The organism is Photobacterium kagoshimensis (assembly GCF_050337045.1).
Lineage (GTDB): Bacteria > Pseudomonadota > Gammaproteobacteria > Enterobacterales > Vibrionaceae > Photobacterium > Photobacterium kagoshimensis.
In genome coordinates this window covers 1-57,671 of sequence record NZ_JAKJSO010000020.1, presented here as the reverse complement: position 1 = coordinate 57,671, position 57,671 = coordinate 1, and the positions used below count along the sequence as shown (strand labels likewise).

Genomic DNA, 57,671 nt, shown 5'->3' with positions numbered 1-57,671 from the left:
AATGTCTTGCGTAACCTGAGATTGTTGCTCAGCAGCAGTAGCCACTTGAGTATTCATGTCGCTGATTTGAACAACAGATTCAGTAATACCGACCAGTGCATCATTCGCTTGGTTAGAAAGCGCTTGGTTACGCTGAAGCATCTCAAGACTTTGCTGCATGCTTTCATTCGCATTACCAGACTGAGACTGAAGTTCTTCAATAATCGTTTGGATTTCTTGAGTAGAAGACTGGGTACGTGCTGCAAGCATACGTACTTCATCGGCAACAACCGCAAAACCACGACCAGACTCACCCGCACGTGCCGCTTCAATCGCCGCGTTCAGCGCAAGTAGGTTCGTTTGCTCAGAGATGCTACGGATTACTTCGATAACTTTGCTGATTTGCTCTGATTGATCTTTCAGGCGAGTCACCACACCAGCGGCTTCTTCTAACGTGTTAGACATCTGCTGGCTAGCTGCATTGCTTTGCTCAAAGATATTCAAACCTTCTTTCGCTAGATCATCTGTTTGCTTCGCAGTCGCATCCGCATTCGTTGCGTTATCACTGACGTTATCTGCTGTGCTTGAAAGCTCATTAACAGCAGAGGCAACTTGGTCAATCTCGTTAAGTTCTTGCTGAGCATTCGCTTCAGACTGAGTCATTACCGCAGCAAGCTCAGTTGATGCAGAAGCAACATCTTCACTGATACGGATAAGTGCATCAACTGTCGTATGTAGTTGAGTCACGGTGCTGTTTACGTCAGCGCTTAAGCGTGCAACTTCGTTTTCACCGTCTTGATCTGCTTTAACGCGTAAGTTACCACCCGCGACTTCGCGCATTACCGCTTGAAGCTTCACGATTGGATTAACAATTAAGCCAGATAACCACCAAGCGCCAAAAATAGCGATAGCAAACACAGCTAAGATAGCCATAGAAGCATTAAGCATTACAGCGGCATTATCTTCAGCACTTTCCTTCATGCTAGCCGTGCCGTAATCATTCACATCTTGAGAAAGCTTATTGATGGTTGCCACCATAGTGTTACCAACGGTGCGGTACTCACTAATGAAACGGTTAAATTCATCTTGCGATACAACGCCTGTATCGTAACGATTAAGAAACGCAACAGCACGAGTAGAGTATTGGATGTATGCATCAATCGCATTTTTTACATTTTTTGCATCATCACGAAATTGAGGAACTTGATCGATTTGTTGAAGATCCACCGCAATTTTACGTGCACCGTTGTTCAATTCCGTTAGGAATGAATCACGACGGCTTGCATCATAAATCGCATAAACCGCACTGATACGTAGTGGGTAAACCTGATCATCAATATTAGCTATCGTATCTTTGTACTCAATCAATGCATTAGTATTTTGTGTAACGTGTACTTGTTCTTTTTCTAATTCTGCTTTAGTAAATAGCAAAGACAATAAAAGAACACCGGCCATCAATAGCACAGGTAGTAAAACCTGGGTGCGAATCGATAGATTCTTTAAAGAAAAATTCATCAAAAACCTCAAATAAATAGCTGTAACGTATTATATTCGGCCTGAATTTATAATTTTATAAAGCCGATAATGGGCTGCATTATCCCCTATAAATGAGGATAAAGGTAGATCCAGATCACAATTTCAATTCATTTTATCGCAAGAAAACACATAAACTTGCGACAAATAATTCGCTAGTTGAATAAGTGTTAACAGCAAAAAAATGACACCATCATCAATTTCGACCCCATCCCCACCGTTAAGCACTCAAAAGTTAGCCTAATGACACAAATATGAAGCAATTATGTCTACCGTCATACAGTGTTCAAACTACTGAAACATGATTGTCATAAAACTCTCCTAATCTTGGCCTTGTTCATACAAACCCAATTGGCAATTACGCCATCATGTAAAGGACCAGGAAAATGAAAACAAAGGTTATCGGTGCACTAGCTCTTGCAGGTTCAATGGCTTTTAACGCAGCTGCAGTTGCAAACGAAACAATCTCTGTTGTTGGCTCTAGCTCAGTAACACCACTCATGGAAGTTTTTGGTGAAACATACAGCAAAGCAAACCCATCTGTGTTTGTAGAAGTTCAAGGCCCAGGTTCATCTGCGGGTATCCGTGCAGCAAATGACGGCTCTGCTGACCTAGGTATGAGTTCTCGTAACTTAAAAGATTCTGAAAAATCGAGCGAACTAAAAGAAGTGGTTGTTGCTCGTGATGGTATCGCCGTTGTTGTTCACAACAGCAATCCTGTAAAAGACTTAAAGAAAGAAGACATCACTAAAATCTATAAAGGTGAAATCACTAACTGGAAACAAGTTGGCGGTGAAGACAAGCCAATCGTAGTGGTAACCCGTGACACAGCATCAGGTACTCGTGGTGCATTCGAAGACATCATGAGCCTTAAAAAGAAAATCAACGACATTAAAGTGTCGGCAATTTCTCAACGCGCACAAGTTGCCTCTGGTAACGGCCAGCTAAAAACAACAGTTGCCAACAACCCATTTGCGATTGGTTACATCTCGCTAGGTACTGTTGATAACTCACTAAAAGCACTATCTGTAGACGGCCACGCTCCATCAGTAGCAGCAATTAACTCTGGTGAGTACAAAGTACAACGTCCATTCCTTGTTCTTTACAAGACAACAAAAATTAACCCAGCATCTAAGACTTTCCTAGACTGGACACAAACTGAAGAAGCACAAAAGCTAGTAGTAGGTAAAGGCTACATCGCAGTTAACTAAGTCACCTTTTAAAAACGCTCAGTATTTTGCTGAGCGTTATTTTTGCCTCAATGTCAGCGACAGATTTGGCTGGCAGTTGGAGTTGTTATTATGACCATCGCAAATATTGAAAATACAACGAAGATATCGTCACTACGATCGAAGAAAACGATCGACTGGCGTGAACTCTTCTTCAAAAACCTTTTTATGCTTAGTGCTGCACTAGGTATTTTATCTCTGATTACAATTGCTTATTTCATTTTCCGTGAAGGTATTGATGCGTTTAAATATGCTGGTGTTTCTGGCATCGTTCTAGGCACCGACTGGCTACCGCCTGCACTTTACGGTATTGCGCCTATGATTGTTGCCTCGCTGGTCTCTACAGCAGGTGCGGTGATTTTAGGTGTGCCAATCGGTGTGCTTACGGCCATTTTCATCGCAGAGGTTGCTCCTAAGCGCTTAGCCAACATCATTCGACCAATGATTGAATTATTGGCCGGTATTCCATCGGTAGTGTATGGCTTCTTCGGCCTCGTGATTATCGTCCCGCTGATTCAAAATGTGTTTTCAGTGCCTGCAGGTAACACAGTGCTAGCCGGTATTATTGTCCTTGCTGTGATGATCTTGCCTACTGTTATTACCGTTTCAGAAACATCGATTCGCGCTGTACCTCGTACATACAAAGAAGGTTCTTTGGCGTTAGGTGCTTCGCAGATGTTCACCATCTTCAAGCTATTAGTTCCAGCCGCACGCTCTGGCATCATGACTGGCGTTATTTTAGGCATCGCACGTGCACTGGGTGAAACCATGGCAATCATTATGGTAATGGGTAACTCACCAGCAATGCCTGAAGGCTTACTGGATTCAGCACGAACGCTGACAGCAAACATTGCCATTGAAATGTCCTACGCGACAGGCGTTCACGCAAGTGCGCTGTACGCAACGGGTATTGTTCTTTTAGTCTTCATCATGACGTTAAACGCTGCGCTTCTTTACCTAAACCGTGAGCGCGCGAGGTAACTATTATGGCTTTACAAGCAACGAACACAGCACATCAGCTGCTGAAAGATAAAATTTCGTTAGGTGTTATTTGGGCATCAGCGGCAGTAACCGTTGGTTTCCTACTTTGGGTTGTATGGTACATCCTAAGTAACGGCCTATCGTATGTAGATTGGTCCTTCGTGACATCTAACTACACCACCATAGGTCAAGAGTCTGGCATTTGGCCTATGATCGTCTCGACCCTATACATGGTTGCCGCTTCTATTTCTGTTGCTGCACCTCTGGGTATCATGACGGCCATTTACTTAACTGAATACGCCAAAGTCGGCAGTAAGTTAGTTAAGGTTATTCGTTTTTGTACTGAATCACTGGCAGGTATTCCGTCGATTATCTACGGCCTGTTTGGTATGACGTTCTTCGTTGTTGTACTGGGCTTTGGCTACTCGATTCTGTCTGGTGCATTAACACTGAGCATTCTAATTCTGCCTGTAATTATCCGTACAACGGAAGAAGCATTAATGGCAGTACCTCAGACTTACCGTGAAGGTTCTTACGGTCTGGGCGCTTCAAAAATCTACACTATCTGGAGACTTATTTTACCGAGCGCTATGCCTGGTATCGTAACCTCTATCATCCTCAGCGTTGGTCGTGTAATTGGTGAATCAGCACCGGTATTCATGACAGCAGGCATGGTTGCCCGCGTACCAGAGAGCGTTTTCGACTCTGGCCGTACGTTAACCGTTCACCTGTATAAGTTGACTCAAGAGCTCTACACCATTCACGAATGGCAACAAGCCTACGCAACGGCAACCATTCTGATTGTCATTGTTCTGATGATTAACTTATTAACCAAACTGATTGCTAGCCGTTTCAATACCGCGACTTACTAATTTTGAGGAAGAAAACCATGAACAAATTTGATATCCAAGACCTAGACCTATACTACGGTTCGAACCAAGCACTTAAAAAGATTAACCTGCCAATTCCAAACCGTCAGGTAACAGCATTAATTGGTCCATCTGGCTGTGGTAAATCCACCCTACTTCGTTGTTTGAACCGCATGAACGACCTGATTGAAGGCGTGAAAATCGACGGTAACCTAACCATGGATGGCGAGAACGTTTACGGCAACATCGACGTTTCTCAACTGCGCATTAAAGTGGGTATGGTATTCCAAAAACCGAATCCATTCCCAATGAGCATCTACGAAAACGTGGCTTATGGCCTACGTGCTCAAGGTATTAAAGACAAGAAAGAATTAGACAAAGTGGTTGAACAATCACTGCGTGGCGCAGCATTGTGGGATGAAGTAAAAGATCGTCTTAAATCACACGCCTTTGGTCTTTCAGGTGGTCAGCAACAACGTCTGTGTATTGCTCGTACCATTGCCATGCAGCCTGAAGTTATCCTTATGGATGAACCAACATCGGCACTGGATCCTATCGCAACCAAAAAGATTGAAGATTTGATGGAGTCACTCAAAAAAGAGTTCACCATCGTTATCGTGACCCACTCCATGCAGCAAGCACGTCGTATTTCAGACCGCACAGCCTTCTTCCTAATGGGCGAACTGGTTGAACACGATGACACACAAGCTCTATTCAACACCCCAGGCGATGACCGTACCCGCGGTTACGTCAATGGTGATTTCGGCTAATCATCCACTGATTTGAAGGCCATGGACGCTCAAACTGGCCTTCTTTATTCCTCAGTTGCCGTATTGAAACGAATAATAAAAGCGATGGTACTATTGCCCCCTTCTAGTAAGGGGGCTTTTTTTGTTCATTTAAAAACGGCCTTCCGAAGAAAGCCGTTCTAGCGATTAACTCATACACGTAACGCATCAATGATGACGCACACCGGTATATCGATTAGCAGCCACCTGAATCCCATTCAAACTGCGATGTGAACGCATTCCATTTTTGTTTGGCTTGGAAATGCACTTTACGACCATCGGAGTAAGTACGGTAACAGTTACCATTGGTACATTTGGTATTACATGTGACAAAACCCGATTTCGCCCGTGGTTTTACTGGGTATGGGTCGTAGCTTGCTTGAGCCGTTTTCTTTGGCTTCACAGGCACATTTTTCACTAGCTGATCAGATTTGACATAACCCAAGGTGTAGTTGTTGATATCAAGCACTTCAGTCCAAGTATCGTTACTAGCCAGGGTATAGACATATGTCCCTTTTGACAGCTTCTTCACCACATTGCTGTTAGTGTTAGTTGCAGACAAAATATTCACGGTTGGCGCATTGGTTTTAAGTTTGTTCAACTTAGCCAGGGCATCGTTAATATTGTTCTTCGCGTACTGATTACCTTGCTGCGCAGATTTAGCGAACCAATATGCAGCCCACGCGTAATTTTTCTTAACACCTCGGCCTTTTTGGTAAAGCAGCCCTAGATTATTTTGTGCAGAGGCATGATCACTCTTTGCCGCTTTGCTATACCAGTTAAACGCAGCGTCATAATCTTTGGTTGTTCCCTCGCCATTATCATACATAACACCTAAGTTATATTGTGATGTAGTATGCCCTTGTTCTGCTGCTTTTTTGTACCAAGTGAATGCCGTGCGGTTGTTCTTAGTATTGCCATCTCCAAATGCATAGCTATTGGCGTATTTAAATTGTGCATCTACATGACCTTGTTTAGCCGCCTTGCCATACCACTTAGCTGCAGATGAAAAGCTCTTATTAACCCCCTCACCATTGTAGTAACGGTTACCCAGTGCATATTGAGCATTGTCATTTCCTTGCTCAGCAGCTTTAGCTAACCATTTAACAGCCTGCTGATAATTTTGTTCTACTCCTTCGCCATTGCTGTACAAAATCCCGAGATTAGCTTGCGCATTGGCATAATCTTGTACCGCGGCTTTGTTATACCAGTATGCCGCGTTTTTTTTATCTACCGTACCTGCATAACCAAAGTAATAGGATTGCCCTACGTTATATTGTGCTGCGGCTAAATTTTGCTTAGCTGCCTTGGTATGCCATTCAAGTGCTTTTGTGGCGTCTTTCTTTACACCTTTCCCATTAAGATAGAGATTACCCAGCTGGTTTTGCGCGCTTGCTAACCCATGCTCGGCGGCTTTCATATAAAGCCCCGCCGCTTTCAGGTAATCTCGCTTTACACCACGGCCTTTCTCATAAAGATCACCCAGATTAAATTGGGCAGAAGCTAACCCTTGATCGGCTGCTTTTTGATACCACTTTGTAGCCTCTGTAGCATTCTTGGTAACCCCGTTTCCCTCTTCATACATAATACCGAGATTATTTTGAGCAGACGCATAACCTTGCTTGGCTGATTTTAAATACCAACTCGCCGCTTCTGCCTTATCTTTATCGATACCCTCGCTACCGTTTGAGTAATACACGCCTAAATTATACTCGGCAACGCGATCACCCTTTTCAGCCAATAAGAAAGTATCAATAGTCGGTTTATAGCGTTTTACAAACTCAATAGCATCAGGGTAACCCTGCGCTGCTGCTTGTTGGACGTACTGATGGCCTAGTGCAAACTGCTTATTATTAAAGATAATCAGGCCATATTGATATTGTGCTTTCGCCATGCCTGTATCGGCTGCTTTTTTCAACCATTCTATATCAGAGTCAGAAACTCGATTATAACGACGACTTGCCAAATCATAGATGCCATACATGGCATCGACATTGCCTTCCTGCGCCAGCTCTACCCAAATTTCTTGTGCTTTTGCTGGCTCTCCCTCTTGAAGCGCAGTTAAGCCATCTTCATACGTCGATGCACAACCTGAAACTAAACTCAGCGAGCATAAGGCTGCGAGTAAAAGTCGTTTAGACATTATTTCCATATACCTATACCAATTAACGTTTTCCTATTACGGGGTAATAAGATGATATTTTTATAATTAAGCGGATAAGTATAAATGACAGCAATAGCAAAATTATCCTTCATCACGATAATTCGTGTGCTAACGCACTATTTTTAAAGATATTTTGATCATAATCACTCTTTATGTTTGTAAGTTTTGCTCACTTAACGATCAAAACCTACACCATAGAGCTTGAATCAATATCACAGATTACAGCGTGATCTGCTTAAATTAATAGAATCTAATCAGTCATCGTGGATACTCGATGGAGCAAAACATTCACACAAAACACCCAATTTGTCGTATAAAGCATTAGTTATGCTAGCAGTATGATTATTAAAGATTGGCTATTAAAGATTGGTTATTAAATTTAAGCTTAGGAGTACCGCTTCATGCGTTTGCTTTGCATTCTATTAGTCACGTTTTCGTCATGGGTTTGGGCTAATGTGGAAGAGGCGTCATCAAATCCCCCCCAACAACCTGCTGCCATCGCGCAGATAAAAAGCCTCAATGTTGAACTGAAAGAGCTGCTTAATGAATCTAAAAGCTCTAAAGGGGCTGCGCAAAATGTTGTCAGCCTTCAACTTATAAATAAAAATGAAGAACTACGTGAAGTCATCGCCAATCTTGTCGCGCGTTCAAAGCAAAACGATGATGCGGTTAAGCCCTATCATGCGTTTGTCCTCGACCAAGTAAACACTCAAGTTAAGTTTATTCAAGAAGCTATTACCTTTTTAACGAAGAAAGTAACATCTGATGAACAAGCATTAGATTCTCTTGGTGATGAACAAAAGCTACTGACCCAGAAAAAAGTCCAAGAGATCCGCAGTTACATCCAACGGCTGTTGAGTCAGCAATGGGTAAATTATCATTGGCTTGCAGATCTGGGTGTCGATACCAGCAAGCAAAAGAGTACGCTCGTCAAAAACATTGAGCATAAGTTAGAGTTCCTTTCAGCCTCTCTTACCTTTAATAGTCAGCAAGAACAAACACTGAATAAGCAATTAAAAGCAGCAACCGACAGTGAAAAAGGCTCGTTGCAACTGTTACATATATTGTCAGAACGCCAGCTCACCAGTGATTTAGCTAACATGCAGGCATTCATCAAACTAGCCGATCAAATGTCGGTTGATACTGCCGACTATAAAAAACAGATTTTTGAGCAAACGGGTAACGTGACCAATGATTTGCTTAATGTTGCAGTGCTGCTATCTATTGTGCGTAACAACCTTGAAGATCTGAGCCATTGGGTTGTTGATAATGCCCCACAAATGTTGTTCAAACTATTCGTGTTTATCATCATTATTGCGGTGTTTCGGGTGCTAAAAAACATCACCAGTAAAATGGTGAAAAAAGCAGTATCGTCGCCTAACCTCCGCATGTCTCAATTAATGCAAGAGTTCTTTGTTTCCATGTCAGGCAAGGGGGTATTTTGTATCGGTCTGCTGATTGCACTATCGCAAATAGGACTCGATTTAACCCCAATATTAACCGGTTTCGGGGTCGCAGGTGTGATCATAGGTTTTGCATTACAAGATACCCTCTCTAACTTTGCATCTGGCATGATGCTACTTATCTACCGTCCTTTTGATGTTGGCGATTTCGTTGAAGCAGGCGGCGTATCGGGCAAGGTTAGCCACATGAGCTTAGTAAGTACCACTATCAAAACCTTTGATAACCAAATCTTGATTGTGCCGAACAGTAAAATTTGGGGCGATACCATTAAGAACGTGACGCATGAACGGGTTCGTAGGGTCGATATGGTGTTTGGTATTGGTTATAGCGACGATTTAGAGCTCGCTGAAAAAGTGTTTAATGACATTATTGATGACCACCCTATGGTGCTTCGCCAACCTGAAAAAACCATCAAATTACACACACTAAATACCTCATCAGTGGATTACATTGTACGCCCTTGGGTAAAAACAGAAGATTACTGGGATGTTTACTGGGATGTCACCCGTGAAGTAAAGCGTCGATTTGATGAAGTTGGGCTTTCAATTCCCTTCCCTCAACAAGATGTTCATTTACACATGGCTGACGCAGAAGCGGCTAATATCGCGAAAAAAAGACAAGGTTAAAAGCACGTCTACAAGAACGATGAACAGTGTAAAATTGACGCAGTGCTAACAAACCATTTCAACCACCATGCGATAGTAGCCTCATAATTTTGGCATCATAAACAAACAGTTCAAGAAAAGAGTGCTGATTGTAACGTTAAAAATTATTAGTGATTAATTGCTATCTCATCAAGCAACTATTCAATATTTAACGCTATAATGATGCCCATTCTCATTGTGAGATAACTTTATTATCTAATGGCTAGCCATTACTTATTGGGGAAACCTATTATGAAAAAGCGTTTTTTAGCAGCCCTTGCTCTTCCTGTATTGCTAGCGGCATGTGCAAACAACAACACAGCTCAAGTTGCATCAGAACAAGCACTAACCAATAGCAATTGGGTACTTACGCAAGTTGATAGCAAAGCGCTTGAACTACCTGAACCGATGAAAGCGCCTAACCTAGAACTAGGTGCGGATCTAAACGCAAACGGCCTTGCTGGCTGTAACCGTTTCTTTGGCCAAGCAGAATATAAAGAAGGCAAAGTGCGTTTAGATAAAATGGGTATGACGATGATGGCTTGCCCAGCGCCAGCAATGGCACTAGAAAATACGTTTGCACAAACGCTAAGTGATTGGAGCGAAGCAACTATCAGCGGTAACCAACTTACCCTGAAAGGTGCTGAGCACACGCTAACATTTGAACGTGACGCTAAGTAATACCACTCAGACTAAAATAAAAAGCGAAGCCTCATGTGCTTCGCTTTTTTACTTTTTAGACCAATCTCAGCTATCGCCGCCAAGAGAGGAAGTCCTTAACATAAAGTTACTAACTCAGGCGCAACATCAGGTAAGACTTTAATGCATCGTACTGTATTTCGACCCGCTGACTTTGCTTGATACAAAGCAGAGTCTGCGAGATTAAACAAAGATTCAGGTGTTTGATTTTCTAGTTTACTCACAGACACAACCCCAACAGAAACAGTCACAACTTTCGCATGCTTCGCTGAAGTATGTTCAATCGCAATACGCTCTATTGCCGTTTTACATTGTTTTGCGACAACAATGCCACTTGTGGTGTTGGGTAATAAGACAGCAAACTCTTCACCACCGATCCGCGCGATTCGATCTGCTGGGCGCTTTAATACACGCTCTAATTCAGTTGCCACTAGCCGCAAACAACGATCACCAGCTTGATGCCCATAGGTATCATTAAACTGCTTAAAGCAATCAATGTCTAAAATAAGCAAAGCTAAAGGCTTAGACTCTCGCTTAGACCGTAAAAATTCTTTTCCAAAATATTCATCAAAATAGCGCCGATTTGCGATACCGGTTAATGCATCCGTTTTCGTTAAACGCTCCAGTTTTTCATTCGCATTATTTAACTGGGCATTTTTTTCATCCAACGCATTTTGCATTGCTTCATTTTTTTTTGCTGCAATAAATGCCATCCAGGTTGATAATCCAAAACAAACATTGCCAACAATAAATATCCACCAAGGCGTGTGTGTTCTTCGCGATGAAAAGTAATGTCGACTTGGTATAGCCTCAAGTACCCACCGTCGCCCCGCATAGTTCATCACTGATCGCGTGTAGCGATACTGTATTAGTAATTCACCCGGCGAACGATGACTCAAATCTCGCGAATATAACGCCGACTTATTGGCGGGAGTGCTGGCATCCCACAGGGTAATTGCAATTTCTTTCTCTTCACCGCCACGGTATATCGCAGAAAATATCGACTTAATATCAAAAACCCCGGCAATAAATCCACGCAGTGATTCTTCTCTATTATTCAGAATTGGGGTATCAAACACAGGTATTAATGCTAACACACCTATCCGATTATCTTTTGATTGCACAAGGGCGACCCCTTCGGACAGTTGAACATCTCCAGAGTCAATTGCCCGAGACATAACTTCACGGCGTTGAGCGTTTGAGTTGAGATCGTATCCCATTGCAGCTCGGTTCAACTCTAGCGGCTCTAGATAGAAAACAGGGTAGTAATAATCTCGCTCAGTTGCTAACCCCATCTCACCAGAGCTTAACCGCTCGGTAAATTGATACCCTTTGTAATGTGTTTTCCCTTCCGCTTCAAAATGTTCTCTTGCTGAATGCGGAACGCGAGGAATCCATTCTAGCGCTTGCACTTTATTATGACGGCTTAAAATATATGCCGCCTCTTGCGCAAATGAAGTTAAGGAAATAGTTTCGTTATGATCGAAGTGTGCTTTTAGCGCATAGATGGATTCAAGATTAAATTTAAGCCCCTTATAATACGAAAGCGCTTTATCATTTATTTCATCTTGAAATTCACGTTCAATGTTTTTTGTTTCTACTTGATAGAATAAACCAAAGAACACGCTGGATATAATAACCCCCATGATAGCTGAAATTAAGGTTATTCTGTAAAGTCGCTTTCCCATTAGAGCCCTTGCTATCCAGTTATCCTTTCATTGTTAGAACAAAAGTAACCTATTACCAGCCCCGAGTTTCTGTTTTTTGCTCTGACCTGCACTTTTATGCTTATTCTTCTATAAAAAATAAAAAGACGCACAGTTCGTGCGCCGTTTTACCCTAGCCTAATCGCCTCTAATACTCTTTATTAAACTAACTATACCGCTTTGGCTTGCCATTGCTCTCGTAAGGTTTTTGCCGCTGTGACGAGATTTTTTAATGCTGCCTCTGTTTCTTGCCAGTTTCGTGTTTTCAAACCACAGTCTGGATTAATCCATAATCGCTCAGCAGGAATCAATCCTTCTGCTTTTTCAACTAAATGAATAATCTGCTCTACTGATGGAATGTTTGGCGAGTGAATATCGTACACACCAGGCCCGATTTCATTAGGGTAAGCAAATTCTTCAAACGCTTTGAGCAGTTCCATATCTGAGCGCGATGTTTCAATGGTTATCACATCAGCATCCAGCGCTGCGACAGACTGAATAATGTGATTGAATTCGCTGTAACACATGTGGGTATGAATTTGTGTTTCAGGCTCAGCACTAGCGGCTGAAATTTTAAAAGCGTTTACTGCCCAATCAAGGTAGCTCTGCCACTGGCTCGCTTTCAGTGGTAAACCTTCACGAATCGCTGGCTCATCAATTTGAATAATATTAATTCCAGCTTGTTGAAGGTCGGACACCTCATCACGCAACGCTAAGGCAATCTGATTGGCAATTTGCTCACGGGTGAGATCTTCACGTGGGAAAGTCCAACCTAAGATTGTCACTGGGCCTGTCAGCATGCCTTTTACTGGCTTGTCGGTTAGCGATTGTGCATAAGTCGCCCAGTCAACTGTCATTGGTTGTGCACGGTAAATATCTGACACAATCACCGCTGGTTTCACACAACGAGAACCGTAACTTTGTACCCAACCAAAGCGGGTTACCGCAAAGCCTTCGAGCAATTCTGCAAAGTATTCCACCATGTCGTTACGTTCAGCTTCACCATGAACGAAGACATCAAGTTCCAACGCTTCTTGACGCGCTATTGCATCAGCAATATGCCCTTTCAATGCGGTATTATAATCCGCCTCTGTCAGTCGCCCTGCTTTAAAGTCACGGCGCTGCGTACGGATTTCATTGGTCTGTGGGAACGAACCAATCGTCGTAGTTGGCAACAAGGGTAACCCCAGCGCGTTACGTTGCTGGCGAGCACGTTCGCTATACGGGGCTTTACGCTCAGCCAACGCAGCGGTAATTGCATTTGTGCGTTGACGAACATCTGTATTGTTTACACGCTCGCTGGTTACACGGGCTTTAATCGGGGCGCTGTATTTATCGCATTCGGCTTGTGCAATGGCATCACCATCAAGTGCATGTGCAAGCAAGGTGACTTCACGGCATTTTTGTTTCGCGAATGACAGCCACTGACGAACCTCTGGTTCAATCTCGGTTTCTAAATCCAAATCAATTGGGCTATGCAGTAATGAACAAGAACTTGCCACCCATAAGCGCTCACCTAACGCTGCTTTAACAGGTGCTAAGCGCTCAAGTTGTGCTGATAAATCGGCGCGCCATACATTACGACCATTGACGACACCGGCTGATAGCACCCAAGAGGATGGAAGTTTAGCGACCACTTCGTCCAGTTGCTCTGGCGAGGCTGATAAATCAAGATGCAGGCCATCAATATTCAGCTCAACAATTTTATCCAGATGGTGCGTAATATTGTCAAAGTAGGTTGTTAACAGTAATTTGGTATCACCTTTTAAGACTTGGTAAGCCAATTTAAATGAATCGGCCCATGCTTTAGGTAATTCAAGTGCCAACACAGGTTCATCAATTTGTACCCACTCGACGCCAAGCCCTGATAGCTTATTAAGGATTTGTTGGTACGCTGTGAGCAAACGCGGCAATAAAGATAAACGATCAAAACCTTCTTCTTTTTCTTTACCTAGCCATAAGTAAGAGACAGGGCCTAGCAGAACAGGCTTTACATCGTGACCCGCTTTTTTCGCTTCTGTTACTTCTTCAAAAAGCTGCTGCCAGCTGACGTTGAATTCATCATTTTTAGTAAACTCCGGCACAATATAGTGGTAATTGGTATTAAACCACTTAGTCATGTCTGATGCGGCACACGCACAACCCGTTGGCGCTTTACCACGCCCCACACGGAACAGGGTATCTAAATCGGGGAAGCCATTATTGTGGCGCTGTGGGATGTGACCTAACAGCATACTGGTGCCTAACACATGGTCATACCAAGCAAAGTCACCCACGGTTACATAATCTAAACCTGCACCCACTTGGTCACTCCAATGGCGATGGCGTAGTAAGCTACCAACTTCTTTTAATTCATTTTGATCAATCTCACCACGCCAATACTTTTCAAGTGCAAATTTCAATTCACGCTGAGAGCCAATACGAGGGTAACCAAGAATGTGCGTTACTGTTTTTGCTGCATCTTTTGCTGCTGGCGTTACTGTTGAGTTCGTTGTCATTATTCTAATTCCTTCAGAAGTCTGGATGTCTAAACAATGCCGCACCCGCTCCCTTTGAACAATCTCGAATAACTCACATTCAATTTGAATAAAATTCATAATCAATAATAATCATATTGCAATTCCTTCATATTACTCACGGCTATATCTAGCCATCTAGATGTTTACACTGCCATTGAATACAGTTACATTGAATTTGATTAATTTATTCAAACGGATATTGAAGAAAGCTAATGATCGAGATAAAGCATCTCCGCACCCTATCGGTATTACGCGATACAGGCTCGTTAACCGCCACCGCAAATACCCTTTGCTTAACGCAGTCAGCCCTGTCACATCAGTTGAAAGACTTAGAGCAGCGCTTAGGTGGGCAACTTTTCTTGCGTAAAACGCGCCCTGTACGCTTCACCCCTGAAGGGGATATCCTACTGAAACTGGCTGATGAAATATTTCCTCGAATCACCAAAGCCGAGCACGCTCTTGCCAATTTAAAAGAAGATGCCCATGGTCGATTACACATGGCAATTGACTGTCATTCTTGCTTTCAATGGCTCATGCCCGCTTTAAAGGAATACCAAATCCATTGGCCTTCGGTTTCGCTCGATTTCTCTTCGGGTTTTGGTTTTGAGCCTATACCTGCGCTCACCGCTGGAGAATTAGATTTAGTGATCACATCAGATATTCAACCTCGTAATGAAGTGCACTACGAGCCACTATTCGACTTTGAAATGCGCTTGGTCGTTTCGCCACAATCGCCATTAGCCGATAAAGATTTTATCGAACCAGAAGACATTCTTGAGCAAACCATGCTGAGCTACCCCGTTCAAAAGAGCCGTCTAGATATAGTGAAGCACTTCCTACAACCCGCTAATATCGAACCGAAAAAATGGAAACAAGCAGATAATACTTTGATGTTGGTGCAGATGGTGTCAGCCGATCTCGGGGTAGCCGCTTTACCTAATTGGGCAATTCATGACTTTGCTCGGCAGGGATTAATCGTCAGTAAACCGTTAGGCAAGGGATTGTGGCGGCGCTTGTATGCGGCTATTCGCGCATCAGAAAACCAACGCCATTATTTGCAGGCTTTTTTTGCGACAGCCCGTCAGCAGTGCCAGACGCACTTAGAAGGGATTAAACCGGCGTAATCGGTTACTAATACAATCCCCCTCAATCCTTTTTAAAGTCAACCAAAGCGAAGTTTGCACGATACCTCTGCTTGGCTCTAATGAGGGGCATTGATAAGTAATTGATCCTAATACACTACGAATTTAATTATGCATTACTCTATGTCGTAAGTATTTATCTTAGTAATGGCGCGTTTAATTCGATTCAATAGTGTTTTCATACTCATATGTTGATTCCACTCAACGATCGCTGATTTCATTAACAGCTCGGTATGCAAGTCTCTTTCTATCCACAAATCACAGCTATTGTGTATGTTAGCCTCTATTCTTTCAGCCACAATCGCGGCGCCCTCTCCATTTGTCTCAGGCAATATCAAGGCAAATTCATCCACGCTAATTCGTGCGATAAAATCTCGTGGCCGATAAGCACCGTGCTCTAAGGCTTTCGATACTATCCGCAGTAACTCATCGCTTGCCTCATGGCCACAGGTAAAAGTATATAAACGGATAGGTTGTATATTAATAACTAACACTGAAAGCGGAAGTTTACTGCGTCGAGCTGACATAACTTCCCGGTCTAATTCAATATTGAAATGCCTATTATTATGAAGCTGCGTAACTGGGTCGATCAAACTCACTGCTTTTAATTGATGTTTTAAATTACGGCTATCGTAATTTAGTAAAACAAGATCACGAAAACAGTGGTTAAGATATTCACTGACACACAAAGCTAATAACAGTTTTGATGCATAAGCAAAAAACAAGGTTGGTGTTAAGTTAGGACTCGCAATTAAAAATGCGCACACAATAGGAGTAGCAGCGAGTAACAATGCAGGCCGGTAACCAAAAAAAGCAACCACGGAAACCAAGATATAGATTTCACCATACAAAAAGACGGTTTGTAAGTGTGATGGATGATTAAGAACGATGGATAAAACCGCCCAAAAAAGGCTAAACAAGCCAGCTAGCAAAATAGATAATGGCTTCCATTTCGCGTCGTTATATGTTCGTCCAGCAAGCCACCAAAATATAAAACTCGATAAGAATGTAACGACTACCAATATGAAAAAATGAAGCTTCGTTGAATATGGGCTGTAATCTGATGTCATCAAATCGACTGCCATCAAAAAGATCAAAAGCGAAGATGCACCAACTAATAAACGAATCCCTTTCTCAAGTTGTTGTTGCTGCTGTTCATCAAAATAGACCTTCCCCTTCCCAGTAAAAGCAATATCTTGCATCATATGAAGCTCAATTATGAATAATAACAGTTACCAGCGACCAGCATGATAAATAGCTTAATCGCCCTAAAGGGGATCCCTTTATCTTTTTAATAAACTGAGACATTGATTGCGATGTTGAACGATCAACTATGGGTTATTACAGCTTTTAAAATACAACAAGGTGAATTGGTTGCATAAAATAAACGCCTCTGATCGCGGATAGAGGCGTTCAACAACTATTTAAACTGATTGTTAATCGGGTCGTATTGAAAGCCCAAGTCTCCCATTTTTTCCATTAGCTCATCATTATCGAGTTCATAACGGCTAAGTAACTCATCGACTGATTTACATTCTAAGCGTAATTTTTCATTCACAATGCCAAGCACTATGTGCCCATCAAGCTTGAGCAGATTGTTGATCTCCATACTTCTTCCACCCCGTCATATCACTATCAAACTCACTATTAAGCATAGTTAGTTATCAATAAGTATCGATAATTAATCCGTAAGCTACCGCACAAAAGGAAGAAGAAATATAAGTCGCAAAAAAAAGCCAACCTTAGTTAGGCTGGCTCCTTTATGGTGATATTGACCGTTAGAACAAACTCAGCTGCAGTCCGCTAGAAACCACCAACAAACCCAATGCGCCTAGCAACTGCCAACGGTTCGCTTTTTTATTCAGCATCAGGTGACCTGTCCACACCAGCAGAGCTACAACCATAGCAACGAGAGCAGCAATAACAATCGAAGTAATTGGTGCTAACGCAGCCTCATCGAACTGAGACAAATACCACACTAAAAATGGTAACGACACTATTGCACCAGCAAAACCACCAAATGGCAGTAAGCGATGGAAAGCTTGCAGACGAGTGCGCGCTTGGGTCAGTAAGGTATGCGCCAACAATGCACCTATTGTTGCACCTAATGTCAGGCTTAATCCCGCCATAGGTAAATTCACACGGAACAACACAGACAACAAGGCTAACCCCGCCAAACCGTTAGCAAAGGAAAGCATATTTAACGGACCTGCATCACGGGTTTTCCCTGTTTTCACTTTAATCGTAAAATAGGCCAGCGCCAGTAAAGGTAAAATGGCTAAAGGGAGTTGAATGATCACAAGTACCCAACCCAGTAGCAAAACAGGCAGTGTTTTATGAACGCGCCCACGTTGACCAGGACAGATCTCACCTTTGGTCAAAACAAGAGTAAAAATAAGCTGAGCAGTTAGCAAAGCTGGGATAAGAAAAATAATATAAGGCATCGGCTGCATCGGCATCAGTATTAACAAAGTGCAGGATTATAGCTGCTTCTCAGATAACAAACTAGCGACGCAAAGTGCGACTAAATCACTCTTTCGCTATTTAATGAGTCATCAATAAGCCATTTTTTGGATCAATATCACGGCCAATCTATTCAATCTAGTGAATAATCTCTGACTTATAATTTATACCAATTTGTTAAATCTCATTCATCGCTAGAAAAGGATATCTCTCGCCGAATGGTTATGCATGAAAACATCAATCAAATATTGCGAACAATAAAGCACTACCTGCCTGATTTGTGGAGCACAGCTACACACAGCACCAGTTTTAGAAATACCCGCAGTGGTTATTTACGCAGTCGCATCACCTTACTTGGGGTTGTGTGGGGCATATTGATCGTTTTATGGATACCATTTGACTTATTTTTGTTGCCAGAAAGCCAAGGAACACCCATTGCGATTGCAAGGCTTATGCTGGGCGGGGGCTTATTTTTAGTTGCGTGGCACTCACAGCACCATATGAGGCTTAATCAAGCTCAGTGGAGCATGGTAACCCTAGTGCTAATGATAAATGCTTTCTATATCTACAGCATTTCAGTGCTTGATTTCCCACATGTTTACAGCGGTGCAGAATACGGTTATACCCTATTACCGATCCTTCATGTCGCCGTGCTGACCATTTTACCTATCACTCTCAAAGAGAGTTTAGGGTTACTCGCTATTACCACTTTATGCCAAATCGGTGTTGATATAAAAGCCCAGCGATTATTTACCGCTGAGGTCATGGCTGATTATTGGCTACAAAACGTTTTAGCCTTGATGGTTATTTGGTCGCAGCAATCCAAACTGTATATGTTAATGCGGCTTTATCGCCAAGCTACCCTTGACCCACTAACGGGGATCTACAACCGCCGTATGTTGTTACAACTTGCGCAAAAATCCCTTGAAGCATGCGAACAAAACAAACAGCCATTTACTGTTCTTTTATTCGATATCGACAAATTTAAGCGCGTTAACGACACTTGGGGTCATGGCGCAGGTGATGATGTACTTAAAGCCTTTACTCACTTTATCCAATCCAGAATACGTAAAACGGATTTATTTGGCCGTTATGGTGGTGAAGAGTTCATTCTGTTTTTACCTAACTGCAATCAACCCACAGGGCAAGACATTGCTGAGCGCATGCTGGACTCTATCCGCACATTGGACTTAGATATTGATATCATTGACACCAAGCTTCGCATCACTTCCTCGGTCGGTATTAGTAGCTTAAGCCAAGGCGATAGCCTGTCTTCTCTCATCGAACGAGCAGACCGAGCACTATATGAATGTAAAGACGCTGGGCGTGATTGCGCTCGTTTTCATCCATTAGGGTACATATATAGCCAAAACGAGCGTCGAAAAGCGGTTGCTTAACGTATTCGGCATCCGAAAACCATGAATCACCAACCAGCAACGGTGAAACTTTAAGCAACTCTCTATGCAAATCACCATCTCACTCATCTTCCCCTCCCCTCACCCGTATAAATATCACCCTAATCGCTCAAATACTCACACCACCGATACGCTCACCATCACATAAAGCGCGAACGAATGTTCGTTCGCTCATTTATGTGTAACAGATCAAATAATACCCGCATAAAAAGTGGCATATTTACCCCCATAGAAAAGGAATTTATCCCCTACCTTTGTGATTGAGTTCTTTTTCTCCGTGATTTAGGTATGGCAATAACAAGAATAAGCGAAAACGAGCATGAACAATTGGTATGAAACAGACGTTGTTATCATCGGCGGTGGCGCAACAGGCACAGGCATCATGCGCGATTGTGCGCTCCGTGGTATTCCCTGTATTTTGATAGAGCGCGACGATCTCGCATCAGGTACGACAGGTCGTAACCATGGCCTATTACACTCAGGTGCCCGCTACGCGGTAACCGATGAAGAATCAGCCCGTGAGTGTATTCAAGAAAACCGCATCCTAAAAAAGATTGCCCGTCACTGCGTCGAAGATACTCAAGGCCTTTTCATTTCGTTGCCAGAAGATGATCTAGACTTCCAAGCTAACTTCATCAACGCCTGTACACGTGCCGATATTGATGTAGAGCAGCTGTCACCTAAAGACGCACTGCGCCTTGAACCTAACTGTAACCCAAGCATGATCGGCGCTGTTAAAGTGCCCGATGGCACAATCGATCCTTTCCGTTTATCGTCTTCCAACGTGTTAGATGCGGTTGAACGTGGCGCTCGCTTATTTAACCACACCCTTGTGACTGGCCTTATCCGCGATGGTGATACCGTCAAAGGCGTGAAATGCTTGAATACAGCCACTGGCCAAGACTTTGAAATTTATGCTAAACAAGTGGTAAATGCCGCAGGGATCTGGGGCCAACAAATCTGTGAATATGGTGATTTGAACATCAAGATGTTCCCAGCCAAAGGTTCACTGCTTATTCTTGATTACCGTATTAACAACCTAGTGATCAACCGCTGTCGTAAGCCATCAGACGCTGACATTCTTGTACCAGGTGACACCATTTCACTTATCGGTACCACCTCTGAGCGTATTGACTACGACAAAATTGATGACTTGCACGTCTCAAGCAAAGAAATTGATGTCCTATTAGAAGAAGGCACCAAGTTAGCACCAATTATGGCTAACACTCGCGTGCTTCGTGCTTATGCGGGGGTACGTCCACTTGTTGCCGTTGATGGTGATACCAGTGGCCGTAATATTAGCCGCGGCATCGTATTACTGGATCACGCTGAACGTGATGGTATGGAAGGCTTTATCACCATTACCGGCGGTAAACTTATGACCTACCGCATGATGGCCGAATGGACCACAGATTTAGTGGCTAAGAAGCTCGGTAATACGACAGCATGTAGCACCCATGAAGTACCGCTTCCCGGTTCTGAGCAAGCGTCTAAATCTGTCAAGAAAACCGCGAGCCTCGCCAAGCCAGTTTACCAATCAGCTTATTACCGTCATGGTGAGCGAGCAGATAAATTCCTTAAAAATGACAAGAAAAGCCAAGCCGTCATTTGTGAATGTGAAATGGTCACCAGTGGTGAGGTTGAGTACGCCATTAAAGAATTAAACGTCCATAACTTAGTGGATTTACGTCGTCGTACACGTGTCGGCATGGGACCATGTCAAGGCGAATTGTGTTCATACCGCGCGGCAGGACTATTTTCAGAGTATGGAAAAACCACAGGCAACCAATCTAGCCAGCTATTAAATGAATTTCTCGAAGAGCGCTGGAAAGGCATTAAACCTGTTTTCTGGGGTGATGCACTACGCGAAGGTGAATTTACCTACTGGATTTATGAAGGCCTATTTGGCGGTAGCGATATCCCAACAAATGACACTCCAAGTAATGACATCCCGAACGGCGATATTCCAACGATAACAATGAATAGCGAAGCACAAAGTGAGGTTGCACAATGAAATTTGATAGCTTAATTATCGGCGGTGGTGTTGCTGGCCTAAGCTGTGCCATTCGTTGTGCTGAAGCAGGTTTAAAAACAGCAGTGATTGCTGCAGGACAAAGTGCTCTACACTTCTCTTCAGGTTCTATCGATCTATTAGGTCGCTTACCTAATGGTGAACTAGTCACGCATCCGTTCGACGCTTTTTCTGCCTTAGAGCAGCAACAGCCTGACCACCCTTATTGTAAGATTGGTCAGTCAAACGTGAAAAATGCGCTTGATTGGTACCAAACCATGATGGCTGAATGTGGCGTTCAACTGACAACACAAGGTGATGAAACCAATCACTTGCGCCTTACTCCAATGGGAACATTTCGTGCGACTTGGTTATCACAACAAACCGTGCACCCTTTTCCTATGTTTGAACCACAACAAGGGTTAACACGTATTGCGTTAGTAACCGTTGATGGTTTCCGTGACTTCCAACCAGAATTAACCGCAGATAACGTTTCTAAGCTGCCACAATTTGCTGATGTAACGGTCACGACCGCAGCTGTAGAATTGCCTGATTTTGAAATCATGCAACGTAATCCTTGCGAATTCCGCTCTATTGATATTTCACGAGTATTGCGCGATGAATCTAAACTACATGCTTTTGCTAAATCATTAATTCAACAAGTCGGCCAAGCTGATCTGGTTGTTCTACCTTCGGTATTCGGCAACGGCGATGGCGCAGCAACCATCAAGCTACTTGAAGGCTTAACTGGCTTTACCATTTGTGAATTACCAACTATGCCGCCATCACTACTTGGCATACGTTTAGAAGAAGCAATGAAATCACGCTACAAAGCCCTTGGTGGACTTATTCTTGCTGGTGACGAAGTAAAGCGTGGTGAGTTTGAAAATGGCAAATTAGCCAGAATCTACACCCGAAATCACCGTGAAATGCCACTTGTTGCTGACCACTTTCTGATTGCCACTGGCAGCTTTTTTAGCCACGGCATGCAAGCACAACGTCAAGCGGTGATTGAACCTATTTTTAATCTGGATTTATCCACGATTCCACATCGCGATAACTGGTATCAACACGATTTCTTTAGCACACAAGCCCATCCATTCATGAAAATGGGCGTCAAAGCGAATGCCTCCCTACAGCCATCTCGCCAAGGACAAGCTATCGAAAACCTTTACTGTGCAGGCGCATTATTGTCTCACTACGATCCTGTCACAGAAGGCTGCGGCAGCGGTGTAGCAATCAGTACTGGCCACTTTGTTGCCGAGCAAATGATTGCTAACCACACCCGTGAAATTGAAAACGTACCAGAACAACAAGAAAGGACTATCGCATGAGCCTTCCAAAAAAAGACACTAGCTTCGATCAATGTATTAAATGCACCGTTTGTACTGTGTACTGCCCAGTAGCAAAAGCGAACCCAGAATACCCAGGCCCTAAACAATGTGGTCCCGATGGCGAACGCTTACGCATGAAAAGCCCTGAGTTTTACGATGAAACACTCAAGCTTTGTACTAACTGTAAACGCTGCGAAACCGCCTGCCCATCTGGCGTAAAAATTGGTGATTTAATTGCAGTGGCGCGTGATGAACACGCAAAAATGCCGCTAAACATTAAAACAATTCGTGATTACGTGCTGAGTCATACCGATCTAATGGGCTCGGTGGCAACCCCCTTTGCCCCTATCGTGAATGCTGTTACGAGTTTAAAACCGGTGAAAAAAGCCATGCACCATACCATTGGCGTGCATGACCATAAATCACTGCCGAAATACTCACACGGCACATTCCGCCGTTGGTACAAACAGAACTGTACCAGCCAAGCCTTGTACCCAAAACAGGTGCACTATTTCCACGGCTGTTTTGTGAATTACAACCACCCGCAACTGGGTAAAGACTTTGTCAAAGTCATGAATGCCATGAGCATTGGTGTCCAATTGCTGGATAAAGAGAAATGTTGTGGTGTACCACTGATCGCCAATGGCTTCTTTGATAAAGCGAAGAAAAACGCCAAGCTCAATGTGAAGAAATTTGCAGAAGCAATTGAAAAGTACGATGCGCCTATCGTATCAACCTCTTCAACCTGTTCATTTACGCTACGCGAGGAATACCCTCACGTACTTAAAGTCGATAACAGCAAAGTGGCTGATAACATCGAGTATGTGACGCGCTTTTTGCTTAAAGCCTTCATGAATGGTGATATGCCAAAAATGAAGCCAATCAATAAGAAGATTGTCTACCATACACCTTGTCATTTAGAGCGTACGGGCGGTAGCTTATACACGATTGAGCTACTTAAAATGATCCCAGGCCTTGAAGTTGTCGTGCTCGATAGCCAATGTTGTGGCCTAGCAGGGACCTACGGCTTTAAAACTGAAAACTACGATACATCGATGGCAATTGGTGAAAAACTGTTTAAGCAAATTCGCCAATCCAATGCCGATTTTGCCATTACCGATTGTGAAACCTGTAAATGGCAAATTGAAGAAAACACCGACTTAGAAACGATCCACCCTGTTTCTTTGCTTGCGATGGCTATCGATTAATATCAACCAAGGCACAACTTGTTATACCAAAGAAAGCCAGTATCACACTGGCTTTTCTTATATCTGTAAGCCATTAATTTGAGACGAAGTAGTCTAAGGCTTATTTACTCCGCGAAGCTGGGTCGATGTACAGCACAACGCATCTTCCAACCAACAGATATCCAATGACTTTCTGCTCACTGTCTCAAAGTGATAAATAACCCAATAAACAAATCCATCAAGATGAAAAATATGCCTATAGTTGTATGTATAATATGACAATAAGGTTGGCTTATGAGGACATTTTCATTTCATACAATCCGAGGGAAATTACTTGGACTCGCGTTGTTCCTAGTAACTGGGATTGTTGCTTTCGGCTTTATCGAAAAACTGGCTTTTGATAATTTAGGAACATTACAATTTACAGCCCAAGAAACCGCCCGCAGTCAAAATGACTTACTGACCCTACGTCGTTATGAAAAAGACTTCCTCAGCCGTCTCGATCCTAAATACATCACTCAGTTCAACCAGACTTATCAAACCTTAGTCACACGATTACAGCAAATCGAGTCCAATTTGCATTATTACGAACTCGCAAACCAAGCTGATTTTTTAGAAATATTCACACTGCTCAATCAATATGCCACCCAATTTAACCTCATCACCGATCAGAGGATCCTTATCGGATTAACTCCAGATCAAGGACTACAAGGCCAAATTCACCAAGCGGCTGATGCAGCAGAAGAAGCAATGCTGTTAACCGCAAATGATCGTCTTCGTCGCATGTTACTAACCCTAAGGCGTAATGAAAAAGACTTCCTGCTCACCCGTAATATCGATCATGTCACCGCATTTAATAATAACGCCGACACCCTGCTGACGGCTATTTCAGCAAGCTACCTAACCAGCAGTGACAAACACCCCCTCAAGCAAAGTATTTTGCTCTACCAAACCATGTTCGATGAACTCAGTGCTGGTTATCAAACAATAGGGTTAACACCTACGGAAGGCTTATATGGCCAACTTAGAACAGCCGTTCACAATGTCGAGTTAGACTTAAAAGATCTTGAAAAAACAACGCTGAAAAGCATTAGTGCACGCGTACAAACAGAGGAGATAATACTCGCTGTCATTGGCCTTGGTTTTACACTGCTCATCAGTGGTGCTTTGTTGATCATTAGCCGCCAAATTAGCCAGCGGTTAGCCAAAGTGAATGCCATCATGGCCAGTATTGCAGCTGGCGAAGGTGATTTGACCGTTCGTATGGATGATAAAGGTAAAGATGAGCTGTCCCAATTAAGTCAATCTTTCGACCAATTCACAGCACGATTACAAGCTATTATCCGTGACGTAGCCCTTATTGCCCAACAGCTGTCAAGCACGACTAAAGACTCACACCAAGCTTCAACGCACAGTATGACCAACGCCGAACAGCAACAAGCTGAGTCTGCTTCAGTTGCGACTGCTGTTAATGAACTACTCGCAACCAGCAATGATATAGCAGCCAATATTGGTGATGCGGCGCATGCGGTAGAAGATGTCCAAAATGAAGCTCTCGCCAGCCAAAAGATCAGCCAACAGGCAGGTGACAGCTTGCAATGTCTAGCCACAGATATTACAGCATCGCAAACACTCATCACTCAGCTAGAGCTGCAAAGCCAAAGCATCAACAAAGTTATTTCAGTCATTCGTGATATTACGGATCAAACAAACTTATTGGCATTGAATGCCGCCATCGAAGCTGCTCGTGCTGGCGATCAAGGACGAGGGTTTGCCGTTGTTGCTGACGAGGTACGTCAATTAGCACAGAATACTCATCACTCCACCAAGGAAATAGAGCAAACCGTTGAAGACCTACATAATGGCGTTGAAGAAATTGTGGCTATCATGCATAAGAGCCAAGAACAAACTACAGTCACGGTTGAACAGACACAATCAGCCGTACTCGCTATGAATCGTATCGGTGACGCAATCGGTGGTATTTTAGATAAGAACTTACAAATTGCATCAGCGTCAGAACAACAAGCCATGGTATCGGCTGAGATTGATAAAAATATCACCCATATTTCTGAATTGGCGCAGCACACTGTTTCTATGATCCAACAATCAGCAGAAAGTAGCCGCGAGGTCTCAGCCATGGCCGAACAATTAGATAAAGTGGTTAATCAATTCAAATACTAAACACAAGATCACTCGATATTAGGTTGCGGATGACAAATTATCTGTCTTCGCAACCTGTATTTCATAGCGTCGTAACCAGCAACACAAGGTAAATAGTGCTACGTATAACACCATGCCACCAGCCACTACCCCATGCCATGCACCGTACTGCCAGCAAGCAATAAGGTAGAACCCGCCTAAACTGCCACCAACATAATAATGCACAAGGTATAGCGCGGTTGCTGTGGCTTTTGCCGTTTTTGCTTTTCGGCTAACCCAAGCATAAGCCAACGAGTGAGTAAAAAAAGCACCCGAGCTGATCAGTAATAAACCCAGCAACATTGCAGGGATAGATTCAACTGCTGCTATCCACATTCCCGCGAGACTCACACAAGAGCCCAGTAACATACCTGATGTCACGCTAAACGACTGACTCCACCAACCACTCAGTTTCGCGGTAATTGTGCCACTCAAATAGCACAAGAAAATCATAGCCGTGATGCTCAACGGCAGTGAATATGGCGGCGCGACTAAGCGAAAGCCCATCACCGAATATAAGTTAACAAATAGTGCAAAGTTAATACCACCAATCAACATCGCCAACCACAGAGAACGCTGCTTCAAATGCTGAATAATAAAACGGTGCTGAGCACGTAGCTGGTTTAACCCAAACCCTTTTTCTGGTGGCATAAAATGCTGCTGTTGAGGCAATAAACGCCAAACCGCACAGGCACCAATAAAGCTAAAAATAGCCATACCAATAACGGCTGTCTGCCATCCCCAATACTCAGTGACAATACCACCAAATAAACGACCGAAAATGCCCCCTAATGAATTGGCACTAATATAAGTCCCCACCGCTAACATCAGTGCTTTGCTTGAAAACTCCTCAGCCATATAGGCAACGGCCACGGCCGCAAACCCCGCTAAAGCAATTCCCATAACCGCCCGTGCCACTGACAGCAAAAACAAGGTATCAGCCCACAGCATCAACAAACCAACAAGGGGCAATAAAAATAAACTAACCAGCATAATGCGATAACGCCCAACACATTCAGATGCTACCGCCCAAGGCACTAAGGTTAAAGCAAGGCTAAATGTACCAGCCGCTAATAGCCAGTTTACCTTGGTTGCGCTCACCGAGAACTGCGCAGCCATTACAGGTAATACAGGCTGGAATAGGTATAAATTACAAAACACCAAAAACGACCCCAGCGCGAGGGAAAATGTCGCTTTTTTATAGGATGTGGTTCCAACCTGAATCATCTTGCTTGTCACCTCTTAAATTGATGACAAAACAGTAGCAAGCTGCCAGTAATAATGAAAATATATTGAAACTATAAAGATGATAAATAAAAGATATAGCCATGGATGTTCGTCAGCTTAAATACTTTGTGACTCTCGCTGAAATCGGTAATTTCACCGCAGCCGCCAAGCAACTTAATATTGCTCAACCCGCGTTAAGCATCGCGATAAAAAAACTTGAGACATCACTGGGGCTTGACCTTTTTCATCGCAATGAACGAAAGATCAGCTTAACCCATGAAGGCGATGTATTAATGCCTCATGCACGTTTAGTGATACAGCAATTAAAAGATGCCGAAATTGCGATGGCTGAATTACAGGGATTAGAAAAAGGAGAAGTGCGATTAGGTGTACCCAGCATGCTAGGATCTTACTTTTTCCCTGAAATATTAATGGGCTTTAAGAGCCAATACCCTAATCTCAAGTTGACCATGGTCGAAGGCGGAGCACAATCAATACGAAAGATGCTCATAGAAGGCGAACTGGATTTAGGCGTTATCATTAACCATAACGTTCCCGAAGCGCTTGAGACAGAGCACTTACTCACGTCGCAAATGGTCGCTGTGGTGGGCGAAGATCATCCCTTTGCATCACAAGCAAGTATCGACTTCAAAACATTCTTTGCCCAAGAATTGGTCATGTTTAAACAAGGCTATTTTCACCGCGAATTCATCGACCGTGTATGCGATAGCCAAAAGCTCCAGCCCTTAATTTCATTTGAAACGAATCTGCTGCCAATGATTTTAAACATAGTCAGACGTGACTTTGCGATTAGTGCATTACTCGAAATGGTGACAGAGCACGAACACGGCGTGTTGCCTGTTCCTTTTGAAGAAGCGGTTTTTTTAGATATTGCTATTGCATGGCGTAAGCATGGATATTTATCGCTCGCTGACCGTGCATTCAAAGAGTATGTAAAAGAATGTTGCATATAAATGTGAATTTATAAATACGATTTCAACGTCACATCAATTTCACACATCAATGCCACTTCATGCTTATAACATTAACATGCACACCTATTATCCTTAAACAAAAAGCCTTTCTTAATCTTGTATTTACCAATACAACCATTAAAGTTATCAGTTAAGCAGCACAAATTTAACATGGTACAGAAAATTATGTTTTAGATCATAAGTTAGTTTGTTAACTATCGTACCTCTTCTCCTTTTTAGGTACATTGCTCACAAACAATGTGTAAGCAAATTATTCAACTATTCACAGATTTTATTTTTTTATTTGTAGTTTTAAGAGGACATTTCCATGTTGGAGTTAGTAATAGGTCTTCTGGTTGCAGCAGGTGTAGGTCGATACATCTTTAAAGGATACACAGCAACTGGAGTGCTTTTAACAGGCGGTATTATTCTATTAGCGATAACCGCTGCGTTAGGTAAAGATGTTTTACCATCTGGCGTTACCTCTACAGGTAACCCATTAACAGACGTTTTTGAGTACATCAAATACCTATTAATGTACCGCGCGGGCGGTCTAGGCATGATGATCATGATGCTTTGTGGTTTCGCTGCATACATGACGAAGATCGGTGCCAACGATATGGTTGTAATGATGGCATCTCGCCCACTTCGCTTTATCAAATCACCTTATGTGCTAATGGTTGCGACCTACTTTGTGGCATGTCTAATGTCGCTAGCCGTTTCTTCAGCAACTGGCCTGGGTGTATTACTGATGGCGACCTTATTCCCTCTAATGGTGAATATGGGTATTAGCCGTGGTGCAGCAGCTGCTATCTGTGCATCGCCTGCCGCTATCATTCTTTCGCCAACATCGGGTGATGTCGTTGTTGCTGCTGAATCAGCAGGCATGGAACTGATTGATTTTGCATTCAAAACAACCCTACCTATCTCTATTGTTGCAATCATCGGTATGGCAGCTGCACACTTCTTCTGGCAGCGTTACCTTGATGACAAAGAAGGTGTTGTTCATGAGCGTTTAGATGTCTCTGAACTTGAAGTTAACGCACCTAAGTTCTTCTGTATTTTACCGTTTACGCCTATCATCGGTGTACTACTGTTCAGCGGTAAATTATTCCCACAGCTACACATCGTTACTATCCTTGTTATTTGTATGTTCCTAGCCGCTATTATCGAACTTGTTCGTCACCGTGAATCAAGCAAGGTATTTGAAGGCCTAGATGCAGCGTACAAAGGCATGGCCGATGCGTTCTCTGGCGTGGTAATGCTACTTATCTCGGCGGGTGTGTTTGCACAAGGTCTAAAGTCTGTCGGCTTTATCGACAACCTACTGCACTTAGCTGAAGTAGCTGGCGCTGGCGGTATCTTCTTAATGATTCTTCTGGTGGCTATTACTGCAATTGCAGCTATCACTACAGGTTCTGGTAACGCGCCGTTTTACGCATTCGTAGAACTTATCCCGAGTCTTGCCGCTAAAATGGGCATTAACCCAGCGTACCTTGTTATTCCTATGCTACAAGCATCGAACTTAGGCCGTACAATTTCCCCTGTATCTGGCGTGGTTGTTGCGTGTTCTGGCATGGCAAAACTATCACCGTTTGAAGTTGTTAAACGTACTTCCGTACCAGTCCTTGTCGGTATTGTTATCGTGATTGTTGCAACGCAAATTATGGTTCCAACTGCCGTTTAATAACTATCTTAAACAAGTACTGATTAAGCCCGCCCTGTGCGGGCTTTTTATATGCCACTATTTTGTACGGGACATTCACATTCGCCCTCCATGTTGTGCAGTGTTCAAGAATATTAGTCTACAATTACATGCTCCCGCGGCTTGAGACTAGCCAGTGATCTAGCTTGCCGCTATAATTCCCGCCTCAGAAAATAGAGGTCGATGTATGCAAACCAAAGTAACACCTATCAATAGCTACCCAAAGTACTGGGCAGAGTGCTATGGCATAGCGCCATTTTTACCGACAACTCGAAAAGAAATGGATGCACTTGGCTGGGATAGCTGCGACATAATTATTGTTACTGGTGATGCTTATGTTGATCACCCTAGCTTTGGTATGGCTATCATTGGCCGTTTGCTTGAAGCGCAAGGCTTTCGTGTTGGTATCATTTCCCAGCCTAAGTGGGATAACAAAGATGCTTTCATGGAACTTGGCCAACCTAACCTGTTCTTTGGTATTACTGCGGGTAACATGGATTCCATGATCAACCGCTATACTGCCGACCGTAAACTGCGCCACGACGATGCCTACACACCAAACAACGAAGGGGGTAAACGCCCTGATCGTGCCGTATTGGTTTACTCGCAACGTTGTCGTGAAGCCTACAAAGAAACCCCTATCGTGTTGGGTGGTATTGAAGCAAGCCTACGCCGCCTTGCCCACTACGATTACTGGTCTGATAAAGTTCGTCGTTCTGTTTTAGTGGATGCAAAAGCTGACATCCTCTTATTTGGTAACGCCGAACGTGCACTGGTTGAAGTCGCACACAGCCTTGCTGACGGTAAAACGCTAGAAGAAATGCAGTTCATTGCCGGTACGGCTGTAATGATGCGCGAACTACCTGCTGGATATAAAGAAATCGATTCAAGTCGCATTGAAAAGCCGGGCCGCGCCATGCAAATGCCGAACCCATATGCGACTGAAGAGGTGTGTGAAACCAATAAAAAAGAGCAAGCAGACGCACAGCCTGTTAAGCAAGTGGTTCACATTCAGCCATCTCGCCATGACTCAAATAGCACAGCAGTACGTTTACCCTCGTATGAAAAACTGCGTAATGACCGTATTCTGTACGCACACGCAAGCCGTGTCATGCACTTAGAAACGAACCCGCATTCAGCGCGTGCACTTATCCAAAAACACGCTGATCGTGAGCTATGGATCAATAAACCGCCTATTCCGCTAACAACGGAAGAAATGGACTACGTATTTGGCCTGTACTTTGCGCGTGTACCGCACCCTTCGTACGGCAAAGCAAAGATCCCAGCCTATGACATGATCAAGACTTCGGTAAATATCATGCGAGGTTGTTTTGGTGGTTGTTCATTCTGTTCTATCACAGAACACGAAGGACGTATTATCCAAAACCGCTCACAAGAGTCGATCATTAACGAGTTAGAAGAAATTCGCGACAAAGTCCCTGGCTTTACTGGCACAATTTCGGATCTTGGTGGCCCAACAGCCAACATGTATCGCCTAGGCTGTGCAGATCCTAAAGCGGAAGCTAACTGTCGTCGCCCTGCATGTATCTATCCTGATATTTGTAAGAAGCTCAATACAGATCATAAACACACAATCGATCTATACCGAAAAGCACGTGAAGTGAAAGGTATTAAAAAGATCATGATTGCATCTGGTGTGCGGTACGACTTAGCTATCGAATCACCTGAGTATATTCGTGAGCTCGTGACGCACCACGTAGGTGGTTACTTAAAAATTGCCCCAGAGCATACAGAGAAAGGCACGCTTGATCTGATGATGAAGCCGGGTATGGGCAAATACGATCGCTTTAAAGAGCTGTTTGAGAAATACAACCGTGAGGCAGGTAAGAAGCAATATCTTATTCCTTACTTTATTTCTGCGCACCCAGGTTCGACAGATGAAGACATGCTCAACCTTGCGCTTTGGTTGAAGCAGAACGAGTACCAGTGTGATCAGGTACAAAACTTCTACCCATCGCCAATGTGTAATGCAACAGCGATGTATCACTCTGAAACCAACCCGTTGAAGCGTGTTAAATACAAGAAGCGTGAAGACTTATTTGTTGCGAAAGGTGAGCGGCAGCGTCGCTTACACAAAGCATTACTGCGTTACCACGATCCAGCAAACTGGCCTTTGATCCGTGAAGCCCTAGTCAACATGGGTAAGAAATACCTGATTGGTGATCGTCCTAATTGCTTGGTTCCGGAAGAAGGCAGTGATGCAGAGCTAACACCAGCACAGCGTCGTGGTTCTGGTCGCCATGGTGCAAAACGCTTTGCGACCAAACACCCTAATCAGCCAGACATCCGTAAAGATGGCAAACGCAATGGTAAACCGGGTAGCAATGGTGGAAACCGAGCGCAAAACGGCAACGGCAACGGCAACGGCAATAAACCCAATAACGGTAAACGTGGTAAGCCAACTGGCCAATCATCGGGCAACCGTAACAATACAGGCAATGGCCCAAGTGCACGTGGTGGCAACAGCAAACCTGCAAGCCGTAATGGTGGGAATGGCGGCGGTAACAAGCCTAACCGTAGTCGCTCAAGAGCATAATACAGACAGCTTGAAGTCTGTTACAACGCTATAAAGACAAAACAGCCCACGACTGCGTGGGCTGTTTACTTTCTGGCAATAAAAAAATTAAAGCATGCTAGCGGAAAAGTTCAGAACTAAGGAATAAGAGCGTTACCCCACCCAGTACCACCAACAATAATTTTATGATTGTCTTTTGCTGGGTTTCATTAAGGTACTTAACCGCAATGAATGCGAGCAAAAGCAATGCAATAATAACGGCAATTTTAAGCATTGGTGTGAACTCCTAAAGATGAGGGCAATTATGTCCATGAGATCACAAGGGCATAATGCTAGAGCAGGCATGCAGCTCAAGACGATAAATGATATCGGTACATAGATTTAACGTAACACGCGCAGCGCTCCTGCAATCAAATCTATATCAACTTATCGCCCTAAAGGTACACGTTGATCATGATCTGGTATTAGATTTCAAAGACTTGATAATCTTTAAGTTCAGGGATGACCTTTTGCACTTCTTGCTCTTCTTGCGCAAGTCCTTTCATCGAATCACACAAATCATTGGCTTTCACCGCCATTTCGCTCGAACGCGATCGAATGCGAGCTTCTAACCGTGCTTTAAGATCAGAAAACTTGGTTTGCAACTCCGAAAAGCTGAGATCGCCATCTTTCATCTCAGCAGAAAGTGCCGCAAACATGGCTGATGCTGATTCCATGCTGACATGTTTTAGCGCTTGTTCAAACTCACCTTTCCAGCTGGTGTCCATTTCATCGAACAAATTTTTCGGCATCACAAATTCACCCTCAGGGTAGAATTTATCATTAGCTTTCGCTGCGTATTCATCAATTAAACTTTGCACCTTGGCAAAAGATTCTTTGGAGTCAAAATCCGCAGAGACCTCATCCAGTACATCGTTTGCCACACCGACACCATCTTTCGCCAAATCAGCCATCTTAGGTAAATTCTCTTTTACCGACTCAGAATAGGCATCTAACGCGCGTTGCTGCATGGCATTCAAATCTAACTGCTTGCCATTCACGAATACATTGTTGTTTTCATCAATAAGCAGTTTAGGTTGACCCGCTTCGTACACAGAAACTTGTTCACCAGCAATACGAACCTCGTGCTGTACTTCAACTGGACAACTTTTCGCTTGTACCGTAGCAGCAGTCAATGAGGCAGCTAACACAGTAAATACAAAGACTGACTTTTTCATCTATTTGAATAACCTTTACGATTAATTATGACTTCACTATACCGCTAAGCGCCTACAACAGCTAGTTTCGGCACTTTGCTTTGTTTTTCAGTAACAAAAGGGTAAGCTTGAAAGGTCACTTCTCTAAATGGATTCATTGTGGAAAAAGTCGCTATTTTTGTCGATGTGCAAAACATCTATTACACGGTCAAAGAAAAATATCACTGTAACTTCGATTACAACGCATTTTGGGCAGAAGCAACCCAAGGGCGAGAAGTCGTGGCAGCTTATGCTTATGCAATTCACCGTGGCGATGAAAAACAGCGTCAGTTTCAGAATATTTTGCGTGGCATAGGTTTTGAAGTGAAATTAAAACCTTTTATTCAACGCAGTGATGGCTCCGCCAAAGGCGATTGGGATGTGGGTATCACACTCGATGTTGTCGAACATGCCCCTGATGTTGACCGTGTGATCCTGCTTTCTGGCGATGGTGATTTCGACTTATTAGTCGACAAGGTGCAAACCAAATTCAATGCCGATGTTGAAATTTATGGTGTACCTGGGTTAACAGCAACCTCACTTCAAAACACCGCCCATTATTTCAGAGAGATCGAGCAAACTCTACTGCTTGGTCGATAATACAAAGCGCCCAATGTTAACAATAACATTGGGCGCTTAGTCGAATATTTCTTTTCTCACACGCTTCTTTATTTACTCTGCGCAAGAGCCTGACCTTTTGCTTAGCTAGCTTGCTATTACTACCTGACGGGTTGCTTGTAGTTGCTTAAGTGCACCCCATGTCATCTGTAGCGGTACAATAACAAAATACACCGAGGCTATAATCACCATTACTGGGTCAGCATACGGGGCTAAATGTGCATAGGCAGACATTGTTAAACCTGTGGCTATGGTAAAGCCAATAAGTACAGCACCACTGATTACCGTATCCATCAACCATTGCTTAGATTCTGCATCAACCAAGGCTGATTCCGCTTTGCTGCTATATATCGCCATGACTTTGTAGTTAATAAAACAACCGATAACGTTAACCACACCAAAAATGAGAGCTATGCCGGTATCAACATTACGGCCACCGTTTAAAATAGCTTCAACCGCACTATAAAATGACACTAGACACATGAGTGTAATCACCATGCCTTTAAAGGCAATCACACTTGATTCAACTTGCTGTGAATGTACTGATGATGTAGCCGCATGTGTGCCACGGTGAAGATAGGCTGCTGCCGCTAAAGACACTAGCGTAAGCGCTAAACTGACGAACGAATACGCACCATCAAAAACGATAACTAACGAGCCTAGCCATAAACCTAAGCCAATGCCCATAACAGCAAAAAGGAAAGATGATAACGTTGAAAATTGTAGTAGCTTACGCTCTAGTTGAATATTGCATGACATATAAACCTCAATAATCGACAGCTTTTTCGTCGATATGTACTCTTCTTTTGTAATCACCTTCATAGTAACGTGACTTTCAATATTGTTATAATCTCTCAGCGACGAATTTTTCGTCACTGATAACAATACAGCTAGAGACTCTCTTTACCTCGCAGGTCGCATCACAATGAAAATATCGCAAATAGAAATGTTTCTACAGGCCAGCCAAACAGGCTCTATCAGCGAAGCCGCAAGAAAACTCGATAAGAGCCGTACAACGGTAAGTGCCGCTTTGAGTGCATTAGAAGATGATTTAGGGGTTAAACTATTAACCCGCACAGGTAACCGCATTTTATTGACCGATATAGGCCAAACCGTTGCGAATGATTGTGAACGTCTGGCGATGATTGCGAATGAGATTAAAGCAAAATGTAATCAACATATTGATGGGGTTGAGTCGACAATCCGTATTGCGCGTGACGATGCATTACCTGAAGCGCTCTGGCGGGATCTCATCAAGCAGCTCAAGCAAACTTTTCCTAAAACCAGTATCTCTGTGTATGTTGCCCCGCCACCTGAGCTAGAAGAGATGGTAGAACAAAACATTATCGATGTGGCTTATGGCTTACTCCCCGCTAACCACCGAGCCCCTCGATTACACCATGTCGATTTAGGACAAATCCGTATGATGTCCGTCGCCCATAAAGATCACCCTCTCAGTCAGTTACGTAAAGTACACAGCGCAGATTTAGAACGTTATACCGAAATTGCGTTAGCCTATATTGATGATGAAAGCCTTAAACCTGTATCACCTAAATCGACCAACTATATTGCCCTCGCCTTTTACGAGTATTTACGCAATGCCGTAGTAGACGGTACTGGTTGGTCTTATGTGCCTGACTTATTAATCAAAGACAGGTTGCGCGATGGTACAGTGAAAGTCATTAAACATAACCGCGCAATGAGTTGGCAACCTTACGGTGAAATTGTCGAGCAAGAATCACGCCGTGGGGCCGTTGTGCAATGGCTATCAGATCAGCTTGAAGACTATCTATTGGATCATTCTGGCGCCGAATAGCCCGTCTTTATATTGCATCGTGTCTCTTTATTGAAACATGCCTATGACACCTTAGACCTATACTTTAGCAACACATAAGCATTAATTTGCCACTGACAGGCAATTTCTATCACTTATTTGCGCTAACTTTCCAGCAATCATGTTGGGAGGATTAAGGGGATGACGTATGTTTAAAAAGCTAGTCGCGGAGTTTATTGGCACATTTTGGCTGGTACTCGGGGGATGTGGTAGTGCAGTACTTGCAGCAGCATTTCCTGATGTCGGTATTGGGTTATTAGGGGTATCACTCGCCTTTGGTTTAACGGTTGTCACCATGGCTTATGCGATTGGCCATATTTCAGGTTGCCACTTAAACCCCGCTGTCACTGTCGGTTTATGGTCTGGCGGTCGCTTTCCTGTTGCAGATGTTGTTCCCTATATTTTGTCTCAAGTACTTGGTGCTATCGTCGGGGCCTATGTGCTCTATGTTATTGCCAGCGGGCAAGCTGGATTCGATCTAGCAGGCGGTTTAGCCTCTAACGGTTACGGTGAACATTCTCCTGGCGGGTACAGTTTAGTTTCTGGCTTTGTGACCGAATTTGTCATGACTTTTATGTTCTTGATTGTCATTTTGGGTGCGACCCATAAACTTGCGACACCTGCGATGGCCGGGCTGGCTATCGGTTTAGCACTCACACTTATCCACTTGATCAGTATTCCTGTTACTAATACTTCGGTGAACCCAGCGCGTAGTACAGGGCCTGCATTATTAGTCGGTGACTGGGCAGTTTCTCAGCTGTGGCTATTCTGGCTTGCACCGCTACTTGGTGCTCTAGTGGCGGGCATTGTCTATCGCTGGCTAAGCCCGCAAGATGATAATTAAACGATTTAGCTCTTTAATGTATCGTAAGACAGATAACAAAAAGCCGCGTTTTATCGCGGCTATTTGGGTTTAAGGGCGACGTAATTTGACGCCTAATCCTTTATCACAGCAGTAACTGCAATAAGGCTTGAACTGGGTGTTTCAATTTTCGGTGCTCTAAACGTTTAACTTGGCTACGACATGAATATCCCGTTACCAAACAACGCTCAGGGTCACGCTGCGCTAGGTTTTGTTGCCAACTCAGCGCGTACACTCCTTTGGACATTGCTAGTTTGTCCTTCTCGTGACCAAAGGTTCCCGCCATACCACAGCAGCCCACAGGCACAGTTTCTAATACTGCGCCAAAGTGGGTAAATATGGCCCCCCACTCTTTCTCGGCATTCGGTAATTTTGTCTTTTCTGTACAGTGCGCAAAAAGATGCCAAGGCTCAGAATTTTCAACCATCGTTTGCTTCTGCAAATCAGGCAATAAGGGTAACAGCCACTCATGGGCGGTTAATACGGTAAAGTCGCCTCGCTGATCAGCAAGCACTTCATTATATTCATCGCGATAGCAAAGCACTAAAGCAGGATCGACACCAACCAAAGGGATGTTTAATGCTGATAGTTGATTCAAAAACTCAGCCGTATTTTTTGCCGTTTTAGCAAACTGACGCAAAAAGCCTTTTACATGCTGCGCTTTACCATTTGGCTTAAAGGGCACAATGATCGGCTTTTTACCTAGCTTTTCGGCCAACAAAACGAAATCGCTAACAACATCGGCATCGTAGAAAGACGTAAATGGATCCTGCACTATCAGTACATAGTGCTGACGCTCTTGCTTAGATAATGCCTGCAACCAAGTTAAATCAAAGCGTGTCGCTTGATGCCCATCTAACCTTTCTTGCAACGTCGGTACAGACAATGCAGGCATATCAACATAGCCAATCGTTTTTGCCGTTAACGATTGTGACCATTGTGGGCGCATCACCGCATTAAACATGGCTGGCGCTTTTGCCATTAGTGGTAAATAGCTTTCAACATACGCGACTAAATAATCTTTAGCAGGACGCTGATAACGGCTGTAATACATATGCATGAAACGCGATCGAAAACTGGGTACATCCACTTTGATCGGACATTGGCTAGCACAGGCTTTACACGCTAAACAACCATTCATCGCTTCCATTACTTCATGCGAATAATCGTAAGCGGCGCGTTGGCTACCGTAGGTATTTTTCAGCCTATCAATAATCTGTTTAATCGTCGGCGTTGTGGTGAGTAACTTTTGCTCAAGCGCTAACGGGTCAACACCTTGTTCTGCTAATTGGCGTAGCCACTCTCGCACTAAACCTGCTCGCCCTTTAGGTGAATGGCGGCGATCAGCACTGATCTTCATTGATGGACACATCGGTGAACTGGTGTCGTAATTGAAGCACAAACCGTTGCCGTTACACTCCATTGCTTGCTTAAAGCTGTCTCGGGTTTTGACCGGGATTTGTCGGTCGTAAAAACCCCGCTTCACACCATCCACTTTAACCAGTTCAGCATCACTTTCTATGGGCGTACAAATCTTGCCTGGGTTCATTCGGTTATCAGGATCAAACGCCGCTTTTATTCGGCGCAGTTCGGTAAACAATTCATCACCAAAAAACTCAGGACCATATTCAGACCGAAAGCCTTTACCGTGTTCGCCCCACATCAAACCGCCGTATTTTGCCACCAGCGCGACCACTTGATCAGAAATGGTTTTCATCAACATTTCTTGCTCAGGGTCACACATATCTAGTGCTGGACGCACATGTAAAACCCCCGCATCAACATGACCAAACATGCCATAATTCAGCTGTTTATCGTCTAATAACTGACGGAACTCAGCAATGAAATCGGCGAGATTTTCAGGTGGTACACAGGTATCTTCCGCAAAAGCGATAGGCTTTTTTGCCCCTTTTGCCGCACCTAATAACCCCACCGCTTTTTTACGCATCGCATAAATTTTTTGAATACCCGCAAGATCATCGCACACCTGATAACCAATCAAGCCTTGTTCATTATTGGCGATCAGCCCATCAAGCCGCTGGCAAAGCTCGCTCACTTGTTGTTGATTCTCGGCCACTGAGTGATTAGCAAATTCCACCATATTGATGCCCTGCACATCTTTACCAGGGACATCGGTTAATAAGTCACTCACTGTGTGCCATACAATATCTTGCTTGGCCAAATTTAAAACACGAGAATCGACAGTTTCTACCGATAAGGCGTTAGCCTCTACCATCATAGGGGCGTTACGTAAGGCAGAATCAAAACTGTTATATTTAATATTCACCAAGGTCCGTGCTTGCGGGATTGGCGTGATATTCAATTTTGCTTCGGCAATAAATGCTAATGATCCTTCAGCACCACATAACAAACGGGCGATATCGAACTGAGTAAGATCATCATCAAATACGTTTTTAAGATCGTACCCAGTGAGAAAGCGGTTCAATGGTGGGAATTTATCAATAATTTGAGGCCGTTTGTCGCGACAAACCTGTTCACTTACTCGCTGTGCTTTCGCAGCAAAATCATCGTTAGGTGAGTCCGCCTTAATAACCTCATCTGAAGAAACAATTGGGGCCGTATTAAGTACAGAGCCGTCAGCCAATACCGCCGTAAGAGACAAGACATGATCTGAAGTTTTGCCATATTTCAGCGAACCTTGCCCAGACGCATCCGTATTAATCATGCCACCGATTGTGGCGCGATTACTGGTTGATAAATCAGGCGAAAAGAAATAACCATGAGGGCGAAGTGCATCATTAAGCTGATCTTTAATAACGCCAGTTTGTACTCGTACCCAGCCCTCATCTGGATTAATGTCCAAGATCTGGTTCATGTGGCGAGATATATCAACCACAACACCTTGGGTTAAAGATTGTCCATTCGTTCCTGTACCACCACCACGAGGCGAGAAAGTCACAGTGCGAAAAAGTGCAGATGCACCTATCTTACCAATTAACGATAAGTCATCGATATTTGTAGGGAAAATAACGGCTTGTGGCAACTGCTGATACACGCTGTTATCAGTGGCAACAGCAAGTCGACTTGCATAGGTGGTTTCAATATCACCAAGAAAGCCAGCTTGGTCGAGTTCATTCAGGTAGTCCAGTACGACGCTGTCGATACTGCTCTGAGTCGTCAGTGCGGGTAACATTGCTCTCCTTGTTCCAGTTTACTGCCGAATCCTAGGGCATCTGGTTATCTCAATCATTATTAGCCACCACTTTACCTCACGCTTTACCTAAACTAAAGCGTGAGGTAAAGCCGATTATATAACTAACCTTGTTGAAATTACTTTTCGGATCAGGCTTGTACCTGCAACTAGCCAAACAGCTGCAACACAACAACCCACAGCTCTAATAGACAGCACTATCAGACTAACGGTCGATTGGTACGCCAACCACTGTGTTATCCAACCAATTAACCCGCCGACAAATAGCATCCCGACGGCGATGAAAATAGCGATACCGACCTTGTGTAGATGAGAGAACTGTCGAAACGAGATCGGTGTCCAATTCACATAGTCCAAGCTTAGAAATACACCTAAAGAGGCTGCAAATAGGTAGACATGTTCTGGTGCGTGACTAAAACTTGCCGTTAGCCCTATTACCAGCGACATTGATAACCAAAACCACTTGCTCACAATGCAATCATCCAAAGAATAGTTTTCTGCATTCAACCATGCAATGTAAATAGCGACCATGCCCGTGCCTAGAATAAGGCTTGCTATCGTATCGGTAATAAAATGCACCCCGTACCATACGCGTGCAACAGCTTGTCCAAGTGCCAAGCAATATGCAATCGGCAATAAGAGGTACATCGTCATCAAACCACGCTGGCGTGAAAAATAGTACCAGGTTAAACCCCATAACACAGTTGCCATTAATGTATGCCCACTTGGAAATCCAAATCCATACGCATTCGCTTGTTTTAATGCAGGCATAATATAGAACGGTCGTGGTGAACCAATACCTAATTTAAATATTGAGGCAATATAAGTGACACTCAATAATATAATAGATAAACGTAATACTCCTTTCGCACCAAACAAGGCCGCAGTGATAACAAATATAAATACAATAAACTCAACTTCACCAGGTAAATTCAATACCGTGATAACGGCATCAAAAATGGATTGCTGCATTTGTGGCCAAATTTTCACCCAATGCTGAAATTGACTAATAAGTTGCAATTCATATTGATGAAGTAAGTTAACATGGCCACTTAAATCGGAGTAATAATCAACTTTACTTTCAGGCGTTTGCGCCAGCCATTGCGCTAACAATGGTTGGTCTTTTGGAAAGCGATAATCTGCAGGCTTAATTTCATCGGGGCCAATTAAATAAACACGGCGAACTTCTTTGCCAAAATGTTCAGCAAACCATGACTCTACAATGGGATACCCTAAAGAGTCCGTTGTGGTCGACACTAATATTGGTTGCTTTGCTACACAGGCATAAATAACAGCGCGCGCACGCTGCTCTATTAAATGCGAAACCTCAACGTTTATACCTGTTTCTTCTAATGCCTCACGAATAGCGCTTTCTTCAGGTGTCGTATTGGGCTCTATATATCCCCCAGGGAGCGATATTTTTTTCGTTATAACTTCAGACAGCATAACAAGTTTGTCACCTGCGCGAATAACACAAACAGCACCCACAACACTACGCTCAACTTGCTCAGTCTTTACCTGACTCACTGGGTTCGCATACAAGGCACCAGAGAAAAGTAATGAAAACAAACTAAGAATGATTCTTGCCATGATTTTTTGGATACTATCCACCCGCATACTCACTTTAACTTAATATATTCGCCGTTTATTGCTGATTTAACATGCAATTAGAAAGCTATTCAAGGTTAAAATAAACCATATAAGGAATAGCAGCCAGTAAAAAAGTGTTATTGCACTCTACTGTTCATTTATCAGATCCCAGCAGGCCAGCTTTTTTAACACAAGATTATTCACCCTGCAGATACATTGCTTACAGAACCGACCATCAGAAAATAAAAGGTACATGAATCCACCTCTTCATCAGCAAGTTAAAAACAACGTTTATACAAGTTAATCACAAAGGGTTTGATGTGAAACTGGTCTGATTTCATTTGCTGTCTTAGTTTTCTACACTCGCGCCGCAAAAAGCAACATCAATAAATAACTAAAGAATGATACCTATGAATAAGAAGCGTCTGTTAACACAAACAATCCTTGCGGCAATTGCTTTTTCATCAACCCAAGCAGTGGCTGCAGGGTTTCAATTAAATAGTCAATCTGCAACTGGCCTCGGGCGAGCTTTTGCCGGTGATGCCGTTATTGCTGACAATGCATCAGCAATGGCGCGCAATCCTGCTGTAATGGCTTTATTTAAGAAAAGTAACCTTTCATTAGGTTTCAATGTCATTGAGACTGATGTTCGCATTAAAAATGGCACTTATAACCAACTTCACTTACATACTGATAATTCGATGGATCCACTTATCCCTGTCATTCCAGTATCAGTAGGCGCAAGTAAACATGACGTATCAAACACCGATGGGATTGGTGGAACCTCGTTTGTACCGAATATCTACTACATTCACCCAATTAATGATCAATGGGCATGGGGTATATCCGCATACTCAAATTTCGGAACTCAAACTAAATTTAAAGACGATTTCGCAGCATCTATTTTCGGCGGTACAACAAGCGTTCGTAGCGTTAACCTTGGCGCATCGGTTTCTTATCGTATCAATGAACAATTTAGTATTGGCGCTGGGTTGGATATTATATATGGCACAGGAGCACTTCAACGTAACGCAAATATAAAACATACGCACACCGAGTATGATTTCTGGGGCGATATTAGTAACACATCGAGTTCTAACCTCAATACAGAAGCATTAAATGCAGAAGCCAGCGGTTATGGTTTAGGTTGGAACATTGGTACAGTTTACGAAATAAATGAAAACCACCGCTTTGGTTTAAGTTACCGTAAAAGCCCCACATTAGAAGCAAAAGGCGATGTCTATAAAGCGGGTGCTATCGGTTTAGCGAAAAATGATACGCTTCATATTCCATTACCAGATATGGCTGAGTTCTCAGGCTATCACTTACTCACCGAGCGGCTTGCTATGCACTATAGCTTGCAGTGGGTAGGCTGGAGTGCATTCGACCAAGTAAAATCTAATGCCCATGGCACCATTAAAGAATATAGCTGGAAAGATGCTGGCCATATCTCTTTAGGTAGTACTTATTATCTAAATAGTGATTGGACTCTTCGTGCTGGCTACATGTATGACAAAGCAGCTACTGGCAATATTAAATCAATATCAATTCCAGACTCAGATCGTCAATGGTTTTCTGCAGGTCTAACTTATCATCTGTCAAAAGACTCAACAATCGACTTTGGCGCAACATACTTGCTTGGCCAAGACACCAACGTTGAAGAAAAACTAGGCGTAAATGCCAAAGATATTGACCCATCACTTTCTGACCTAGGCTTTATTGGCACATCAGTTAAAGCAACGACACGCGCAAACGCAATCTTAGTGGGCCTTCAGTACAACCGTTCATTCTAAAAATACGCCTCAAATAGATGAGCCCTCGCAGAGTTAAATGCCCTGCGAGGGTTCATTGATCTTACGCTTAAAACAATCCAAGTTTCTGTAAGTAAACCCTACAAACCACCCATCAAGGTGTATTTAGTTTCTAAATATTCATCAATACCCTGTGCTGCGCCTTCGCGGCCAAGGCCTGATTCTTTAATACCGCCAAACGGAGCAACTTCAGTTGAGATTAAGCCTTCGTTAACGCCAACCATGCCGTATTCCAAGGCTTCACTCACACGGAAAGCTTTTGATAATGATTGGGTATAAATATAAGCCGCTAAACCTGAGTCCGTATTATTCGCGCGTGCAATTACATCGTCGTCGTTACTGAAAGTAAAGGCCGCAGCTAAAGGGCCAAAGGTTTCTTCGGTAGCAACAAGCATGTCATCTGTCACATCACGGATAACAGCTGGCTGTACAAAGTGAGTCGATGATTTGTCTTCGCTGCCGTATAACAAGGTGGCACCTTTGGCTAGCGCATCTTCAATATGAGATTCAACTTTTTGTACCGCAGCACGGTTTATCATAGGGCCAATGTTCACGCCATCAATAAGCCCATTGCCCATCACGAGTGAAGACACTTCATCAGTTAGCATCGCCATAAATTTGTCGTAAACGGCTTCATGCACATACAGACGATTTGCACACACACAGGTTTGCCCCGCATTACGGAATTTGGCTACCATATAACCGGCTAATGCTTTTTCTAAATCGGCATCTTCAAATACAATAAATGGGGCGTTACCGCCGAGCTCTAACGATAATTTTTTAACTGACGCAGCAGACTGCGCCATTAATAATTTCCCTATTGCTGTCGAGCCTGTAAATGATATTTTCCGTACTTTTTTATTGCTGGTTAACTCGCCGCCGATCGCAACAGCATCCCCCGTTACCACACTGAACAAACCTTTGGGTAAGCCTGCTTGCTCAGCTAAAGCTGCCAAGGCTAAGGCTGTAAATGGCGTGTCAGGAGCTGGTTTTAATACCACGCTACAACCAGCCGCAAAAGCAGGGCCGCATTTACGTGTAATCATAGCCGCAGGGAAATTCCATGGTGTAATCGCTCCCACCACGCCTATCGCCTCATGGCTAACTAAAATACGCGCATCTAGCTTATGACTCGGGATGATCTCCCCTTGAACACGTTTAGCTTGCTCGGCATACCACTCGATAAAACTGGCCGCATAGGTAATCTCACCTTTTGCCTCTGTTAGCGGCTTACCTTGCTCTGCCGTTAAAATTTCAGCCAGCGCATCGCTGTGTTGTTGAATTAAATCAAACCAACGACGTAGGACTGTCGACTTTTCTTTGGCTGTCGTTTTCTTCCATAACTTAGACGCAGTATCAGCCGCTTCAATCGCACGCTGAGTTTCATACGACCCACACTCAGGTACATAACCCAGGATACTACCGTCAGCGGGGTTATATACTGGCGTGCTGGCGTTCGACTCGGCATCACACCACTCGCCAGCAATATAAACTTGCTGTTTAAAAATAGTGTGTCGTTGTAAATTTAATTTATGCACCTGCGTCACCCTTGTTATTTGTTATACAAATATATTTTACCTGAGAAACATCATATCGCCACTGTTAAACGTATCGCTTGGTCATCATGAGTAGTTGTTAAACACCACATCATCCTATCCGTCGCCAGTCTGTTCACCTTTTAACCTGCTCACCTCATTTCTATACATCTTTGCTTAACCTACCTGCATTTTTTCAGCCTGTTTAAGCCTAATTCAATCGTAGCTGATGTGATTAGGGGTTGACGTTAAAACGAACGCTAGTACAAATTCTCGGTTTCGCATGGAGGAAGTTAAGACCTCGGTCTATTCTGTAAAGGTAGACCTTCATGGAAAGCAGCCATGGCAGAAAAAACAAGAACAATCAAAAAAATTCGTTACGGTCTTAAGTCAAATGATATGACGGCTTATATACAAAGTGGCGACATAGAGGAACTTAATCCCTTTGCCTTATGGGATCATTACCAAGCTAAAAATGTCTCCCAACCTGTTGGGCTGGATTTTCACGGCCACTCAGGTATCAACACACTTACTTACCCTATATGCGGGCATTTACACCACGTCGATTCAACTGGAAGCCAGAGTTCACTCGAACCTGGCGATGTTCAGATGATGCTAGCTGGCAATGGCGTAGTCCATAAAGACACTTTAAAACCGATAGATGGGCTAGTCGAAACATTTGCCCTATGGATTTTACTCCCCGCTCAACATATTGAAATGTCGGATGCAACCAGCCTCAAATTTGCAGCCCATGACTTGCCGCTAATCGAAAAAAGTAATGTCACCGCTAAAGTACTGATCGGCGAATTAGATAATATCAAAAGTCCAATCACGTCCCCGTCCCCTATCCTTGTACTTGATGTGGCTATCGCCCCTTACAGTCAGTGGGAAATCCAACCCAATAAACGGCTCAGTTCTGGATTTGTATTTATTCATTCAGGAAAAGCGTTTATCAGCGGAACCGAAGTTAACAAAAACCAAATGGCAATATTCACGCCATCAGAAGACAAAGTTGAAGTTCAAACCAGCTATTATGGTTGCCGTCTTCTTCTCGCCATCGGTGAACCTCTCGATCAACCTATTATCGCAACAACTCAGTCTGTTCACTCATCAATCACTCACCAGCAACACTCTGCATTACATATCAAACAATTATTAGAAAAAGTTGAAGATTAGCAACGACGATTACTGATACCCGATATAATATATGTGTCAATAAGGACCCAATTACTTCACCATTATTAATAAAAATATTTAATCGTCATTATAAAACCAACGCCGCAATTCCCTCTGGGTATCATGTTATATTTATATCGCATGCAATCCTTAATAAAACAGTGGATTTAAATAATTCATCGATAAAGGGAGCAATTTAATTCTTGATGCTTTCTTGTCTGAAATTAATTTATGATAAAATTGCTCTAATCAATAACTTATTTGGCAGTCTGACTCTGTGGTTATTACGGCTCGTTTATCTTTCTTAATCTCCCTACTTGCTTTATTTTCAAGCATGGCGTTCGCACACGCGGATAAACAATCGCCAGGGCTCAGCTCGCTAATGTCTTTGAGCCTTGATGAGCTATCTAATGTTGAATCCACAGTGACATCCGCAGCAAAGAAGACCCAAAATATTGCTGAAGTACCCGCTGCTATTTACGTTATTTCTAGTGAGCAAATTATACGTAGTGGTGCCCGCTCGGTAGCCGATGCGCTAGCGCTTGCGCCTGGCGTTACAGTGAACAAAATAAGTGAATATAACTGGCAAGTGTCTATTCGTGGCCTTAACGAGGTGCTGTTTAATAAAGCATTAGTCATGGTCGATGGTCGCAGTGTTTTTAGCCCGTTAATGTCAGGGACTTTTTGGCACACTGTCGATATGGTGATGTCAGACATTGATCGAATCGAGATCCTACGCGGTACTGCTGGTACTATGTGGGGCGGCAATGCTGCTAATGGCGTGATCAATATCATTACCAAAAGTAGTAAAGAAACCTTGGGGCAGCACCTAGAAATAGCCGCAGGTGAACATAGCTATCAAGAAGTCAGCTACCGTCATGGCTTTACCCTTAACGAAAACACTAGTGCACGAGTTTTCGTTAAAGGTGTTAAATCCGACTACTACTATGACAACAATGACCCATGGCGCACCTATCGCGGTGGCTTTCGATCAGACTACCAGCAAGGAAATAACGCGATAACCGTCCAGTTTGGTGGCTACCATAACGTGTCCGAACACTACTGGGAAAATTATGACTTGGCAGCTACTCCCGCCAAAGTCATCCCGACTCAGCTAACCGACTATTCTCGCGGTGGTTATATCAGCCTTGACTGGTTCCAAAATAACGATAAAACCGACTATGAGATGCACTTGTGGGCGGATAGCAACGCAAAAGTTGAACCGTCATCCACTGGTGAGTTCTCTACCCTTAATATTGACGGATTAACGCGGACCCGCTTAACCGAGGCGAATGAATTAACCACCGGGGGAGGCATCCGCTTCATACATCGTGATGTTGCTCCTTATACTGAAGACTACTATGCGATCCTAGAGCCAATTGGGCGCTATAGTAACGACCCAATCAATACTGATGTTATTTATAACCTTTTTGGCCAACTCGAAAGCCAAATCAGCAATAATGTCACGGCAACATTAGGGGTTAAAGTCGAACATTTCAGTCTAAACAATACCACTGAAATTCAGCCTCAAGCGCGCCTTATATATCAGCACTCACCGCAGCAACAATTCTGGGCGGGGATCGGCCGTGCCGTGGTCACCCCCGCCAGCGTCGAATCCTTAACCGATGGTTATGTTGTTAATAGAGTCATCGCCCCAGATCATGAAAATTCAGAGGCATACCGTTATTACAATGGTATTTTCTTCACCATGGGCAATCCAAATATGAAGAATGAATCTGTCGTTACTTTAGATGCAGGTCACCGTATTACGGTAACACCAGAGTTAAACATCGATAGCACTTTATTTTTCAGCAATTATCAAAATTTAAGAATGCTAGAAACAGGTAAGAATCCTTGGGTATGTCAATACGGACATTGTGACGATGGTACAAAAATGCCAAACAACATTTTTGTTCATCAAACACAGTTCGGCGATCAGTTAGACGCAAACAGCTATGGTTTTGAAACCGCGGTTCGCTGGCATCCTGCAGCCAATTACACCTTGAACACCAGCTATAGTTTTATCAATACTCAAGCTTATTGCAGTGGTAATGAGCAATGTAAGGCTGATGCTCAATTTGGTACAAAAACGACTTACAATCACCAACCTTCCCATTACGTTTCTATCCATTCATTATGGAGTATTAGTGCAAGTTGGCAGTTTGATGTATGGTTCAAACATAAGTCGAGCGTCGAATCTGACATAATACGAGCTGATGGATCACACCCCTTTTCTGCACCTGAGGTTACGACTGTGGACGTTAGATTGGCCTGGCAGAAAAAACCATCTTGGCCAAAAGTTGAATTGATTATTGATGCCTTAGGTAAGGCGCCCTACTCGGATGCACCAAACAAGGCGCGAGTTGGAGAAACGGCTTACTTACGTAGTTCATGGGACTTTTGATTTGATTATGTGGCATTTTCATCGCACACTTTATCGTCTTCTTTCTCAAGCACTGAAACATCCAGTGCATACGATGCTATTTTTTATATCCAGCTTGCTTGTAAATGGAGAAGCCCGAGCGGAACAAAGTCGCGCTTATGATGACTACCAAATCAAAGCGGTTTACATCTATCGATTTGCTAGCTTTATTCGCTGGCCACAAGCACCGAACCACCAAATTCAGTACTGTGCTTATGGTGCAGACAATATAAGCCAAACACTACACCAGTTGGTATTAAACGATCTCAGTGCCAATAAACGCTTGGTATTTCACTATATCGATAACCTATCCCAAGCGGAGCAGTGTGAACTGGTTTATATTAGCCCATCACAATTCCCCATCAGTCACGCTATTCCTCAGTTATCGGGTGTACTAACCATTAGTGGCTACCCTGATTTTCTCGACTATGGTGGCATGATAGAACTACGTGCCGATAAAAAACGTATTAGGCCCATCATTGCGCTTGATGTTATTAAGCATGCAAATATGGCGATCAGCTCACAGTTATTACGCATCGCCATTATCGGAAAAAGTTTAACAAGTGGCTTAAATGACAATGCGTCGCTGGATCAATAACCTTTCACTTGGGCAAAGGATGTCGCTTCCTATTATGGGCTTCATCTTATTGGTCTTTTTAAGTTTTCAGGTTGTCACGTACCAAACATTTATTAAAAAAGAACGTGCTAACCTTGTTAGCAGAATAGAAATTCTGGCGCAAGGTGTAGGGATGAACCTAACCGCGGCCATTCTTTTTGATGACAGAATTGCAGCACAAGAAATATTGTCATCTTTTAAGGCTGAACACTCAATCGCCTTTGTCGAACTGAATGATGGCAAACTACTGGCACAATATACCAACCATAATATTGATTATGTTGCGCCTACAGAACAGCAACATATCATCGCAAAACAGCAAGGTTTTCACTTTGGAAACTATATGCTGTACCTAGATGTACCTATCACCTATGCCCAAAATAACGAAGCTAGTCTGTTTATTGCAGTATCACTCGCCCCGCTGCATCAACTGCAAATCACCCAATTGCAATACAGCCTATTCCTTTTCCTACTCTACCTTATCGTATGTGGCTACATCGTTAATCGCCTTCAAGCTTGGGTAACAAAACCGATTGCAGAGCTTAATAAAGCAATGAGCTCCATTGTTCACGACGATAAAAAACACCAATTCACTCCCAAAGTAACAACAAACGATGAGCTAGGTGAACTGGCGAATTGTTTCAATGATATGCAGTTAAAGCTGCAAGAACGAGATGTGAAAATACGCACAACCTTACAGCAATTTAGCCAGGAAAAAGTCTTTGCTGAAGAAGTCGTCGCGACTGTACAACATGCGTTACTCGTCATTGATGAAAGCGCAACCATTACCCTAGCGAACGATGCCTGCTTCGATGTTTTAGGCGTGCCTCAACGCAGTGCTGTTAAACAAAATTTCATTCAATTATTACGACCACAACAACCCGAGCGTTTTAAGCATCTGCTCGCTTTAGTGCTATCGAACAAACAACATTTCAACCATTATGTGGTTAAGTGCCAGAGCCAGCAAACCCGAGTGGAGCGAACGCTACAAATCGTAAGTCGTCCGCTTTATCATCAGAAGAAGTTCTTATTTGCAATTGAAGATATAACCAAACAACACCTTGCTCAGAAACAGCAGCGCCTTGCCGCTAACGTATTTGATAGTAGTCAAGATGCCATCATCGTACTGAACCAAAGCGGCATTATTGAAATGGTAAACCCTGCATTTGAAGACTTAGTTGGATTTGAACCTAACGAAGTCATCGGAAAACACTTTCATAGCTTGTTAGATATGGCGTCATATCGTTTAATCGAGAGCCACATTCGAGAGCATTTAAAGGATCATAATGTATGGCAAGGTGAATACCACCAACTACGTCGAGACGGGACAACCATCCCACTATTATTGCGAGTCCATCGCCTCACCGACCCACAAAGCGGTGAAAGTCAGGTTGCCATTGTGGCTTCTGATTTACGTTCAATTAAAGAAAATGAGCGCCTTGAACGTTTAGCATCCCACGATTCACTCACCAATTTACCGAATCGCAGTAAATTACACTCGCACATACAAACGCTACTTAATCAGCAGCAGCAAAGCAAAGCAATTTTTGCCGTGTTATTTATCGACCTTGATGGTTTTAAAGTAATCAATGATACCTATGGTCACGATGTTGGGGACAGTGTGTTAAAGATTGTGGCGGCCAGAATGTCTCGCACCATACGCCAAACGGATATGGTAGGCCGACTGTCTGGCGATGAATTTATCACCGTCATCAACCATGTTGCAGATGCGAGCAAGGTAGAGCAGACCAGCGAACGTATTTTGCATAAACTGCATCAACCCATCAGCCTTGATGAAAATATCATCGAAGTGGGAGCAAGCATTGGTTGCTACTATGTCCATCCTGGCGAATATCAAAATGTGGATGATATTTTAAGACGTGCTGACAAAGCCATGTATGAAGCCAAAAGCTCAGGGAAAGGGAAGGTGGTTATCTTTAACCCTCTTGCGACAGTATCTACAATAAAAACAAAACAGCCCCGCTAGAGCGAGGCTGTTATTCATGTATTCATGTATTCATGAGTAGGCGCATACCACTTATTTTTCACGATGACCTAACGTACAAGAACCATTTGATTGAAACCAAATTGTCTGCGTTTTCTTACGACCAATCAACATAGGGCCGTCATCAAAGAATAAGAAATTCTTCCAGTTACGTTTGAATACACCCCACTTGGTTTCAATCAAGTTGTATTTCTCATAACAGAAAAATACCGTGGTGTTATCTTCCCAATCAATGAAATCAAGGATCTCTTGCGGTAACTCAGGTTCGTCGCTATCCCATGCACCTTGCCATTCAATCGGCGCTGACCACATGGCTTCATTCGCAGCCCAATCATCCTTTTCAAAATGATCGGCATCGGGACTTTGGCGGCTAATATGATCACGCCAAATATCTGAAGATCGTGCTTGAGTAAAAGGACGGATTAACGCGAGATCATCTTCTGACACGGGCATAGAAGCATGTGTGAAGATCCACTTACGGGTGTAACTATCTAATTCTACGTAGTTCATTCGTCGACCTGAATTCTATTGACGCAGCAATGTACCTTAGTCAAACGAGATGTTCCAGCACTCCCTTACGATATTCAAATGATCACCGCTCAAAGCCAGTATGAAAGCCAACTTTGAGCGTCAATGTCTATAGTTTTGTATCCCACAGATCACTCACCCAACCGCCAACATTTTCATCAAAATGACTGTTTGAATAAGTCTGTTGTTGCTCGACAATACCTTCACGATGAGCACGAGTTTCGAGTAGATGAGAAATATGATTTGCCATCGGATCATTATTCGACGTTAACTGCTTTCTAATCGCCACTTCTTTAATCACCTGAAGTCGATAAGCGGAATTCATTTTCTTCATTACTCTCACCTCTTTTGATAAACCCAAATAAAAATAGAAGTCATACTTTGAATCGTCAAATAAGCACCATCAAATTGTCATTAACACTTGGTAATGATAAAAGTCGCTAAAACAATGCTTTAGCTGAAAATGTAACATTTGCGTGGCATCCCAATTATTTACCCTGTTGCAATACGCTGAAAAATAAGGGAAAAGAATGATGATGCCAGCTGGATTTTTTTTATTATTTTTTTTATCTCGCGCCATCTGATTGTCACGTATTACTATGTTGACATGTAATCTCTGATTTCTAGTGGCAAGCTATTTCACAGATTGCTAACGTTACTATTGGGAACACAAGTTTAGGACGGTTTTTTTGCGTTTTTTAATCATATTCATATCTATCATCACCCCTTTATATTCCGTGCAAGCAATACCATTGCCCGAGTTTCATCAGTGTAATAAAACACTGACTTATCAACTGTATTTCAGCGGGCTGAAAGTCGGAACGCTGTCTCGTCATGTTCATTGGCGCGGAAACAAAGCCAAAGTCTATGCCTATGGCAATGCCGATGTTCTTGTTACTTCTAGTAAATATAAAAATCAGAGTGAAATGGCCTGGTCTGACGTTCAGCAATCCTTCATCACCCAATCTTTTGAGCAGAACATTTCAGGCCTACTTTCACGCACAGCCTCCGGCATATTTAGTGCAAACGGTCAGCAATCTACTATAACCAAAAATGGTGAAACCACAGAATATGATGATCCTGAGTTCCCTTTGCTTGATGGCGATACACTGGGGGCACAGCTACGTTTATTACTGATCCAAGGGAAAACAAAATTCGACTTTAAAATGCAAAGTACGAGCCGTGTGAGTCATTATTTCTTTGAGGTGTTAGGCACCGAAAAGCTCGCCACACGCTATGGCGAAGTCGAGACGTTAAAAGTAAGACAAACCGAGGTCAATGATAGACAAATTGATATGTGGTTTGCACCAAGCTTGGATTATCAATTGGTAAAAGCAAAATACAAACGCAACATCCTGAACCTTGAAGCCGAAATACTCAGTATGAAAAAAGAGTGCCCTCCAACACTGTCTGCCAAAAATTAGCCGCGATAGCCAGAATTAACATATATAGATAAGTAGATACAAAAAGAGCCAGTCACTAGGTGCACTGGCTCTCTCTACTCTGGTTTATAGCCTGTTCTTGTTATATAGAACTATTTAGCAAACACTTTACCGCCAATCATTTTAAATGCAGGCGTACCTCTTACCAATGTATCGCGGGCAAACTCAGTGTCGCACTCAGGGCAGTGGCATGCTTTTATAGTGAAGTCTGTCGTTATACGCTCTTTAAAGCATTTAACCAGTGCCCCTTTTCCACCTTTCCGATACTTAAATAGTTGAGCTTTGCAATTAGCGCAGTACACATCAACGGTTTTGGTTGGGCCTTTCTTATTGGGTTTTGCCATCTTAATTACGCACGCACCGAGCGAATAAGCTGATCAATAATCGGGAGGTGAGCATCGACAACACCCGCCATGTTGCCATATTTCGGCTGATGACGATCATTTTCAAATGCGTGATGCCAACCTTGGGTTGAAGAAACAAAGTACTCAGCAAAAGCATCAGAGATCGACAAGCAACCTGCTAAAACGGTATCCACATAGGTCTGCATGATAGGTTGAACTGCACAAGGTGCTAGTGGCTCATCTTTCACGTAAACCCACACATCACCAGACAAAGGCTGATCACTGTTTTGTAGCGCGACATCTTGGCTATCAATTTTAATTCGGTGATAGCCGTGTTCTCGTTTATCAAATTCAGCCAACGCAGCTCTATCTACCTCGACAATAACGCCATTACACTGGCCAGCCTCAGGAACAACAATCAGTGGCGAAATTTTGTAGCTACCATCCACTTTGCTCCAGTGGCGCTGTAAGCCATTTACCATTGCTGGTGTCGAACGGCCTGTTTGCCCTGTACGTGAACGGGAATGGTCATTGATCAAGCTACCATAGCCAAAGATATACATTACTACTCCTAAAAAGACAGACCAAAAAAGCGCGAAAACTGTTGCCATTCTTGGGTTAACAAACTGACATCACCACGCTGAAACTTCACCACTTTTCCAGGTGGCGATTGAACCAGTTTAGCCATATCTACACGTGCTACACAACCTATTTTCGGATAACCTCCGAGTGTTTGCCGGTCATTCATCATCACTATGGGCAAGCCATCGGGCGGTATTTGTATCGCCCCATAAGCGATCCCTTCCGAGATAAGACTCTCTACTTGCTCGACGAGGGGGTTACCATCAAAGCGACACCCCATGCGATCGCTATTTGGGCTGACGGTGTAAATGCTATTAAAAAAACTCGCTTTAAATGACGATGAGAATGCCTCTGCTTGGTATGACTCAATCACACGCAAAACAGTCTCTTGGCTATAATCAGGAATGCATCGACTCGGTGCGGCTAACGGTGAAAATTGATTGTCTCGCCCCTCCTGTTGAGCATACTCAACAACCGTTAATTGATCACCTGTGGCTAAAGGCAAGCCTTGCTTAGGTGCCTGCCCCGCCTTCCCATGATGATCAGGTAATAAACCACCAATTTGGTTACGAACCACGGTTGAAACACTGCCCTGTACAGGTATCGCATTAAAGCCACCTCTCACCGCGAGATATGATCGTAACCCTGATCGTGGATAACCTAAGCTAAGCGTTTCACCTTGCTGTAAGATAAAAGTCTGCCAAGGTACAACAGCTTTATTAGGCTCTGAATGACAGTGAATAACCGCACTACAATCAGCCCCTGTTAATACGCAACAAATACCCGCATCTGTCGTGATACTCAGCTGACCAAAAAGGATTTCCAGTTGAGGTGCATTAACATCATTTGTTAGTAGGTAATTCGCCCAGCAATAGCTATGCAGATCCGCCGCGCCGCCTTGACTTAATCCGACATCGGCCACGCCAAACCGCCCAGTGTCTTGAATTAAGGTATGCATGCCCGCATTAAGTACACTTATTGTTGCCATAATACCCCGCCTAACTCGATGTAAGTTTCACGATCTATGGGTTCAAATAGCACTTCATCACCAACTTCAAAAGGCGACATTGGCTCTGTATTTGGGTCGAAAAGCCTCTGAGGGCAGTTACCGATGATCTGCCAGCCACCAGGAGAATCTAAAGGATAAATCGCTGTTTGTGTGTTCGCGATCCCTAAGCTACCTGCAGGAACATGCTGACGAGGTGTGGCTAAACGCGGCGTCGCAATGCGAGGATCAACCGATGCTAAAAATGCAAAACCAGGGGCAAATCCAATCGCACAAACGGTATACGCTTGCTGACTATGTAAACGGATCACTTCATCAACACTCACCTGAGCATACTTAGCAACCGTATCTAAATCTGGCCCTACGCTCACATCGTAATACACAGGCAATACGACTTGTTTGCCTACCTTGATTTGATTGTGTGTCGATAGGCTTGCTCGTGTAATTACATCAGCTTCAAAGCCACACTCTTTATATATCTGCTGTAACCGAGTGATAACTCGTCCTAGTTCAGGCTCGGCGCAATGTGCAGGGTGTAGTTGTAATAGCAGTGAGCAATACGATGGCGTGATCTCAACCAATGCAGATGGGAGTGCTTGTTTGATTTTATGTACATAACGCGCAATATCAGCGGTTAACTCAACATCTATCTTGTCACCTAAATAAACCATTAAGGCTGTTTCAGCGGTGCGTTCAATACGTATCATGCTTGCAGTACCTCATTCAGCGTCTGAATTAAGGCAATTGAGGCGTCATTATCTCCATGAACGCAGAGTGAATCTGCTCTGAGTTTAAGGAGCGAACCATCAGACGTTGTGACGTAACCTTGAGTGAACTCTTTCGCTTGCTGCACGATGCGATCACTATTGTGATGAACCGCGTCTGGTTGAGAACGTGGAACGAGGAAGCCTTCAGGTGTATAAGCACGATCAGAGAAGGCTTCAAATAAGAGTTCAACCTTATATTGAACGGCAAGACCTTGATATTTTTGGTTATCAGGCAGTGATAAAACCATGAGCTTAATCGGAGGGATAAATACTGAATTCATCCCTGAGATTGCTTTTAATATCGCGATAAAAACAGATTCATCAGCCATCATGTCGTTATATAGCGCACCATGAGGCTTTACATAGCTAATTTGTTGACCATGCAACTGGCAAATAGCATTTAACGCGCCAGCTTGATACGCCACCAGCTGTGTAATAGATTCAGCGCTATGGGGAATACTACGGCGACCAAATCCTTCTTTGTCGTTATAGCCTGGGTGGGCACCAATTTCGACACCATGCTGGCAGGCACAAGCAACGGTTTTAGCCATAACATCAGGATCCGAGGCATGAAAGCCACAGGCAATGTTAGCCATATTAATCCATGGCATGACAGCATCATCACGCCCCATAAGCCAAGGACCAAAACTCTCTCCCATATCGCAGTTGAGCTTCATGATATGCCTCACCAAATGTTAACTGATTGTTTACATTAAATGATAAGCAGAAAAGAGTTACAAGAATAACAAGCTGAAGATGAGACCTACCATTGGCAAACACCATAAATCGCAGATAGTAAAAAGCCCCGTCATTTCTGACGAGGCTATGTATTTGGGTATAAAGCTTGGCGCGACACACGAGGTTCCCGATTTTCAAGGAGCTGGCGTGACCTCAACCTTGGTAAGGTTGCGCTCTACCCTCTGAGCGAGCACCGCATGACAGCAGACATATCACCATAAATTTCAGATAGTAAAAAGCCCCGTCATTGCTGACGAGGCTATGTATTTGGGTATAAAGCTTGGAGCGACACACGAGGTTCCCGATTTTCGAGGAGCTGGCGTGACCTCAACCTTGGYAAGGTTGCGCTCTATCCTCTGAGCGAGCACCGCATGACARCAGACATATCACCATAAATCGCAGACAGTAAAAAGCCCCGTCATTKCTGACGAGGCTATGTATTTGGGTATAAAGCTTGGAGCGACACACGAGGTTCCCGATTTTCGAGGAGCTGGCGTGACCTCAACCTTGGCAAGGTTGCGCTCTATCCTCTGAGCGAGTACCGCATGACAGCAGACATATCACCATAAATTTCAGATAGTAAAAAGCCCCGTCATTTCTGACGAGGCTATGTATTTGGG

The 57,671-nt window shown here is 43.5% G+C and carries 45 protein-coding genes and 3 tRNA genes (1 of these 48 running past the window's edge); 24 read left to right on the top strand and 24 right to left on the bottom strand.

Features of this window, described 5'->3' with window-relative positions; all coding sequences use genetic code 11:
- On the bottom strand, positions 1-1,494 hold the 5' portion of the coding sequence (locus L4C35_RS18350; RefSeq protein ID WP_428464255.1) for a methyl-accepting chemotaxis protein. Its footprint begins 135 nt before the window's first position; 1,494 of the gene's 1,629 nt are visible here — the first part of the coding sequence; its start codon is at positions 1,492-1,494; the stop codon falls past the left edge of the window.
- Between the two features lie 404 nt (positions 1,495-1,898).
- Between L4C35_RS18350 and L4C35_RS18345 the strand changes: the two genes are divergently transcribed.
- The 4 genes from L4C35_RS18345 (at position 1,899) to pstB (ending at position 5,361) form a co-directional block, all read left to right on the top strand.
- The gene (locus L4C35_RS18345) at positions 1,899-2,723 is read left to right on the top strand and encodes a phosphate ABC transporter substrate-binding protein (protein WP_428464254.1); all 825 of its coding nucleotides are present in this window, start codon (positions 1,899-1,901) and stop codon (positions 2,721-2,723) included.
- Between the two features lie 90 nt (positions 2,724-2,813).
- Positions 2,814-3,722 (top strand): phosphate ABC transporter permease subunit PstC, encoded by a 909-nt coding sequence (gene pstC, locus L4C35_RS18340; protein WP_428464253.1) that lies wholly within the window; start codon positions 2,814-2,816, stop codon positions 3,720-3,722.
- Between the two features lie 5 nt (positions 3,723-3,727).
- Positions 3,728-4,594, top strand: coding sequence for a phosphate ABC transporter permease PstA (pstA, locus tag L4C35_RS18335; RefSeq protein ID WP_428464252.1), 867 nt, complete (start codon positions 3,728-3,730; stop codon positions 4,592-4,594).
- A 17-nt stretch (positions 4,595-4,611) separates the two neighbouring features.
- Positions 4,612-5,361 carry a phosphate ABC transporter ATP-binding protein PstB gene (gene pstB, locus L4C35_RS18330; protein WP_428464251.1) on the top strand — a complete coding sequence of 250 codons (750 nt, stop codon included), beginning with the start codon at positions 4,612-4,614 and terminating at the stop codon, positions 5,359-5,361.
- Positions 5,362-5,575: 214 nt separating this feature from the next.
- Here the strand turns inward: pstB and L4C35_RS18325 are convergent, their stop codons facing one another.
- On the bottom strand, positions 5,576-7,522 hold the full coding sequence (locus tag L4C35_RS18325) for a hypothetical protein (protein ID WP_428464250.1): 1,947 nt from the start codon (positions 7,520-7,522) through the stop codon (positions 5,576-5,578).
- A 422-nt stretch (positions 7,523-7,944) separates the two neighbouring features.
- On the opposite strand from L4C35_RS18325, the gene L4C35_RS18320 reads away from it, so the two are divergent.
- Both L4C35_RS18320 and L4C35_RS18315 read left to right on the top strand, forming a co-directional pair.
- Complete coding sequence (locus tag L4C35_RS18320) at positions 7,945-9,633, top strand: mechanosensitive ion channel domain-containing protein (RefSeq protein ID WP_428464249.1); 1,689 nt, start codon at positions 7,945-7,947, stop codon at positions 9,631-9,633.
- A 270-nt stretch (positions 9,634-9,903) separates the two neighbouring features.
- On the top strand, positions 9,904-10,332 hold the full coding sequence (locus L4C35_RS18315; protein WP_428464248.1) for an META domain-containing protein: 429 nt from the start codon (positions 9,904-9,906) through the stop codon (positions 10,330-10,332).
- 95 nt (positions 10,333-10,427) lie between these two features.
- Here the strand turns inward: L4C35_RS18315 and L4C35_RS18310 are convergent, their stop codons facing one another.
- Together L4C35_RS18310 and metE are read right to left on the bottom strand one after the other, a co-directional pair.
- Complete coding sequence (locus tag L4C35_RS18310; RefSeq protein ID WP_428464247.1) at positions 10,428-12,038, bottom strand: CHASE domain-containing protein; 1,611 nt, start codon at positions 12,036-12,038, stop codon at positions 10,428-10,430.
- A 188-nt stretch (positions 12,039-12,226) separates the two neighbouring features.
- Complete coding sequence (metE, locus tag L4C35_RS18305) at positions 12,227-14,554, bottom strand: 5-methyltetrahydropteroyltriglutamate--homocysteine S-methyltransferase (RefSeq protein WP_428464246.1); 2,328 nt, start codon at positions 14,552-14,554, stop codon at positions 12,227-12,229.
- Positions 14,555-14,787: 233 nt separating this feature from the next.
- Between metE and metR the strand changes: the two genes are divergently transcribed.
- Entirely contained in the window at positions 14,788-15,699 is a 912-nt protein-coding gene (gene metR / locus L4C35_RS18300) for an HTH-type transcriptional regulator MetR (RefSeq protein ID WP_428464245.1), read from the top strand.
- 134 nt (positions 15,700-15,833) lie between these two features.
- Here the strand turns inward: metR and L4C35_RS18295 are convergent, their stop codons facing one another.
- From L4C35_RS18295 to L4C35_RS18285, 3 genes are all read right to left on the bottom strand, one after another.
- Positions 15,834-16,922 (bottom strand): GGDEF domain-containing protein, encoded by a 1,089-nt coding sequence (locus tag L4C35_RS18295; protein ID WP_428464244.1) that lies wholly within the window; start codon positions 16,920-16,922, stop codon positions 15,834-15,836.
- Between the two features lie 215 nt (positions 16,923-17,137).
- Positions 17,138-17,326, bottom strand: coding sequence for a DUF4250 domain-containing protein (locus tag L4C35_RS18290; protein WP_428464243.1), 189 nt, complete (start codon positions 17,324-17,326; stop codon positions 17,138-17,140).
- Between the two features lie 169 nt (positions 17,327-17,495).
- The gene (locus L4C35_RS18285; protein ID WP_428464242.1) at positions 17,496-18,161 is read right to left on the bottom strand and encodes a hypothetical protein; all 666 of its coding nucleotides are present in this window, start codon (positions 18,159-18,161) and stop codon (positions 17,496-17,498) included.
- A gap of 237 nt (positions 18,162-18,398) precedes the next feature.
- On the opposite strand from L4C35_RS18285, the gene L4C35_RS18280 reads away from it, so the two are divergent.
- The 5 genes from L4C35_RS18280 (at position 18,399) to L4C35_RS18260 (ending at position 26,308) form a co-directional block, all read left to right on the top strand.
- A complete protein-coding gene (locus L4C35_RS18280; protein ID WP_428464241.1) occupies positions 18,399-19,577 on the top strand; it encodes a GGDEF domain-containing protein in 1,179 nt (392 codons plus the stop codon).
- Positions 19,578-19,914: 337 nt separating this feature from the next.
- On the top strand, positions 19,915-21,609 hold the full coding sequence (glpA, locus tag L4C35_RS18275; RefSeq protein ID WP_428464240.1) for an anaerobic glycerol-3-phosphate dehydrogenase subunit A: 1,695 nt from the start codon (positions 19,915-19,917) through the stop codon (positions 21,607-21,609).
- Positions 21,606-22,940, top strand: a complete 1,335-nt coding sequence (gene glpB, locus L4C35_RS18270; RefSeq protein ID WP_428464239.1) for a glycerol-3-phosphate dehydrogenase subunit GlpB — start codon at positions 21,606-21,608, stop codon at positions 22,938-22,940. Before glpA ends, glpB begins: the two co-directional genes overlap by 4 nt.
- Entirely contained in the window at positions 22,937-24,148 is a 1,212-nt protein-coding gene (glpC, locus tag L4C35_RS18265) for an anaerobic glycerol-3-phosphate dehydrogenase subunit GlpC (RefSeq protein ID WP_428464238.1), read from the top strand. Before glpB ends, glpC begins: the two co-directional genes overlap by 4 nt.
- A gap of 273 nt (positions 24,149-24,421) precedes the next feature.
- On the top strand, positions 24,422-26,308 hold the full coding sequence (locus L4C35_RS18260; protein WP_428464237.1) for a methyl-accepting chemotaxis protein: 1,887 nt from the start codon (positions 24,422-24,424) through the stop codon (positions 26,306-26,308).
- An 18-nt stretch (positions 26,309-26,326) separates the two neighbouring features.
- Here L4C35_RS18260 and L4C35_RS18255 read toward each other — a convergent pair whose 3' ends face one another.
- On the bottom strand, positions 26,327-27,553 hold the full coding sequence (locus tag L4C35_RS18255; RefSeq protein ID WP_428464236.1) for an MFS transporter: 1,227 nt from the start codon (positions 27,551-27,553) through the stop codon (positions 26,327-26,329).
- A 101-nt stretch (positions 27,554-27,654) separates the two neighbouring features.
- On the opposite strand from L4C35_RS18255, the gene L4C35_RS18250 reads away from it, so the two are divergent.
- The 3 genes from L4C35_RS18250 to L4C35_RS18240 all read left to right on the top strand — a co-directional run bounded on the left by L4C35_RS18250 (position 27,655) and on the right by L4C35_RS18240 (position 32,789).
- Positions 27,655-28,527 carry a LysR family transcriptional regulator gene (locus L4C35_RS18250; protein WP_428464235.1) on the top strand — a complete coding sequence of 291 codons (873 nt, stop codon included), beginning with the start codon at positions 27,655-27,657 and terminating at the stop codon, positions 28,525-28,527.
- Between the two features lie 328 nt (positions 28,528-28,855).
- A complete protein-coding gene (gene dcuC / locus L4C35_RS18245) occupies positions 28,856-30,214 on the top strand; it encodes an anaerobic C4-dicarboxylate transporter DcuC (protein ID WP_428464234.1) in 1,359 nt (452 codons plus the stop codon).
- Positions 30,215-30,419: 205 nt separating this feature from the next.
- Positions 30,420-32,789 (top strand): YgiQ family radical SAM protein, encoded by a 2,370-nt coding sequence (locus tag L4C35_RS18240; protein ID WP_428464233.1) that lies wholly within the window; start codon positions 30,420-30,422, stop codon positions 32,787-32,789.
- Between the two features lie 97 nt (positions 32,790-32,886).
- On the opposite strand, the gene L4C35_RS18235 is transcribed toward L4C35_RS18240, so the two are convergent.
- Complete coding sequence (locus L4C35_RS18235) at positions 32,887-33,042, bottom strand: hypothetical protein (protein ID WP_428464232.1); 156 nt, start codon at positions 33,040-33,042, stop codon at positions 32,887-32,889.
- A gap of 190 nt (positions 33,043-33,232) precedes the next feature.
- Complete coding sequence (locus tag L4C35_RS18230; protein WP_428464231.1) at positions 33,233-33,985, bottom strand: YggN family protein; 753 nt, start codon at positions 33,983-33,985, stop codon at positions 33,233-33,235.
- Positions 33,986-34,123: 138 nt separating this feature from the next.
- Here L4C35_RS18230 and L4C35_RS18225 point away from each other — a divergent pair, with 138 nt between their 5' ends.
- Positions 34,124-34,603: a LabA-like NYN domain-containing protein gene (locus L4C35_RS18225; RefSeq protein ID WP_428464230.1), complete on the top strand. Its 480-nt coding sequence runs from the start codon at positions 34,124-34,126 to the stop codon at positions 34,601-34,603.
- 105 nt (positions 34,604-34,708) lie between these two features.
- Here L4C35_RS18225 and L4C35_RS18220 read toward each other — a convergent pair whose 3' ends face one another.
- Positions 34,709-35,380 (bottom strand): cation efflux transmembrane domain-containing protein, encoded by a 672-nt coding sequence (locus L4C35_RS18220; protein ID WP_428464299.1) that lies wholly within the window; start codon positions 35,378-35,380, stop codon positions 34,709-34,711.
- Between the two features lie 166 nt (positions 35,381-35,546).
- Here L4C35_RS18220 and L4C35_RS18215 point away from each other — a divergent pair, with 166 nt between their 5' ends.
- Positions 35,547-36,437 (top strand): LysR family transcriptional regulator, encoded by an 891-nt coding sequence (locus L4C35_RS18215; protein ID WP_428464229.1) that lies wholly within the window; start codon positions 35,547-35,549, stop codon positions 36,435-36,437.
- 166 nt (positions 36,438-36,603) lie between these two features.
- Positions 36,604-37,299, top strand: a complete 696-nt coding sequence (aqpZ, locus tag L4C35_RS18210; protein ID WP_428464228.1) for an aquaporin Z — start codon at positions 36,604-36,606, stop codon at positions 37,297-37,299.
- A gap of 103 nt (positions 37,300-37,402) precedes the next feature.
- Here aqpZ and ydiJ read toward each other — a convergent pair whose 3' ends face one another.
- Both ydiJ and L4C35_RS18200 read right to left on the bottom strand, forming a co-directional pair.
- Complete coding sequence (ydiJ, locus tag L4C35_RS18205; protein WP_428464227.1) at positions 37,403-40,471, bottom strand: D-2-hydroxyglutarate dehydrogenase YdiJ; 3,069 nt, start codon at positions 40,469-40,471, stop codon at positions 37,403-37,405.
- A 114-nt stretch (positions 40,472-40,585) separates the two neighbouring features.
- Positions 40,586-42,100: a bifunctional NUDIX hydrolase/phosphatase PAP2 family protein gene (locus L4C35_RS18200; RefSeq protein WP_428464226.1), complete on the bottom strand. Its 1,515-nt coding sequence runs from the start codon at positions 42,098-42,100 to the stop codon at positions 40,586-40,588.
- A gap of 389 nt (positions 42,101-42,489) precedes the next feature.
- On the opposite strand from L4C35_RS18200, the gene L4C35_RS18195 reads away from it, so the two are divergent.
- The gene (locus tag L4C35_RS18195; protein WP_428464225.1) at positions 42,490-43,872 is read left to right on the top strand and encodes an outer membrane protein transport protein; all 1,383 of its coding nucleotides are present in this window, start codon (positions 42,490-42,492) and stop codon (positions 43,870-43,872) included.
- A 98-nt stretch (positions 43,873-43,970) separates the two neighbouring features.
- Here L4C35_RS18195 and L4C35_RS18190 read toward each other — a convergent pair whose 3' ends face one another.
- Positions 43,971-45,428 (bottom strand): NAD-dependent succinate-semialdehyde dehydrogenase, encoded by a 1,458-nt coding sequence (locus L4C35_RS18190; RefSeq protein WP_428464224.1) that lies wholly within the window; start codon positions 45,426-45,428, stop codon positions 43,971-43,973.
- A gap of 339 nt (positions 45,429-45,767) precedes the next feature.
- Here L4C35_RS18190 and L4C35_RS18185 point away from each other — a divergent pair, with 339 nt between their 5' ends.
- The 4 genes from L4C35_RS18185 to L4C35_RS18170 all read left to right on the top strand — a co-directional run bounded on the left by L4C35_RS18185 (position 45,768) and on the right by L4C35_RS18170 (position 51,626).
- Positions 45,768-46,601, top strand: coding sequence for a pirin family protein (locus L4C35_RS18185; protein WP_428464223.1), 834 nt, complete (start codon positions 45,768-45,770; stop codon positions 46,599-46,601).
- A 382-nt stretch (positions 46,602-46,983) separates the two neighbouring features.
- Positions 46,984-49,005: a TonB-dependent receptor plug domain-containing protein gene (locus L4C35_RS18180; RefSeq protein WP_428464222.1), complete on the top strand. Its 2,022-nt coding sequence runs from the start codon at positions 46,984-46,986 to the stop codon at positions 49,003-49,005.
- A gap of 7 nt (positions 49,006-49,012) precedes the next feature.
- Positions 49,013-49,621 (top strand): YfiR family protein, encoded by a 609-nt coding sequence (locus tag L4C35_RS18175; protein WP_428464298.1) that lies wholly within the window; start codon positions 49,013-49,015, stop codon positions 49,619-49,621.
- Between the two features lie 19 nt (positions 49,622-49,640).
- A complete protein-coding gene (locus tag L4C35_RS18170; RefSeq protein WP_428464221.1) occupies positions 49,641-51,626 on the top strand; it encodes a diguanylate cyclase domain-containing protein in 1,986 nt (661 codons plus the stop codon).
- 51 nt (positions 51,627-51,677) lie between these two features.
- On the opposite strand, the gene L4C35_RS18165 is transcribed toward L4C35_RS18170, so the two are convergent.
- Positions 51,678-52,154, bottom strand: coding sequence for a DUF2947 domain-containing protein (locus L4C35_RS18165; RefSeq protein WP_428464220.1), 477 nt, complete (start codon positions 52,152-52,154; stop codon positions 51,678-51,680).
- A gap of 127 nt (positions 52,155-52,281) precedes the next feature.
- The gene (locus tag L4C35_RS18160) at positions 52,282-52,506 is read right to left on the bottom strand and encodes a hypothetical protein (protein ID WP_428464219.1); all 225 of its coding nucleotides are present in this window, start codon (positions 52,504-52,506) and stop codon (positions 52,282-52,284) included.
- A gap of 418 nt (positions 52,507-52,924) precedes the next feature.
- On the opposite strand from L4C35_RS18160, the gene L4C35_RS18155 reads away from it, so the two are divergent.
- Positions 52,925-53,596, top strand: a complete 672-nt coding sequence (locus L4C35_RS18155) for a DUF3108 domain-containing protein (protein ID WP_428464218.1) — start codon at positions 52,925-52,927, stop codon at positions 53,594-53,596.
- Positions 53,597-53,706: 110 nt separating this feature from the next.
- Here the strand turns inward: L4C35_RS18155 and L4C35_RS18150 are convergent, their stop codons facing one another.
- From L4C35_RS18150 to L4C35_RS18115, 8 genes are all read right to left on the bottom strand, one after another.
- Positions 53,707-53,958: a hypothetical protein gene (locus L4C35_RS18150; protein ID WP_428464217.1), complete on the bottom strand. Its 252-nt coding sequence runs from the start codon at positions 53,956-53,958 to the stop codon at positions 53,707-53,709.
- Between the two features lie 5 nt (positions 53,959-53,963).
- Positions 53,964-54,521, bottom strand: coding sequence for a gamma-glutamylcyclotransferase family protein (locus L4C35_RS18145; protein ID WP_428464216.1), 558 nt, complete (start codon positions 54,519-54,521; stop codon positions 53,964-53,966).
- A gap of 8 nt (positions 54,522-54,529) precedes the next feature.
- On the bottom strand, positions 54,530-55,528 hold the full coding sequence (locus L4C35_RS18140; RefSeq protein ID WP_428464215.1) for a 5-oxoprolinase subunit C family protein: 999 nt from the start codon (positions 55,526-55,528) through the stop codon (positions 54,530-54,532).
- Positions 55,516-56,253, bottom strand: a complete 738-nt coding sequence (pxpB, locus tag L4C35_RS18135) for a 5-oxoprolinase subunit PxpB (RefSeq protein WP_428464214.1) — start codon at positions 56,251-56,253, stop codon at positions 55,516-55,518. Before pxpB ends, L4C35_RS18140 begins: the two co-directional genes overlap by 13 nt.
- Entirely contained in the window at positions 56,250-56,990 is a 741-nt protein-coding gene (locus L4C35_RS18130; RefSeq protein WP_428464213.1) for a 5-oxoprolinase subunit PxpA, read from the bottom strand. Before L4C35_RS18130 ends, pxpB begins: the two co-directional genes overlap by 4 nt.
- A 168-nt stretch (positions 56,991-57,158) precedes the next feature.
- Positions 57,159-57,248 (bottom strand) — tRNA-Gly (locus tag L4C35_RS18125).
- Between the two features lie 84 nt (positions 57,249-57,332).
- Positions 57,333-57,422, bottom strand: a tRNA-Gly gene (locus tag L4C35_RS18120).
- A gap of 84 nt (positions 57,423-57,506) precedes the next feature.
- Positions 57,507-57,596 (bottom strand) — tRNA-Gly (locus L4C35_RS18115).
- Positions 57,597-57,671 lie beyond the last annotated feature (75 nt).

Excerpts from the sequence above, each read along its gene's own strand:
- L4C35_RS18345 (WP_428464254.1), top strand. The coding sequence starts at position 1,899 with ATGAAAACAAAGGTTATCGGTGCACTAGCTCTTGCAGGTTCAATGGCT.
- pstC (WP_428464253.1), top strand. The coding sequence starts at position 2,814 with ATGACCATCGCAAATATTGAAAATACAACGAAGATATCGTCACTACGA.
- pstA (WP_428464252.1), top strand. The coding sequence starts at position 3,728 with ATGGCTTTACAAGCAACGAACACAGCACATCAGCTGCTGAAAGATAAA.
- pstB (WP_428464251.1), top strand. The coding sequence starts at position 4,612 with ATGAACAAATTTGATATCCAAGACCTAGACCTATACTACGGTTCGAAC.
- L4C35_RS18325 (WP_428464250.1), bottom strand. The coding sequence starts at position 7,522 with ATGTCTAAACGACTTTTACTCGCAGCCTTATGCTCGCTGAGTTTAGTT.
- L4C35_RS18320 (WP_428464249.1), top strand. The coding sequence starts at position 7,945 with ATGCGTTTGCTTTGCATTCTATTAGTCACGTTTTCGTCATGGGTTTGG.
- L4C35_RS18315 (WP_428464248.1), top strand. The coding sequence starts at position 9,904 with ATGAAAAAGCGTTTTTTAGCAGCCCTTGCTCTTCCTGTATTGCTAGCG.
- L4C35_RS18310 (WP_428464247.1), bottom strand. The coding sequence starts at position 12,038 with ATGGGAAAGCGACTTTACAGAATAACCTTAATTTCAGCTATCATGGGG.
- metE (WP_428464246.1), bottom strand. The coding sequence starts at position 14,554 with ATGACAACGAACTCAACAGTAACGCCAGCAGCAAAAGATGCAGCAAAA.
- metR (WP_428464245.1), top strand. The coding sequence starts at position 14,788 with ATGATCGAGATAAAGCATCTCCGCACCCTATCGGTATTACGCGATACA.
- L4C35_RS18295 (WP_428464244.1), bottom strand. The coding sequence starts at position 16,922 with ATGATGCAAGATATTGCTTTTACTGGGAAGGGGAAGGTCTATTTTGAT.
- L4C35_RS18290 (WP_428464243.1), bottom strand. The coding sequence starts at position 17,326 with ATGGAGATCAACAATCTGCTCAAGCTTGATGGGCACATAGTGCTTGGC.
- L4C35_RS18285 (WP_428464242.1), bottom strand. The coding sequence starts at position 18,161 with ATGCCTTATATTATTTTTCTTATCCCAGCTTTGCTAACTGCTCAGCTT.
- L4C35_RS18280 (WP_428464241.1), top strand. The coding sequence starts at position 18,399 with ATGGTTATGCATGAAAACATCAATCAAATATTGCGAACAATAAAGCAC.
- glpA (WP_428464240.1), top strand. The coding sequence starts at position 19,915 with ATGAACAATTGGTATGAAACAGACGTTGTTATCATCGGCGGTGGCGCA.
- glpB (WP_428464239.1), top strand. The coding sequence starts at position 21,606 with ATGAAATTTGATAGCTTAATTATCGGCGGTGGTGTTGCTGGCCTAAGC.
- glpC (WP_428464238.1), top strand. The coding sequence starts at position 22,937 with ATGAGCCTTCCAAAAAAAGACACTAGCTTCGATCAATGTATTAAATGC.
- L4C35_RS18260 (WP_428464237.1), top strand. The coding sequence starts at position 24,422 with ATGAGGACATTTTCATTTCATACAATCCGAGGGAAATTACTTGGACTC.
- L4C35_RS18255 (WP_428464236.1), bottom strand. The coding sequence starts at position 27,553 with ATGATTCAGGTTGGAACCACATCCTATAAAAAAGCGACATTTTCCCTC.
- L4C35_RS18250 (WP_428464235.1), top strand. The coding sequence starts at position 27,655 with ATGGATGTTCGTCAGCTTAAATACTTTGTGACTCTCGCTGAAATCGGT.
- dcuC (WP_428464234.1), top strand. The coding sequence starts at position 28,856 with ATGTTGGAGTTAGTAATAGGTCTTCTGGTTGCAGCAGGTGTAGGTCGA.
- L4C35_RS18240 (WP_428464233.1), top strand. The coding sequence starts at position 30,420 with ATGCAAACCAAAGTAACACCTATCAATAGCTACCCAAAGTACTGGGCA.
- L4C35_RS18235 (WP_428464232.1), bottom strand. The coding sequence starts at position 33,042 with ATGCTTAAAATTGCCGTTATTATTGCATTGCTTTTGCTCGCATTCATT.
- L4C35_RS18230 (WP_428464231.1), bottom strand. The coding sequence starts at position 33,985 with ATGAAAAAGTCAGTCTTTGTATTTACTGTGTTAGCTGCCTCATTGACT.
- L4C35_RS18220 (WP_428464299.1), bottom strand. The coding sequence starts at position 35,380 with ATGTCATGCAATATTCAACTAGAGCGTAAGCTACTACAATTTTCAACG.
- L4C35_RS18215 (WP_428464229.1), top strand. The coding sequence starts at position 35,547 with ATGAAAATATCGCAAATAGAAATGTTTCTACAGGCCAGCCAAACAGGC.
- aqpZ (WP_428464228.1), top strand. The coding sequence starts at position 36,604 with ATGTTTAAAAAGCTAGTCGCGGAGTTTATTGGCACATTTTGGCTGGTA.
- ydiJ (WP_428464227.1), bottom strand. The coding sequence starts at position 40,471 with ATGTTACCCGCACTGACGACTCAGAGCAGTATCGACAGCGTCGTACTG.
- L4C35_RS18195 (WP_428464225.1), top strand. The coding sequence starts at position 42,490 with ATGAATAAGAAGCGTCTGTTAACACAAACAATCCTTGCGGCAATTGCT.
- L4C35_RS18185 (WP_428464223.1), top strand. The coding sequence starts at position 45,768 with ATGGCAGAAAAAACAAGAACAATCAAAAAAATTCGTTACGGTCTTAAG.
- L4C35_RS18180 (WP_428464222.1), top strand. The coding sequence starts at position 46,984 with ATGTCTTTGAGCCTTGATGAGCTATCTAATGTTGAATCCACAGTGACA.
- L4C35_RS18175 (WP_428464298.1), top strand. The coding sequence starts at position 49,013 with ATGTGGCATTTTCATCGCACACTTTATCGTCTTCTTTCTCAAGCACTG.
- L4C35_RS18170 (WP_428464221.1), top strand. The coding sequence starts at position 49,641 with ATGTCGCTTCCTATTATGGGCTTCATCTTATTGGTCTTTTTAAGTTTT.
- L4C35_RS18165 (WP_428464220.1), bottom strand. The coding sequence starts at position 52,154 with ATGAACTACGTAGAATTAGATAGTTACACCCGTAAGTGGATCTTCACA.
- L4C35_RS18160 (WP_428464219.1), bottom strand. The coding sequence starts at position 52,506 with ATGAAGAAAATGAATTCCGCTTATCGACTTCAGGTGATTAAAGAAGTG.
- L4C35_RS18150 (WP_428464217.1), bottom strand. The coding sequence starts at position 53,958 with ATGGCAAAACCCAATAAGAAAGGCCCAACCAAAACCGTTGATGTGTAC.
- L4C35_RS18145 (WP_428464216.1), bottom strand. The coding sequence starts at position 54,521 with ATGTATATCTTTGGCTATGGTAGCTTGATCAATGACCATTCCCGTTCA.
- L4C35_RS18140 (WP_428464215.1), bottom strand. The coding sequence starts at position 55,528 with ATGGCAACAATAAGTGTACTTAATGCGGGCATGCATACCTTAATTCAA.
- pxpB (WP_428464214.1), bottom strand. The coding sequence starts at position 56,253 with ATGATACGTATTGAACGCACCGCTGAAACAGCCTTAATGGTTTATTTA.
- L4C35_RS18130 (WP_428464213.1), bottom strand. The coding sequence starts at position 56,990 with ATGAAGCTCAACTGCGATATGGGAGAGAGTTTTGGTCCTTGGCTTATG.